The following is a 57,671-nucleotide window of genomic DNA, read 5'->3' on the forward strand; positions in this document are numbered from 1 at the left end:
TCGCGCGCAGCCGGTGCAACAGCCGGCTGCGGGCCAGATCGATGTCGCGGCGCAGGTCAAGGTCAAGAACGCGTTCGAGCGCCTCGGCCTTGAGCCGCACGGACCGCTGCTGCGCGGCAAGATCCCGGGCAAGCGGTACGGCGGGCATGGCATCAGGCACGGCGCCGAGCCGCTCACCGACCACCAGCCGCCGATCGATCAGCTCGACCCGCAACGGCTCGCCCTCGCACATGACCGCCTCGGCAGCCTCGGTCACCTCGGCCAGCCCGGCCAGCGGCCGCCCGCGAACCCCGGCCAGCGCCTCGGCGAGCCGGGTGGCCTCGATGACATGCGCGGAGGAGGTGGGCACGCCCTCGGCCCGGAGCACCTGAGCGGCATCGACAAGCCAGCGCGGCACAACATCGTCACCGGTGGTGAACAGGTGGTGGTACCAGCCCGGCGACCGTACCCCGGCGCCGTAGCCGGACCAGGAAGCGAGCCGCCCGTACGTCCACGGCACCCAGGTGAAGACGACCTTGGCCTTCTTCCGCCCCTTGAGCAGAGCCGCATCGTCCCGCGCGGTGACCTTCCGGGCGAGCGCGGGCACGTGCCAGGCCCCGCAGACCACGGCGATGTTCTCGTGGGTGCGGCGCACCTCCCGCAGCACCGTGCGCATGTAGGCCTCCCGCAACAGATCCTCGGGATCCTCGGGCGCGTTCTCCCGGATGGCGGTCATGGCCTCCGCGATGGCCTCGAACGCGGGCATCCCCCGATGCTCGACAACGTCCTCCCACCATCGCTCGGGATCGTCATAACCGGCCGCGGCGGCCAGCTCCCCGATGGGGTCGACCGGGCGCAACCGCGGAACGGGCTCGTCGCCGACGGCTTGGCCGGGGATCTCGCGCTCACTGTCCACAACAGACCTCAGGCCGGCCTGGGCGGCAGGGGAGTTCGCGCTGTCGTGGCGGGCGGGGGGCATGCCGGGCGGGCTTGCCAGTTCTGGGCCGGAGGGGTTTAGGTCGTCGGGCACGGATGGGGCTTCGGCGGTGTTCGGAAGGGCCGCGGGTCCCGGTAGGACGGCGCCCGGCGAAGCCGGGTCGGGAGACGGACGGGTGCCCGTCAGCGCCCGGCGGGGGAAGGATTTAGTCGGTGTCGGTGTCGGTGTCGGTGTCGGTGTCGGTGTCGGTGTCGGTGTCGGTGTCGGTGTCGGTGTCGGTGGCGGGCCCGGCACCGGGAGGGTGGTGCCGCCCGCCGGGTCCGGGAGCGGGTTCATGGCGCCGCCTGCCAAGCCCGGGTTCGGAGGCAAGGCGCCGCCTGCCGGTGCCGGGTCGGGAAGTGGTCCAGCACTTGGTAGTGCCGCGTTGGAAAGCGGGCCGGCACCCTGTGGTGCCGGGTCCGCCGGTGGCGGTCCGGCCGATGGCGGGGCGTCGTGGGGAAGCGAGCCGGCACCCGGTGGGCCCGGGTCGGGAAGCGAACCAGCACCCGGTAGGCCCGCGTCGGGAAGCGGGCCAGCACCCAGTTGTGCCGGGTCGGGACGCGACCCAGCACCCTGTGGTGCCGGGTCTGCCGGGGGTGGTTCAGCCGACGGCGAGGCGTCGTGGGGAAGCGAGCCGGCACCCGGTGGTGCCGGGTCCGGAGGCGGCGGCCCAGCCGACGGCGGCGCATCGGGCGTCCGGTTGTCGGTCAACCGATACGCATACGGCAGGTCGAAGAACCGGACCGGCACCCCCCGCTCCGCCGCCCACCGCATCGCCTGCCATTCCGGGGAGAACACCGCGAACGGCCAGAACGCCGCCCGTCCCGGGTTTTCCGCCGCGTAGCCCAGCAGCGCCACCGGTGGTTCCAGGCCGGGGTCGGCCACCCAGCGGACCAGGTCGTCCGCTTCCGGGGGGCCTTCGATCAGGACGATGTCCGGTTGCTGGCGGTCGAGCTCCTGCACCACCGCCCGGGCCGAGCCGGGGCCGTGGTGGCGGATGCCGTAGAGCCGTTCAGGCATCGCGGGCGGCTCGGTAGAAGTCGCGCCAGCCGGTGCGTTCGCGGACGACTGTTTCCAGGTATTCGCGCCAGACGACGCTGTCGGAGGCCGGGTCCTTGATGACCGCGCCCACGATGCCGGCGGCTACGTCGCTGGGGTGCAGGTGGCCGTCGCCGAAGTGGGCGGCCAGGGCCATGCCGCTGGTGATCACCGAGATCGCTTCGGCCGGGGACAGGGTGCCGGTGGGGGATTTCAGCTTGGTGCGGCCGTCCTCGGTGAGGCCGGTGCGCAGCTCGCGGAAGATCGTCACGACCCGGCGGATCTCCTCCAGGGCGGTGGGGACCTCGGGCAGGTCCAGGGACTTGCCGAGCTGGCCGACCCGGCGGGCGACGATCTCCACCTCTTCGTCGGCCGACGCCGGCACGGGCAGGACCACCGTGTTGAACCGGCGGCGCAGCGCGCTGGACAGCTCGTTGACGCCGCGGTCGCGGTCGTTGGCCGTGGCGATCAGGTTGAAGCCGCGCTGGGCCTGGACCTCGGTGTTGAGCTCCGGGACCGGCAGGGTCTTCTCGGACAGCACGGTGATCAGGGCGTCCTGCACGTCGGACGGGACGCGGGTCAGCTCCTCCATCCGGGCGATGGTGCCGGTCTGCATGGCCCGCATCACCGGGCTGGGCACCAGGGCCGCCTCGGACGGGCCCTCGGCGATCAGGCGGGCGTAGTTCCAGCCGTACCGGATGGCTTCTTCGGCGGTGCCGGCCGTGCCCTGCACCAGCAGGGTCGAGTCGCCGGAGATGGCGGCGGCCAGGTGCTCGGACACCCAGGTCTTGGCCGTGCCGGGCACGCCGAGCAGCAGCAGCGCCCGGTCCGTGACCAGCGTGGACACCGCGACCTCGATCAGCCGGCGCGGCCCCACGTACTTCGGGGTGATCTTGGCGCCGTCGCCGAGCAGGTACGTCACCACCGCCTGCGGGGACAGCCGCCAGCCGGGCGGGCGCGGGCGCTCGTCCGTCGCGGCGAGCAGGGCCAGCTCCTCGGCATACTGGTCCTCGGCGTGCGGTCGCAGTGCGGTCACTCGGGCTCCCTGTGTGTCCCTGCGGGCGGTGGGGTGATGCCGGGAACGTTACTCAGGCCCCCCGACAAGATGGGCCGGTCAGCGCAGCTCCTGCAGCATCTCGTAGCGGAAGTCGAGGATCCGGGCCAGGTCGGCCACCGGGCGGACCCGGGACACGTCGCCCTGCTGCTGATCGAGCTCCTCGGCCAGCCGCGCCACCGGCACCGCGTAACGGGGCGGCATGGCCGGCGCGGCCGCCCGGCACAGCTCGGCCAGCTGCCAGCTGTGCTTGTCCGTCCGCGCGCGGTGGGCGATCGTCTCGACGACCGCGACCGCCAGCTCCTCCGGCCATTCGCCCGGGTGCACCGCGAGCAGCCGGTGGGCCAGGTGGTCCTCGCGGCGCAGGAAGTCGGCGGCGATCCGGGCCAGGTCGGCGGGTGGCAGCAGCAGGTGCAGATCCCACCGCACCGCCTCGCGCAGCTTGGCCGCGTCATCGCCGGTGTCGTTGAAGACGAGCGCCGTGGCCCACTCGGACTCGGCCTGGACGATGGCGGCCTTGGCCCAGCCGTGCAGCAGCGGCGTCTCCCAGTCGTGGCCGCGGGCCAGGGCCACAACCGCGGCGGGGCTGCGGCCGAATGCGGCGGTCCAGCTGCTCAGCGGCGTGCCGGCGATGACCTCCTCCAGCAGCCAGGCCTGCACTCCCGTGCCGCGCGCGGGCTGTGCCGCCACGCCGTCGCGCCGCAGCTCCGGCGTCAGCTCCGCGGGCGGGGTGACGACGAGCCGGCCTTCCCAGCGCACCGCCTCGTGCGCCCGCACAGTCATCCGTCGGGCCAGCGCTGATCCGGGAAGTCGTTGCAGCAGGTCGAGAGCGGTCTCCCGGACCTCCTTGCGGCGGTCGTCGAGCGTCTGCTCCAGGAAGGCGTCGTCCGCCGGGGACAGGCCGGTGTCGAGAGCGGCCACGAAACGGGCGCGGTCGTCGGGCGCCTCCGTCGCCCAGGTGCTCTGCAGCAGAGCCAGAGCGGCGGCCGGATCGGTGGCGCGCAACCGGGACAGGTACGCCAGCCGTTCGCCCGCCGTGCCGGTCTCCCACACCTCCGGATCGCTGGGCACCCCGGCCGCGGGGGCCTCGTCGCGCAGCCACCGCCAGTCGGGCCGCATCGCGGCCAGCCAGGTGCCGCGGTTGCCCGCCACCTTGCCGAGCGCGGGCCGGATCGCCGCGTTGCGCCGGCCCGCGTCCAGCAGCGCCGGCAGCGTCTCGGGCGGCACGTGGCCGCCGTGCGTGGCGGCGGCCGTGAGCCACTGGGCCAGCAGCTCCTGCACCTGCTGAGCGCCGCCGGGCGCCGCGCCGTCGGTGAGCAGGCGGATCAGCCGGGCCTCGGCGGCCTGGGGGAACGGGGCATCGACCTCCGCGGGCGCGGGCTCGACCGGCGCATGGCCGAGCTCCGGGGTGACCCCGGCCCGGCGGTACGTCAGTGCGGTCGCCGCGGCCTCCAGCAGCGAGGTCTGGCCGGTGTGCAGCTCGCGGTCACCGATGTGGACTGTCGGCGAGGCCCACGGCCGCCGAGCCGTCCCCACCAGCGCCGCCGCGAGCAGATCGGCCGGCAGCTCGGGCCGGCGTGCCGTTGCGGGGCCGGGGGCCGGTGCGGCGGCCGGGACGTGCCGGCCGTGGACCCAGGCGGCGAGCGGCCGCAGCCCTGCGGGCGACCATTCACCCGCGACGGTGGCCGGTGCGCCCCCGGCCGCCGCCAGCAGCCACCAGGGCTCTCGATGGCCGGGCGCCAGCGGCAACGACTCTCCGGCGGTGTCGGTGAGGAACCCGTCGGCGCTGGGCGCGACGCCGCCGAGCAGCATCGGCGCGTCCGTCCGCCACGGCTCGGCCGCGACCGTGGTCGCCCAGCCGGCCAGGGCGGACCGCAGCCCGGCCGCGCCGGCCGGCGCGGTCAGTGGCCGTGGTGGGCCGAACTGCTCGCGCACGAGCGCGCGCAGCGGCGCGGCCCCGGGATAGAAGCAGAGCGCCGCGTCGAGGACGCTGCCCGGCACGAGTTCGGCGGACAGGGACTGGCCCGGCGCGGCGAACGACAGGACCAGCGCGAACCGCCGGGTCGTGGCCCCCAGCAGCCAGGTGCGCCGGGTGGTGATCGCGCCCTCGTCGCTGTCGACCTGGCCCAGGATCTGCCAGTGGTCGCGGACCGGCGTCGTCGCGAGCACGTCCTCCTGGCTGACCGGGAAGCCGATCCGGGACCGGACCGTGGCGGCCAGGGCGGGCGGCAGAGAGTCGAGGCGTTCGTGACCGGCGACCAGCAGGCGGATCATCGCGAGGCCGCCGAGCAGCCGGTCGGCCCAGTGCGGGCCGACGCCGGCCGCGCCACCGAGGCGCCGGACCGCCGAGGCCACCGTGGGGGCCTGCGCGTCCACGAGGCGGGCGGCCATCGTCTCGTACGGCTGGCGCCCCGCCTGTTGCGCCCCGGCCAGCCCCTGCTGCACCTGGTCGTCCAGCCATCGCCGCAGCTCGGCCATCCCCGTCGCGACCCGCTCGGCGCGCTGCTGCCCGCGCTTGCGGGCACCTTCCGGGTCCACCGGCCCGGGCTGCCGGGGTGCGGCCCGCGCCGCCCGGCCCGCCAGCCATTCCGTCACGAAGGCCGGTGCCGTGCCGGCCGGCTCGATCCCGCCGCCCTCGGCCCAGAGCAGGAGCAGCCCCAGCGCGTGCTTGCACGGGAACTTCCGGCTCGGGCAGGAGCACTTGTAGGCCGGGCCGGCCAGGTCGACGCACACCTGATAGGGCTGCCGGCCACTGCCGCGGCAGAGCCCCCACAACGCCTCGCCGAGCAGCCCGGTCTCCTGCCACTTGGCGGCGCTGCTGACCCCGCGCGCACCCTTCAGCGAGCTCGCGTCGGGGGCGAGCGCGGTGACTCGGGTGGCACTCCAGCGTTCAACGGGCACTGTCGCACTCTAGGGGCCGGGTACGACAAAACGCGGCCAACTAACTAGTTAGTCGGCTAGGCTGGCCGGCATGGTCCGCGATGCTGAGGACACCAGGAGGCGGCTGCTGGAGGCCGCGGCGACCGAGTTCGCCGAGCGGGGCATCGCCGGTGCCCGGGTCGACCGGATCGCGGCCGCCGCCGCGGCCAACAAGGCGCTGATCTACTCCTACTTCGGCAACAAGGAGGATCTGTTCGACGCCGTGTTCCACGCGCTGGTGGTGGACACCGTCGAGGACGTGCCGATCGATGCGGACGATCTGCCCGGCTACGCGGCCCGGCTGTTCGACCGCGTCCAGCAGCAGCCGTACGCGTTGCGCCTGGCCCTGTGGCACTCCCTGGAGCGCGGCAGCGCGACCATGCCGGCCGCCGTCGTCGCGGCCGACGAGCAGAAGGTCGCCGCCATCGCGGCCGCGCAGCGGGCCGGCCGGATCAGCGACCGCTTCCCGCCCGGGGAGCTCCTGGCCGTGGTCACCGGCCTGTCCGTGCTGGGCTCGCCGGATCTGGTCCTGACCCACACCGCGGGGCCCGACGGCCTCGCCGCACGCCGCCGGACGGTCGTCGAGAGCGTCCGGATCCTCACCGCGAAGGACTCCCCATGAAGGTCATCATCTTCGGCGCGACCGGCATGGTCGGTCAGGGCGCGCTGCGCGAGAGCCTGCTGGCCGCCGACGTCGAGCAGGTGCTGTCCGTCGGGCGCCGGCCGACCGGGGTCCGGCATCCGAAGCTGCGCGAGGTCACCCTGGCCGACTTCACCGATCTGACGCCGATCGAGGACGAGCTGCGCGGCTACGACGCCTGCTTCTACTGCCTGGGCGTCTCCTCGGTCGGGCTCGACGAGGCGGCGTACACGAGGATCTCGTACGACTATCCGGTCGCGGCCGCGCACACGCTGGCCGGGCTGAACCCGGCGACGACCTTCGTCTACGTGTCAGGCGCGGGGACCATGCCCGACGGCCGGCAGATGTGGGCGCGGGTCAAGGCCCGGACGGAGATCGAGGTCATCAAGACCTTCCCGAACGGGTACGGCTTCCGTCCCGGCTTCATCCAGCCGACCCACGGCGCCACCTCGAAGACCGGCCTCTACCGGGTGATCTACACGCTGTCCGCGCCGCTGATCCCGGCCCTGTTCAAGATCGCGCCGAAGTACGTGACCAGCACCGACCGCCTCGGCCGGGCCATGCTCCGGGCCGCGCGCACCGGTTTCGCCACCCGCATCGTGGAGAACGCGGACCTGCGCTGACGTCCCGGCCAGCACCGCGCCGAAGGCGAGCAGCATGCCCAGCACCTGCACCGGCGTGAGCCCCTGACCCAGGGCGGCCCACCCGACGGCGGTCGCCACCACCGGCGAGAGCAGCGCGAGCAGCGAGACCCGGGCCGCGGGCAGGCGGTCCAGGCCGCGGAACCAGATCGTGTACGCCAGCGCGGTGCCGACCAGCGACAGGTACGCGTACCCGGCGACGTTCACGCCGGTGAGTGTCGCCGGCAGTCCTTCGACGCCGAGCGCCAGTGGAGTGAGCAGCAGTCCGCCGGCGGTGAGCTGCCACCCCGTGGTCGTGAGCAGTGACGCGTCCGGGCGTCCCCAGCGCTTGGTCAGCACCAGGCCCAGGGCCATCGACGCCGTCCCGGCCAGCCCGGCCAGCAGCCCGATCGGGTCGAGCCGGGCTTCGGCGGTCAGCACGGCGAGCGCGACCCCGCCCGCACCGACCACCGCGGCCAGCACCGTCCGCAGCTGGACCCGCTCGGTCAGCAGCAGCACGGTCAGCCCGGCGACGAGCAGGGGTTGCGCCGCGCCGAGCACCGCCGCCATCCCGCCGGGCAGCCGGTACGCGCTCACGAACAGCAGAGCGAAGAACACGCCGATGTTGAGCGTCCCGAGCACCGCCGAGCGCCACCACCAGTCGCCGCGGGGGAGCCGGCGGGTCAGGGCGACCAGCAGCAGCCCGGCGGGCAGGGCGCGCAGCGCGGCGGCGAGCAGGGGCCGTCCAGGCGGCAGGAACTCGGTGGTGACGGCGTAGGTGGTGCCCCAGACGACCGGGGTCAGGGCGGTGACCAGCAGAACCGGCGGGCGCATCCGAACTCCCTCGACGAAAAGTATCTCGACATCAAGAGACTTGCCCATGATTGCCTTCTTGTCAAGAAGCTCGACATCGAGAGAATGGGGTGGTGGCACACACCGACGGCGTCGACCGGATCACCGAGCAATGGCGCCGCGAGCGTCCCGACCTGGAGACGACGGCGATGGCGGTGTTCGGCCGGATCTACCGGCTGGCCCGGATCGCCGGTGACGAGGGCGAACGGGCGTACGCGGACTTCGGCATCGGCCGCGCGGAGTTCGACGTCCTGGCGACGCTGCGCCGGTCGGGGGAGCCGTACGAGCTGTCGCCGGGGGCCCTGGCCGCCTCGATGATGCTCAGCACCGGCGGCACCACCGCGCGGCTCGACCGGCTGGAGAAGGCCGGCCTGGCCGAACGCCGCCCGTCACCCTCGGATCGCCGCGGCGTGCTGGTCAGGCTGACCCCGAAGGGCATCGACGTGGTCGACCGGGCCGTGGCCGCCGGTCTGGCCCGGCAGCAGAGCCTGCTGAGCCACCTGTCACCGGCCGACCAGCGCCGGCTGGCCGACCTGCTCAGAGCCGCGCTGGAGCCGCACGACAGCTAGGGCTTGCGGGCGACCGCGCCGTACATGGCGATGTGGGCCGGGTCCGGGCGGGGCTCCGGCTCGGACTCCGCGCGCCACTCGCTGACCGGGGTGACACCCGGCTCGACCAGCTCCAGCCCGGTGAACAGGTCGGTGAACTCGGCGCGGTCCCGGGGCCAGATGTTGGTCACGCCGGCCGCCAGCGCGGCGTCGTAGTCCGCCGCCATCTTCGCGGGCAACGGGTCCTTGGTCGCGTTGGTCACCACGAGGAAACTGCCGCTGGGCAGCGCGTCCATCAGCGCGCGGACGATCGGCCGGCCGGCGCCGTACCCCTGGACGAAGTGCAGCACCGCGACCAGCATCAGCGCGACCGGCTCGCCCAGGTCGAGGGTCGCCCGCAGGTCCGGGTCGGCCAGGATCTGCTCGGGCGACCGCAGGTCGGCCTCGATGTAGGTGGTGCGGCCCTCGGGCGTGCTGGTCAGTAGCGCCCGGGCGTGCACCATCACCATCGGGTCGTTGTCGACGTAGACGACCCGGCTCTCCGGCGCGATGCGCTGCGCCACCTCGTGGGTGTTGTCCGCCGTGGGCAGGCCCGTGCCGATGTCCAGGAACTGCCGGATGCCCGCCTCCGCGGCCAGGTGGCGGGTGGCCCGCTGCAGGAAGCGGCGGTTCTCCAGCGCGGCCAGCCGGGCCGTCGGGAAGGTCCTGAGGATCTCGTCGCCGGACGCCCGGTCGACCGCGAAGTTGTCCTTGCCGCCGAGCCAGTAGTTGTACCGGCGGGCGGGCTGCGCGGTCGTGCTGTCGATCTGGTCGCTCACGGGACCTCCAGGGTGGACACCGGAGGAGATCCTATGCGGCCGCTCCGTGCCCGGCGGGGACGACCTCCGCGTCCTTGGGCGGCGGGGGCGGGGTGCCGTCGCCGAACGGCCGGCCGCCGAGCGCCTCGCGCCCGTGCTCGGTGAGCCAGTTGCCCAGGTCCGGGCCCGCCGGCACGATCCCGGTCGGATTGATGTCGCGGTGCACCTCGTAGTAGTGCTGCTTGATGTGCACGAAGTCGATCGTGTCCCCGAAGCCCGGCGTCTGGAAGAGATCCCGCGCGTACGCCCACAGCACCGGCATCTCGGTGAGCTTCTGCCGGTTGCACTTGAAGTGGCCGTGGTAGACCGGGTCGAAGCGCACCAGCGTGGTGAACAGCCGCACGTCGGCCTCGGTGATCGTCTCCCCGGCCAGGTAACGCCGGCCGGACAGCAGCTCGGAGAGCTTGTCGAGCCGGTCGAAGAGCCGGTGGTACGCCTTCTCGTAGGCCTCCTGGGTGCCGGCGAAACCCGCGCGGTAGACGCCGTTGTTGACGTCGGCGAAGACGAACTTGTTCACCTTGTCGATCTCTTCGCGCAGGTGCTCCGGATACAGCTCGGGAGCGCCCTCGCGGTGGTACTTCTTCCACTCCAGGCTCAGGTCGACGGTGATCTGCGGGAAGTCGTTGGTGATCACCTGCCCGGTCGGCACGTCCACGATCGCGGGCACGGTGATGCCCTTGTCGTAGTCGGGGAACCGGGCCAGGAAGGCCTCCTGGAGCCGTTCGATGCCGAGCACCGGGTCACGGCCGCCGGGGTCGAGGTCGAAGGTCCAGCTGCGCTCGTCGTGGGTCGGGCCGGCGATGCCCATGGAGAGCACATCCTCGAGCCCGAGCAGCCGCCGTACGATGATCGCCCGGTTGGCCCACGGGCAGGCGCGGCTGACCACGAGCCGGTAGCGGCCGGGCTCGACGGGATAGCCGTCGCGGCCGTCGGCCGTGATCCGGGTGGCGATGTAGCGCTGGTCGCGGGAGAACTCACCGGACGGGTTGACGTAAGCCATGACGCTATCGTGCCCCGGCAGCGGGGTGCGGCAACGTCAACGCGTCAATTTCGGGGAGACGCTGGTCGCACGGCGGGGAAGCCGCTTTTCTGGCAGGGTTGACCGATGAACGCGAAGATCTCGAATTACCTCGCCCGCTGGACGGCCTGGGTCCCGATCCTCGCCACAGTCGCCCTGGTCCTGACCTGGGGCCGCGACCTGCCGCCGCCGGCCGTGATCATCAGCGGTCTGCTGCTGGCCGGCGCCGTGCTGGCCGCGGTGCACCACGCGGAGGTGGTCGCCCACAAGGTCGGCGAGCCGTTCGGTTCGCTGGTGCTGGCCGTGGCCGTGACCATCATCGAGGTCGCCCTCATCGTGACGTTGATGATCAGCGGCGGCGAGAAGGCGCAGGCGCTGGCCCGCGACACGGTCTTCGCGGCCGTGATGATCACCTGCAACGGCATCCTCGGACTGTCCCTGCTGGTCGGGGCGATCCGCCGGCGGGTGGCCGTCTTCCATTCCGAGGGCACCGGCGGCGCTCTGGCCGCGGTGGCGACGATCGCCACGCTGAGCCTGGTGCTGCCCAGCTTCACCACGAGCCGCCCGGGCCCGCAGTTCTCCCCGGCCCAGCTCGGCTTCGCCGCGGTGGCCTCGCTCGCGCTCTACCTGCTGTTCGTGCTGGTGCAGACCCACCGGCACCGCGACTACTTCCTGCCGATCACGACGGCCGGCGAGATCATCAAGGAGGAGGAGCATCTCGAACCGCCGACCCGCCGAGCGGCGCTGACCAGCGTGGGACTGCTGCTGGTCGCGCTGATCGCGGTCGTCGGCCTGGCCAAGGGTGTCTCCCCGTCGATCGAATCGGCGGTCGCCGCGGCCGGCATGCCGCAGGCGGTGGTCGGCGTGGTGATCGCGCTGCTGGTGCTGCTGCCGGAGACGATCGCCGCGGTACGGGCGGCAGCCCGTGACCGCATGCAGACCAGCCTCAATCTGGCCCTGGGATCGGCGATGGCGAGCATCGGCCTGACCATCCCGGCGATCGCCATCGCGATGATCTGGCTGGAGGGACCGTTGCTGCTCGGTCTGGGCGGCACGCAGATGGTGCTGCTGGCGCTGACCGTGGTGGTCGGCACGCTGACGGTGGTCCCGGGCCGGGCCAACGTGTTGCAGGGCGGTATCCACTTGGGACTGCTGGCGGCCTTCCTCTTCCTGGCCGCCAGCCCGTAACAAGCGGTGTGGGCGTCCCGCCGCCCCCGTGGCGGCGGGACGCACCGCTTCAGGCCGACTGGCGCAGCACCAGGGTCGGTTCGTAGATCACCGATGAGATGCGCATCGTGGGGTCCTCGATGCGGGCCATCAGCAGCCGCGCGCTTTCCGCGGCCATGTCCTCCAGCGGATGCCGCACCGTGGTCAGGGCCGGATTGGCCGCCACCGCCGCGCTGCTGTCGTCGAATCCGACCATCGCCACGTCCTCCGGCACGCGGCGGCCAGCGTCGCGCAGGGCCAGCAGGGCGCCGAGCGCCATCAGGTCGTTGGCCACGAAGACGCCGTCCAGTTGCGGGTGCTCGGCCAGCAGGGTGCGCATCGCCTGCTCGCCGCTCTCCTGGGTGAAGTTGCCCGAGGCCAGCGGCACCCAGGCGTGGCCGTGCCGGGCCATCGAGCGGCGGAAGCCGGTGATCCGGTCGTTGCTGGCCGGCACGTCCGCCGGGCCGGAGATCATCGCGACCAGCTGGCAGCCGCGGCCGACGAGGTGATCGGCGGCCAGCGACGCGCCCGTGTCGTTGGCCAGGTCCACGTAGTTGATCGGCACCGGGTCGGCCGGGCGGCCGATCATCACCGCGGGCACGCCGGCGTCGGTGAGCATGCGCGGCAGCGGGTCGTGGCCGGGCAGCGACAGCACGATCACGCCGTCGGCCTGGCCGTGCCGCAGGTCGCCGACCAGCCGGGTGCGCTGCTCCTCGGTGCCGACGATCTGCAGCGCCAGCTGGATGCCGGCCGCGCGCAGCACGCTCATCAGCCCGCCGACCACCCGGCCGAAGTACGGGTCGGCGAAGAACCGGCCCATGAACGGGTCGTCGTCGTGCGACTCCGAGTCGGACACGACCAGGGCCACCGTGCCGGTGCGCCGGGTGACCAGCGAACGGGCCAGCCGGTTGGGCACGTAGCCGGTCTGGCCGACCGCGTTCCACACCATCTCGTGCAGTTGCGGGTCCACGTTGCGGATGCCGTTGATCACCCGGGAGGCGGTCGCCCGGGAGACGCCGGCGACCCGGGCCACGTCCTCCAGCGTCGGCAACCGCTCACCGACGGGCAACCGCCGGGTGCCGGCGGTCATGAGGTGAGGCTCCGGGTCTGCATAACAGTTTTTATAGCACATGGTGGAGAGCGCTCTCCGACCTGCCCTTCCGGGCCCGCCGGAAGGCGCTCAGGTTCCGGAACCACTGGGGCATATTGACGTACGCGCAACCGCGGCGTAACACTTCGGAAAGCGCTCTCCAAGTTATGGCGGCCGATCCCCCGCACGTCCGGCCGTGGTGCCATCCGTCCTCACCCCCGTGGGAGAACTCATGAGAACAGCAAGAAGCCGGCTCAGACGGCTCGTCGCACCGCTGGGTGTCGCCGCCGTGGCGGGATCGCTGCTGGTGGCCGGAGTGCAATCGGCGCAGGCCGCCGACACCCTGCTGTCACAGGGAAGACCGGCGCTCGCGTCGTCGCTGGAGAACGGTGAGTCGCCGGCGGCGGCCGCGGTCGACGGCCGTACGGACACCCGGTGGGGCAGCCAGTGGGCGGATCCCCAGTGGCTGCGCGTCGACCTGGGCAGCACCGCCACGGTCACCCAGGTCGTGCTGCAGTGGGAGGCGGCGTACGCGAAGGCGTACCAGATCCAGACATCGCCGGACGGCAACGCCTGGACCACCATCTACAGCACCACGACGGCGGCCGGCGGCAACCAGACGCTGACGGTCAACGGCAGCGGCCGGTACGTGCGCATGTACGGCACCCAGCGCGGCACCGGCTACGGCTACTCGCTGTACGAGTTCAAGGTGTACGGCACGAGCACCAGCACACCCCCGGCCGGCGGCGGCTACGTCCTGGCCGACCCGCCCGTGACCGGGGTGACCCCCTCGACGGCGACGCCACCGGCGACCAATCCGCCCACGACCCACCACGAGTTCCAGGCGAACTGCTCGGTGAGCCGGTCCAACCTGCCGGACGACCCGATCGTCTTCCCCAACATGCCGGGCGCCTCGCACTCGCACACGTTCATGGGCAACACCACCACGAACGCGGCGACGACGCTGGCCAGCCTCAACGCCGGCGGCACCTCCTGCATCACGCCGGGTGACAAGACCGGCTACTGGATGCCGACGCTGCTCAACGGCGACACGGCCGTGCAGCCGGTGGGCCGTCAGGTCATCTACTACAAGAGCGGCGTGATCGACTACCGCAGCGTGCGCCCGTCCCCGCCGGGCCTGCGGTACGTGGTCGGCAGCCCGTCGGCGACCCTCGACGAGTTCAAGAACGCGCCGGGTGCGGTCGAGGGCTGGGAGTGCGGCGACAGCGTGCGCAACTGGGACTTCCCGGCGAACTGCCCGGCCGGCACCCAGCTGAACATCCGGTACCAGGCGCCGAGCTGCTGGGACGGCATCCACCTGGACACGCCGGACCACAAGAGCCACATGGCGTACCCGACGGTCGGCGTGTGCCCGGCCAGCCACCCGGTGGCGGTCCCGATGATCGAGTTCAAGATGGCGTTCCCGGTGAGCGGCTCCATGGCGAACGTGCGGCTGGCGAGCGGGCGGGCGTACTCGTTCCACTACGACTTCTACAACGCCTGGGACGCGCGGACCCTGAACGCCCTGGTGACCCACTGCATCAACGGTGGTCTGCAGTGCGACCCGCGCGGTTTCGACCAGTACAAGCCGGACCGGGGCGCGGCCCTGAATGAGAACTACGTCCTGCCGTAACAGTCGACCGAAATGGTCCGGGCGCCGCTGGTCGGGCACCCGGACCATTTCGTGGCTCCGGAATAACAGTTATTTCCCGCTGGATCTCGTGACCGGCAGCTGCGCCAGGAATTGCCGGCGCCCGGCGAGCACCCGGGCGGCGAGATCCTTGGTCCGCGGCTCGAGGCCGGCCTTCCCCTCGCTCTCGGCGAGCTTGACGCCCTGCTCGAGATGCGCCTCGAGGTGCTGGGCGAGCAGCTTGTCGAAGGCGGCGCCCTGGGTGGCCGCGGCCTGAGCGACCTGATCGGGGGTCACCATGCCGGGCATCGGCATGCCCTTGTGTGGATTCTCGGCGGGCAGCCGGGCCTCGTCGTGCAGGCCTCGCAGGGTGCTGAGCTCCTGCTCATGGACCGACTTGACCTCGGCGGCGAGGGCCTTGAGGCCGGGGTCCGAGGCATGCGCGGGGGCCAGGTCGAGCAGCGGCAGCAGCTCCTCGTTCATGGCGATGGTGATCTCGACCCAGGCCAGATCAGTGCCGCCGAAGAAGCCGGCGGCCGAGGAACTGGCGACCGGCGGTGCGGCGGTGGTGGACGTTCCGGAGCCACAAGCGCCGGCACCGAGCAGCAGGGCCAGGAGGCTACTGCCCGCTACAGCACGCAGCGCGATGCTCACAGAAAACTCCATTCACAAAGGAAGCATCTCAGTCTCTGCGGCGGTGCCGGACCTGTCAATAACGCCATCCCGAATACCAATACCGCACGGTTCCGGAACCAGAAGATATTGACGGGCCGCAACACCGCGGCAACAATCAACTCAGCCCGGAAAACGCTCTCCCGCAGCGACCGGTCCAGAGAATTCCCCTGCGCGCCACGGTGCCACCGAGGCTGTGGCGCGCAGGGGCCTCCACCGCGGTCAACTGATCCGGACGGGCGGCAGGTCGAAGTCGTCGTTCGGGGACCGCAGCAGGGCGACGCTCGCCCCGGCGAAGCCCACGGCCGTGACGAGCAGGCCGATGCCGGCGGCCACATGGCCGGGCATGAACGGGTGCGTGGCGCCACCCAGAGCGAGGGCGATGCCCATCCAGGCCGGGGCGACGCGGCTGCGCCACAGGGCGATGCCCAGCAGCAGCAGCCCGACGGTGATCCCCAGGATGAACAGCAGCCCGCCGATGAGCTGCAACGGGTGCTCGGACGTGGCGGTGTGGAGCTTGTCCACGGTGGCGACGTCGAGCCCGTCCCGGACGGTGAGGTACGCGGGGTTCACCGCGCCGTCAAGCAGTCCGAAGCCGGCACTGACTCCACCCACAGCGAACAGCGCGCCGATGGTGGTGAGCCGAGGCGTGCGGCGCCGGCTGACCCAGGCGACCGCGAAGGTGGCGGGCACCAGCAGCATCAGGAACGGCGCACCGAGCCACTCCAGCAGTTCCAGCCGGTCCGGGCTGGCCGCGAAGGCGGTCACGGTCTCGGTGAAACTCTCGCCGCCGTCCACCGGGCTCAGGATGTAGAACAAACCCATGAACACCATGGGCAGCGGCGCGATGACGGCGAGCAGGACGCGCCAGAAACCGCGGACATCGCGGACCTGACGGGTGGAGGCGATGGTGGGCGCCGGCGGCGCCGCATCGGTGGTGGCCATGACGAGCTCCTCGGATTCGGGCTGATGGTGGTCCGGCCAGCGTGCGACGTGTCCGGCCCCGGCCGGCAGGTTCGTCTTCCCTGTCGGGGCCGGGGGACTTTCCCGCCTGCCCTGGGGGTACGGCCCTATCGGGATGGGGGTCCGAGCTCCGATGATGGGACGGTGACCACCGAGGCAGGCACCAGCGACGACCGGCGTCGCCGAACCCTGGCCGCGGCGTTGTTCGCGACGGCGCTGGCCGAGGCCGTCGTCGCGGTCGGTGCCGGCACCGCGTCCGGGCTGGGCTGGCCCCGGCTGTCCGACGCGCTGGTCGGCTCCAACGCCGCGATCGGACTGGCCCTCGCGGTGGCCGGCCGGCTGATCGCCCACCACCGTCCGCGCAATCCGGTCGGCTGGTCCCTGCTCGTCGGCGGCGTCTGCTGGGCCTTCACCGGTACGGGCACCGCAGTGCTCGCGTGGGCGGTCAGCCACGGCTGGGCCGGGGTGCCGTGGCGACTGCTGGCCACGCTCACGAACGGCGGCTGGACCTGGGCGCTGGCCCTGTTCGTCCCGCTCGCGCTGGCCCTGCTGCCCGACGGGCGACTGCCCAGCCGGCGGTGGCGGTGGCTGCCCGCGCTGCTCGTCGGCAACGGGGTGGTGTTCACCGCGCTCGCGGTGATCGACCCGCTCGGGGGCATGCCGGCGCTCGTCGGGGCGCGGGGATACCCGGACATGGCGCTGCCCGGGCTGGAGTGGGCCGGCGCCGCCGTGCAACTCCCGATCGCGGCGGGTTACCTGGGTGCGGTGGTCGCGCTGGTACTCCGGTACCGCAGGGGCGGCGACACAGTCCGGCGCCAGTTGCTCTGGCTGGTCCTCGCGATGATCGTCATGCTCGCGGCGTTCGCTCTCGAGGCGACGCTGCGGACGGAGACGTTGCTGCTGGGCATCCTGCCGATCCTGCTGGTGCCCCTGGCGATCACCATCGCGGTGCTGCGTCACCAGTTGCTCGACATCCGCCTCGTGGTGTCCCGTTCGGTGCTGTACCTGCTGCTGACCGGCGGGGTGGTCGGTGGCTACCTGGCGTTGGTCGCGACGCTCGACGTCGTTGTACGCCGGCAGAGCGTCCCGGTCCTGGCCACCCTGGCCGTGGCGCTCGCCGTCAACCCGGTCCGGGTGTGGCTGCAGGGCCTGGTCCACCGCGCGTTCTACGGCGCCCGCCGGGACCCGGTCCAGGCGATCGCCACGGTCGGCGCGCGCCTGAGCCAGGCCGGCACCGCGGCCGACGGCGTGGCGGGCGTGCTGGAAACGCTGTGCCGGGTGATGCGGTTCCCGGCCGCGGCGATCATGGTCGACGACCACAAGCTGACCGGCCATGGCGAGTTGCCACCGGGACGGCACGCGGTCGCGCTGCGGTCCGGCGACACCGCCGTCGGTGAGCTGGTCGTAGGGCTGCGCGCCGGCGAGGGCCGGCTGGACCCCGCCGACGAACTGGTCCTGACGCTGCTGGCCGCGCCGCTGGCGGTGGCCGTCCGGGCGGGCCGGCTGGCCGACGAACTGGCTGTGTCCCGGGAACGGGTGATCAGCGGCCGGGAGGAGGAACGGCGCCGGATCCGCCGCGACCTGCACGACGGACTGGGTCCGGTGCTGACCAGCGTGGTCCTCAACGCCGACGCCGCCCGCCGGCTGCTCGGCACCGACCCGGCCCGCAGCACCACCCTGCTCGGCACAGTGTGCGACCAGACCGTCGGTGCCATCGAGGAGATCCGGCGCCTGGTGTACGACCTGCGGCCACCGGCGCTGGACGGGATGGGGCTCGTCGGTGCTCTGCACGAGTACGCGAGCGTGCTGTCCCGCGGCGGCGACAGCAGCCCGGTCTCGGTCCGCGTCGACGGACCCACCGAGCTGCCGGAACTGCCCGCCGCCGTGGAGGTCGCGGTCTACCGCATCGCCACCGAGGCGCTCACCAACGTCGTACGCCACTCGACCGCCTCGACCGCCGTCGTACGCCTGGGCGTCGAGGCCACCGCGTTGTGCCTGGAGATCTGCGACAACGGCGTCAACGCGGCCGACAGCTGGCAGCCCGGTGTCGGACTCGCCTCGATCCGCGAGCGCACGGCGGAGCTCGGCGGCGAATGCGAGATCCGCCACGACCGCACCGGCGGCCGCATCCGTGTCCGGCTGCCCCTGCCGGCGCCAGGCCGGCAGACCGATTCCACGGTCCGGGGAAGCGAGCGGGTATGACCCTGCGCATCGTCGTCGCCGACGACCACGGCATCGTGCGGGAGGGCCTGGGGGCACTGCTGTCCGCCCACGACGGGTACGACCTGGTCGGCACGGCTGCCACCGGTGCCGAAGCAGTGCGGGCAGCGGTGACGCTCGGCCCGGACGTCCTGGTGATGGACATCCAGATGCCCGGCCTCAACGGCATCGACGCCACCCGGGAAGTCACCCGGGTGGCCCCCGGCGTGGCGGTGCTGATGCTCACCATGTTCGACGACGACGAGTCGGTCTTCGCCGCCATGCGGGCCGGCGCGCGCGGATACGTCCTCAAGGGAGCCGCCCCGGACAACGTCATCCGGGCGATCGCCGCGGTGGCCGCCGGCGAGGCCATCTTCGGCCCCGGCGTCGCCCGCCGGGCGCTGGCCTACCTGTCCCGGCCGCACGCCGACCGCACCGCTTTTCCGCAGCTGACGCCGCGGGAGCGGGAGGTGCTGACGCTGATCGCGGCCGGCCTGGGCAACGCGGCCATCGCGGCGCGGCTGAGCCTCGCGCCGGCGACCGTGGGCAACCACATCACCAGCATCTTCGCCAAGCTCCAGGTCACCAGCCGGGCCGAGGCGATCATCCAGGCCCGGTCCGCCGGCCTGGGCACCACACCCCCGTTCACGGGGTGAGGATCGCCGGCAGGCGCCTCGCCCCCCGGGCCAGCCTGAGGCCCCCGGCCTCGCCGCTGCCTCGGCCAGGCCCGCGATCTCCGTTCTCACGCCGATCGCCGCGGCCACCTGCGTTGCCAGCTCCAGCAGCTCAGTCAGGCCACGCGGCCCCGAGGCCGGCAACGGCGGGATGGCTGCCGCCAGGACGTTCCACACCGCAGCCGAGGCTCCGGCGCGGTGAGCGTCGGCGAGGGCAAGCACCACCCGGTTGAGCTTCAGAGGGGGTACGACACTTCGCTCACGGGTCCAGGTCGGCCCGTTGGCGTAGTGGTCGGACGGGTAGAGCCCGTCGATCGGACGGTCACCGGCGATGAAGGCACCCCGGACGGTCACGGCCGTTTCCGGGCGTCCCGGGCGCACCAGCACGTGGTCGATCCGGCGGTCGATCAGCGTGGTCGCCTCCAGCGGCGCGTACGGCAGCAGCGAGTCCAGAGTGGTCGCCCCCGGATCACCGCCACCGGCCTCCCACGTGTCCACGGTGACGGCGCGCAGCGGGGCCAGCTCGGGCTCGTCCGGTGGCGCGTTCAGGTCACCGATCAGCAGCACCGGCAGGGGCCCGTCGAACGCCGGGTCCGTCACCAGCTCGGCGAGCGCCACCGTCTGCACGGCCCGGTCCTCGGCGTACTGCGGCTCCCACTCGCGGCACGTGACGATGACGTACAGGTGGCCCCGGGGATGATCCAGGGTGCCGATCAGCGCCGTCGGGGGCGGGCCGGGGCGCTGGGGGTGCGGCAGCTCCCGCACCTCGGTGCGCAGGATCGGCCAGCGGCTCAGCAGGCCGAGCCCGACCACCGCGCCGAGCTGTCCGGGCTCCTCGATCGGATCCGGCCCGGGCGGCAGCGACGTCGGCGCGAACGCCGCGTGCAGGCCGAGCTGTTTCGCCAGCACGTCGGCCTGCGTCGTGCCGTCGGCGGCCCAGGTCTCCACCAGTCCCACCACATCCGGCTGGTACGTCTCCAGGGTGGTTCTGATGCCGTCGGCCCGCTCGCGCCAGTTGCCGCCGAAACGCCACCACACGTTCCAGGTCATGACCCGCATGCAGAGACGGTAAGCCCGCAGGGGTTTGATGGCACGGTGAGCCGACCCGTTCTGCTGCTGGATCTCGACGGGGTGCTGAACCCCTTCGCCGCGTCCTCCTGCCCCGACGGATACCTCGAGCACGAGTTCTATCCCGGTGAGGGCCCGGAGCGCTACTGCCCGGACCACGCCGCGTGGATCACCGAGCTGGCCGCCGCCGGTGACCTGCACTGGGCGAGTGCCTGGGGCGAGGACGCCAACACCCTCTTCGGCGCGAAGCTGGGCGTCGCCGCGCTGCCGGTGGTCACCTTCCCGCCGCTGCCGTTCCCGCCGGAGGCCAAGGTGCCGGCGGTGGCGGAGCTGGTGGGTGACCGCCCGGCCGCCTGGATCGACGACAACCACACCGAGGCGGGCCGCCGCTGGGCCGCCGGGCGGACGGCACCGACGCTGCTGGTGCCGGTCGACTCGGCGGTCGGCTGGACCCGCCCCGACGTGGACCGGGTCCTGGCCTGGACGGCCGGCCTGGCGGGCTGAGCGGTCTCAGGCGTTCTGCCAGAGGCCGATCAGGTTGCCCTCGGTGTCGTGGACGTAGGCCGAGAAGCCCATGTCCCCGACCGGCTGCCGGCCGATCGCCACCTTGCCGCCCAGCTTCTCGATGCGGGCCAGGGCGTCGTCCAGGTCGTCGACGCCGATGGTGATCACCGGGCTGGTGATCGGGCCCTGCTTGGCGAGCATGCCGCCGTTGATGCCGCCGGGCTCACCCGGCCGGCCGGACTCGTCGGTCGCGGTGGTGGTGACCATCGTGTAGCCCATGCCCGGCATGCTCGCCAGCTGCCAGCCGAAGGCGTCGCGATAGAAGGTGTGGGCCCGGTCGGCGTCGTCGAACGGGACCTCGAAGTGGACGACTTTGTCCATGACTCCTCCTCAGCTCATTGCCGACGATAGACCCGGCCACCGACAGAAACACGGGTGGCGCTCCCGCCGGAGCGGGAGCGCCACAGAGCCACCGGCGGATCAGCTGCGATAGACGCCGAACTCCCACAGCGAGTAGCCGTAGTCGGTCGCGCGGGCGGTGCCGGAGACCCGGACGTAGCGGCCCGTGCCGCTGATCGCCAGGTCGTCGAAGCCGCCGTTGCCGCTGGTCGTCGTGTGGATCGTCTGCCAGGTGCTGCCGTTGTCCGACACCTGCACCGTGTAGCCCTTGGCGTACGCCGCCTCCCAGGCCAGCAGCACCCGGTTGAACGACTGCACCGAGCCCAGGTCGACCTGCAGCCACGCGGTGTCGACCCATTCGCTGGCCCAGCGCGTGCCGTAGTCACCGTCGACCGCGTACGCCGGCAGCTGCGGCCCGTTCGTGCCGGTCGGCTGGTACGTCGACGCGGTCGCCGTCCTGCCCCGGGCCAGGTTCGTGCCGGGGATCGTCGGCGGGACCACCTTGAACGAGCGCTGCTCGATGCCGACGTTGCCCTGGCCGTCGAACGCGTACACGTAGACCTTCCAGACGCCGAGCTGTTCCGGGGCGCGGGCGCTGAACGTGCCGTTGCCGTTGTCGGTGAAGACCACGTTGGTCAGGCCGGTGCCGCCGGTGATGTGCTTGTTGCTGTACATCAGGTTGTAACGGATCAGGTCGCCGTTCGGGTCGCTCGCACCGGCGGTGACGGTGAACGTACCCCCGGCCGGCACGGCGGTCTGGTTGCTCACCGACATCGAGGTGATCTCGGGTGGGGTGTTGGCCGAGGCCTGGCCGGTGTACGCCTGCTTCAGCGCGTGGTAGCCGAGCCGCCGCCAGCCGCCGGTGAAGGTGTTGAGCCAGACGCCGCCGAAGTCGTTCTCCAGCCCGTAGTGGAACTCGGTCGCGCCCAGCGCCACGCCGGGGTGGGCCTTGATGGCGTTCCAGCTGGCCGTGTAGCCGGCCCGTTTCTGCAGATCGCTCGGCTCGGTCGGCACCCCGTTGACGTCGTTGGGGACTTCCCACTCGCCGGCCGGTCCGCCCTCGGTGACGATGTACGGCTTGGTGTAGCCGCCACTGATCCAGTCCTGCTTGACGTTGCCGATGGCGCCGTACGAGTTGACGGCCAGCAGGTCCAGGTCCGGGGCGTACTGCTTGTAGTACGGCCAGGCCCCGGTGTACGCGTCCGTCGAGGTGACCGGGTGGTTCGGGTCGGCGGCGTGGATGGCCTGGGCCACCTCGTTGACGTACTTGGCGTACGCGATCCGCCGGGCCTCCACCTCGGCCGCGGACAGCCCGTGGTCCTGCATGGTCAGGATCACCTCGTTGCCGACGTCCCACAGGAGCACGCCCTGCTTGTTCTTCAGCGCGTTGACCCGGGCCACGATCTCGTTCTTGGTGGCGGTCTTGTAGGCGGTGTCGTTGACGTAGTCGGCGCCCTGGTTGAGCCAGTGCCCGACGACGACCTTGATGTTCTGCTGCGCGGCTTTGTCGAGCAGCGCGGGCGTGTTGGCGTCGTCCACGCCCCAGAGCCGGATCGTGTTGACACCCATGTTCTTCAGGTCCCGCATGTATCCGTCGGCGGCGGCCTGCGGCGGGCCGTAGGTGAGACCCTTCAGCTCGTACGGTGAGCCGTTGACGTTCAGCTGCCAGTTGCCCTGCGTACCGGTGACCTTGACCGTCGAAGGGCCGGCCGGGGTGGCCGGGTCGGTCATCGCCGCCGGCATGGTGCCGGTGGCCCGGGCCACGGTCACCGAGTCGACGCTGAGCACGCCGCCCGAGGTGGTCTCCGGGGTGGGCGTGGTGAAGCCGGCGATCGCGTTCGGCAGCGAGCCGCCGATGGCCAGGTCGAAGCGCAGGAAGAAGCCGTGGTGCACGGCCGCGTTCCACGCGGTCACGCCGACCTGCGACTCGCGGACCACCCAGGTCTGCCGGCCGTCGAGGTAGAAGCGGATCTCCTCGTCGGTCTTCGTCCGGTCGACGACCTGGGTGTACTCGTGGAAGCCGGTCTGGCAGCCGGTGCAGCTGGCGAGCCCGCTCTGCCGGCCGTTGTACTCGGCGCACGGCCCGTCGGGTGCGGTGCCGCAGTGCAGGGTCTGGGAGAGCTGGCTGCGGCCGTTGACGTCGGTCATGATGTCGGTCTCGCCGACGCCGGGCCAGTTGGTGTAGGTGCCCCGGTAGGCCGCGCCGGTGGCCCGGAAGCCGGGCCAGTAGCCGGCGGCGTTGGCCACGTCGGGCTGCTTCAGGACGGCGGTGAACTTCGTCTGCTGCCCGGCCAGCGGCTCGAAATCGGTGCGCTGGGTCTCGATGCGCCCCGAGGTCCACTTGCCGGCGCCGTCCCGGATCGCCTTGATGGTCAGCTTGCCGGCGCCGTCGAGGTACACGTTGGCGGTGGAGTTCGACGCGGTCTCGACCTCGCCGGTGCCCCAGTTCGCGGCCCCGCCGGGATACTGGGTGCCGGTGCGCAGCAGCCAGTTCGCCGCGTTCGGCGAGGTGTTGGCGGCGCCGCTGAAGTCGTCGGTCCACACGGTGGTGAAGTCACCGGGCACGGGCGGCGGCGTGGTCGGGTCGGTCGGCGGGGTCGTGCTGCCACCGGTGAAGACCTTGAACTCGTAGAGGGAGTAGCCGTAGCCGCTGGCGCGGGTGGTGCCGTACATGCGGACGTAGCGTCCGGTGCCGCTGACGGTGAGGGTCTCGGTGCCGCCGGCGCCGGTGGTGGTGCTGTGGATGTCGGTCCAGGTGGTGCCGTCGGCACTGGTCTGGATCTTGTACGCCTTCGCGTAAGCCCCCTCCCACTGCAGTACCACCTGGCAGATCGCCTGGGAGGTACCCAGGTCCACGCGCAGCCACTGGGGATCGGCGAACTCGCTCGACCAGCGGGAGCCCGCGTCCCCGTCGACGGCCTTGCCCGCGGCGACGTCCGCACCCTCCTGCGAGGAGGCGGTAGCCGGCTTGCCCTGAGCGGCGTTCGTGGTGCCACAGGCCGTGGGTGCGCCGGTGGAGCCGTAGACCTTGAACTCGTAGAGGGAGTAGCCGTAGCCGCTGGCGCGGGTGGTGCCGTACATGCGGACGTAGCGGCCGGTGCCGTTCACCGCGAGGGTCTCGGTGCCGCCGGCGCCGGTGGTGGTGCTGTGGATGTCGGTCCAGGTGGTGCCGTCGGCACTGGTCTGGATCTTGTACGCCTTCGCGTACGCCCCCTCCCACTGCAGGACGACCTGGCTGATCGTGGCGGTGGTGCCGAGGTCCACCCGCAACCATTGGGGATCGCTGAACTGGCTCGACCAGCGCGTACCGGCGTTGCCGTCCACCGCGAGGGCCGCGGCGACGTCCGCGCCCTCCTGCGACGACGCGGTCGCGGGTTTGCCCTGCGACAGCAGGGAATCGGCGGCGTGCGCGGTGAACTGCACGACGCCCACGTAGGCGGCGACGACGGCGAGCACGGTGACGGGGATCAACCGGCGCCAGCGTCGAGGTCGGGGCGCGTGCCGGGACAGCGCCTGGGGGATGCCGGATGCACGGGAACTCCTGACGATCGGGGACGGAGTCACGGGGGGAGTGATCAATGGAGAGCGCTCTCCATACCGCCGCAGTGTTGCGCCCAGTTTTCCGATGTGTCAAGCATTCCGTGCCCTGCAACCGACAAACCGGCTCTTTCGGTACGGCGTAACGGCTCCTACGGAAAGCGCTCTCCGTAGCTACGGTGACCCGATGGACGAACGCGGAGTCGCGGAACTGATCGCGCGGGCGGGCTACGGACCGCAGGAGGCGGTGACAGCGGCGCTCGGCCGTCCGGGTCAGGAACCGACGGTTGTCACACGTACCGTGGATGGACCGGGTGCGGAATCGATGATCTACATTGCCTCGCTGGCCAAGCAGATGACAGCGGCGTGTCGGGCTGCCCGACGACACCCGGTGGCCAGGCTCCGGCGACCGTGCCTCCGCCGGCATGCTGACCGCGCTGGCGTCCGCACCCGCACCCGCGGCCGAGCCGGGAAGCCGGCTCGCCTACTCGAACGCCGGCTACATCCTGCTCGCCGCGATCGTTGAACAGGCCACCCAGCAGCCCTTGCCCGACTTCGCCCGCGACCATCTCTTCGCGCCGCTGGGGATGTCGCGCACGCTGTACTGGCCCGGTCCCTCGGCTCAGCCCCCGGGCGCCGTCCCCGTCGAGCCACCGCATCCGGCCCCGCTGTCACTCGGCGACGGGGGCGTGTGGAGCACGCCCGCCGACCTGCTGCGCTGGGGCGACGCCCTCAACGAGGACCGGCTGCACATCTCGGGCCTGCTGGAGACGCCGGGATCTCTCGACGACGGCACGCCGCTGGACTACGCCTGGGGTATCGGCGTGCGCGTCCACCGCGGCCGGCGCGTCTACCGGCACGGCGGCGGCTGGCAGCAGTTGCGACTGCTCCACGCCAGGTCACCCGACGCCGGTCTGACCCTGCTGACGGTCGCCCTACGCGATCCGGCCGACCGCCACATCCGTCTCACCGACGACCTGCTCGACCGGTTGCTCGGCTGACGCTGCCTCCGTACGGCATCCGGTCAGGCGAGGCGGGAGATCAGCAACGCACCGGGAGAATTCTTGCGGGGTGTGTCGAGAACGCGGCCCGGTCTCCGACTCACCGGTGGAAGTGCCCCGCGGGGGGCACCCGAGGGCTGGGAGACTGAGCCATGAAGTACATGCTGATGATGTTCGGTGACGGCGCCACCATGATGCAGAGCCGGAGCCAGGAGTGGGTCTCCGAGATGATCCAGTTCATGATGTCGTTCAATGCCGAGCTGGAGCAGGCCGGTGAGTTCGTCGAGGCGCGCGGGCTGGCCGATCCCACCACGGCCAAGACCGTCACGCTGGTCGACGGTCAGGTGGTGGTGACCGACGGGCCGTTCGCCGAGGCCAAGGAGTCGCTGGCCGGTTACTGGGTGCTCGAGGTGAAGGACGAGCAGCGGGCGATCGAACGGGCCGGCCAGATCGTCGTCTGGGCCGAGCGGGTCGAGCTGCGCGAGGTTCCCGACGGGCCGCCCGAGCAGTGACCACGGACCAGCCCGGCGTCGAGGGCCTGCTGCGCGAGCTCGCGCCGCAGGTCCTCGGGGTCCTCGTACGCCGGTACGGGCAGTTCGACGCCGCCGAGGACGCGGTCCAGGAGGCCCTGCTCTCCGCCGCCCTCAAGTGGCCGGTCGAGGGGGTGCCCGACAGCCCGCGGTCCTGGCTGATCACCGTGGCCGGTCGCCGGCTGGTCGACGAGTGGCGCAGCGAGAGCGCCCGCCGCGCCCGCGAGGAGCATGTGGTGTTGCTCGAACCGGCCGACCCGGCCGCCGCCGTCGATGAGGACGACACCCTTACCCTGCTCTTCCTCTGCTGCCATCCGTCGTTGTCGCCGCCCTCGCAGCTCGCCCTGACGCTGCGCGCGGTCGGTGGCCTGAGCACCGCGGAGATCGCCCGGGCGTTCCTGGTGCCCGAGGCCACGATGGCCCAGCGGATCAGTCGGGCCAAGCAGCGGATCCGCAGCAGCGGGCTGGGCTTCGAGGCCCCGCCCGAGGCCGAACGGGCCGACCGGCTCCAGGTCGTACGGCAGGTGCTCTACCTGGTCTTCAACGAGGGTTACACCACGAGTGCCGGGCCGGACCTGCAACGGGCCGACCTGACCGCCGAGGCGATCCGGCTGACCCGGATGCTGCACCGGTTGCTGCCCGGCGACAGCGAGACGGCCGGCCTGCTCGCCCTCATGCTGCTCACCGACGCGCGGCGGGCGGCGCGGACCGACGAGCACGGCGCGCTCGTGCCCCTCGACGAGCAGGATCGCGGACTGTGGAATGCCGCGTTCATCGCCGAGGGGGTCGCGCTGGTCTCCGGGACGCTGGGCCGGGGGCCGCTGGGGCCGTACCAGTTGCAGGCCGCGATCGCCGCGGTGCACGACGAGGCCCGCACCGCCGCGGAGACCGACTGGCCGCAGATCCTGGCCCTCTACGAGGTGCTGGAACGCGTCTCGCCGGGCCCGGTGGTCACGCTGAACCGGGCGGTGGCCGTGGCCCGGGCGCGCGGGCCGCTGGCCGGGCTCGCCGTGCTGGCCGAGCTCGACGGTGACGAGCGGATGGCGGGCAACCACCGGCTCGAGTCGGTCCGCGCGCACCTGCTGGAGCTGGCCGGCGACCACGCCGCGGCGCACACCGGTTACCTGCGGGCGGCGGCCATGACGGCCAGCCTGCCCGAGCAGCGGTATCTGACCCTGCGGGCGGCGGCGCTGTCGACCCGTACCTCATCCGAACATTGAGCCGGGCCTGAGCCGGGCATGATGGTGCGGTGAGTGAACCTCCCGCCAAGGGCCTGATCCTGCTGGTCGAGGACGAACGGCCGATCGCGGACCTGGTCCGGCTCTACCTGAGCCGGGACGGCTTCGGGGTGCACGTCGAGCACGACGGCCCGGCCGGGCTGGCCGCGGCCCGGCGGTTGCGGCCGGTCGCGTGCGTGCTGGACATCGCGCTGCCCGGGATGGAGGGCACCGAGATCTGCCGCCGCATGCGGGAGGCCGGTGACTGGACCCCCGTGGTCTTCCTCACCGCCCGCGACGACGAGGTCGACCGGATCCTCGGCCTCGAGCTCGGTGGCGACGACTACCTCACCAAGCCGTTCAGCCCGCGGGAGCTGGTCGCCCGGGTGCGGGCCCTGCTGCGCCGCGCGGCCGGGCCACCCGACGGCGGCCACGTGCGCACGCTCGGGCCGTTGCAGCTGGACTCCGGCCGCCATCTGGTCACCGTGGACGGTGTGCCGCTGACGCTCACGCCCACCGAGTTCGACCTGCTCGCGCACCTGCTCGGGCGCCCGGGGCGGGTCTTCACCCGGGAGGAGCTGCTGGCCAGCGTCTGGGGGTACGCGTCGCCGGCGGGCACCCGTACGGTCGATGTGCACGTGGCCCAGGTGCGCGCCAAGCTGGGCGCCGCCGCGACCCTGATCCGCACGGTCCGCGGGGTCGGCTACACCGCCGATGCGTAGCCTCGGCACCCTGTCCGGCCGGACAGTCCTGGTCACCGCGGCCACCGCCGTCGTCGCCGTCATCATCACCGCGCTCGTCGCGCTGCCCATCGCCGTGCGTTCGGCCAACAACGCCGCCCGCGACGAGCTGGTGGAGAAGTCGGCGCTCGCGGTGGAGCTGCTCACCACCGAACGCCAGGGGGCCCGGGAGCGGATCGTGTCCCGGCTGCGGGCCGACGGCATCGACGTCTATCTGATCCGGCGGGGCACCGTCGACCGGGCCGGCCTGCCGGACCGGGTGGTCACCCAGGTCGCCGGAGGCGCGACGGTCAACACCCGGGGCACGGTCCGCGGGCGGGCGGTGCTGATCGTCGGCCGGCCGCTGCGGGGCAACACCAGCGGCGTGGTGCTCACCCGCGACACCGCTTCCGGTACGGCGGCCCGGGTCCTCGGCGGAGTGTGGCTCGCACTGCTGGCCGGTCTGCTCGGCGGTGTCCTCGCCGGGGCGCTGCTGGCCCGTTTCATCGCCCGGCCGCTGCGGCAGGCGGCTGTGGCGGCGGGCCGGCTCTCGTCCGGCGACCGTTCGGTGCGCCTCGCGGTGCGACCGCCGGCCGAGGTGGCCGAGCTCGCGTCCGCGCTCAACCAGCTCGGCGCGGCGTTGCAGATCAGCGAGGGCCGGGAACGCGAGTTCCTGCTGTCGGTGTCGCACGAGCTGCGTACCCCGCTGTCCACGATCCGCGGCTACGCCGAGGCCCTGGCCGACGGCGTGGTCGCCGCCGACGACGCGGCCCGGGCCGGGCAGACCATGGTCGCCGAGGCCGACCGGCTCGACCGGCTGATCTCGGACCTGCTGGTGCTCGCCCGCCTGGAGGCCGCGGACCTGCCCGTGGACATCGTGCCGGTGGACCTGGTCGACCTGGCCGGCTCGGCCGGCGAGGCCTGGGCGCGGCGCTGCGGCCCGGACGGTCCGGAGCTGCGCACCGAGCTGCCCGCGGAGCCGGTTGTGGTGGGCACCGACCCCGGCCGCATCCGTCAGGTCATCGACGGACTCTGCGAGAACGCGCTGCGGGTGGTGCCGCCGGGTGCCCCGCTGGTCCTGGCGGTACGGCCCGGCCCGCACGGCGGTGTGCTCGAGATCCGGGACGGGGGTCCGGGCTTCTCGGACGAGGACCTGGCGGTGGCGTTCCAGCGTGGCGCTCTGCAGCGGCGGTACCGGGGCATCCGGCGTACCGGTAGCGGTCTGGGGCTGGCGCTGGCCGCCCGCCTGGTCGGGCGGCTCGGCGGCACCATCGCGGCCGGGCACGCCCCGGAGGGCGGCGCGATGTTCACCATCAGCCTGCCCTCTGCCGCCCGGCCCGCCGCGACCGGCCCTTACCCAACCCGAACATGACGCTGATCCGGCCCGTGCACGCCGGGCGCAGTCTTGGCCGCATGACACGAACCCGTATCGCGCTGACCCTGACCACTGTGGGCCTCGCCGGTCTGCTCGGGCTGAGCGGTTGCGGCGGTGCCGCGGCGCCGGCCGGTGCCCCGGCGGCGCCCGCGGCCGACGTCGCGGACGAGACCTTCGCGCTCGCGGCCGTCGGCCTGGAGGCGGAACCGGCACCGTCCTCCTCGGCCGCGGCCAAGCCGGACAAGGCGGGCAAGCACCCTGGGGCCCGCAAGTTCCTCCGCAAGAACACCCTGCACGGCGAGATGACGGTGCAGGGCAAGGACGGCGTCAAGACCGTCGTCGTGCAGCGCGGCACGGTCACCGCGGTGGACGCCACGACCGTGAGCGTCAAGTCCGCCGACGGCTTCGCGCAGACCTGGACCTACGGCGACAAGCTGCGGGTGGTGCAGGACAAGAAGAAGGTCGAGGCCGCCGCGATCAAGAGCGGCGCGGAGATCGGCCTGGCCGGCGCCCGGGACGGCGACAAGAACGTCGCCCGCCTGGTCGTGATCAAGTAGCGAGGAGGTTCAGGGCCCGTGCTCTTGGACGAGCACGGGCCCTGCACCCCGCCCCCCGGAGTAAAGATCTGAGCCGGTCACTGCAGGATGGCGCCCATCGGTGACAGCAGCAGCTTGCCGAAAGCCTCGGCGGTGCCGTCCAGGCGCGTCCGCTCCCGGCCGAGGGCCTGCAGGTCATGGCGTACGCACCAGAGCTTCTGCGAGTTGCGCCAGGCCACGTTGCGGGTGTACTCGATCAGCTCGCCCTGCCACCAGTCGTCCAGGTCGCCGTTCATCATGTCGATGATCAGCTGCCACTTCTCCAGGAAGCCGCGGCGCAGCCCGGGGATGGACTCGGCGAAGATGTCGTTGATCTGCAGGTAGTCGTGGTGCTGATCGCTGTCGTCGACCGGGTCGGAGCCGAGGTGGTCGAAGGTGGTGACCAGGGCGAACGGCAGGTCGAAGTTGATGTGCGCGTTGACCCCGGCGGCCGCCGACGGCAGCGGGCGCGCGTCCGGGCCCGGGATCCGGTGGAACAGCACGGACCACGCTCGCGGGCAGCCGGTGCTGGCGTCCGACCACTGGCGCAGGGCGTCGAAGTAGCGGGCGGCGAACTCCACGTCCAGGCGGGACAGGAACGCCGGGTCGGCGAACCGGCCCGCGTACAGGCGCTCGAGCACGCTGGTCGTGATGGTCAGGTAGAGCTTGTTGAAGTCGGCGAGCGGGTTGCTGACCAGCAGCGGCGGCACCCGCTCCAGCACGTCCTGGAGCTTCGTGAGCTGGTCGACCACCGCGGGTACGTCATCGGGGTGCCCGGCCAGCACGTCGGCCATGTCCTGGCGGACAGGCCCCCAGACGGAATCGGTGATCATCGCGGTCCTCCACACACGGAACTCCCTCGCGGAGGCCCTCCAGCACCGCCCGGCGGCCCGGTGCTGCCGGCCGGCCGGGCGGTGCTCCCCCGAACGAGAGTCAGCCTTTCATCGGGGGCGGGCGCGGGGATCGGTAGAACGACGTATTCCGCGTACGTAGATAACGAAAAGGTCACGCCGCCCGGAGGAACACCCGGCTGGCCTGTACCCGGGTGCGCACCTGGAGCTTGTCGAAGATGTGCCCGACGTGCACGCCGACGGTCCGCTCGCTGATGAACAGGGCCTGACCGATCTCCCGGTTGGTCAGCCCCTCGGCGACCGCCGCCAGGACCTCCCGCTCGCGCTCGGTCAGCACGTCCAGCTCGTCACCGGCGTCACGGCTCGGCGGCGGCATCGGCACCGTCTCCTCGTCGCCGGTCAGGGCCACCCGGGCTCGCGTCGCCACCGCGGTGATCTCGGCCGCGAACGGGTTGGCCCCCATGGCCCGGGCGGTCGCGTACGCCTCGCGCAGCGCCATCGTGGCCGCCGCCCGGCCGCGGTTGGACCGGCCCGGCCGGCGCGCGAAAGTGGCCTCGGCCTGCCGCAGCCGCGAATACGCCGCCGGGTACGGCTGCTTGCGTCTGTCCCACGCCGCGGCTGACCGGGCCCACAGCTCCGGGTCGTTGCGCTCCTCGATCCGGCTCTGCTCGGCCGCGCACAGGTCCAGGTAACCGTCGACCACGGCGCGCACCGGCGGGGCCGCGTTGCCGGCGCCCCTGGCCATCCGCTCGACCACGGTCTGCAGCCGGCGCACCGCCCCCGGGTCCACCGGCACCTTGCCGCCGGCCTGGGCCTCCGCCTCGGCCCGCAGCCCGTGCCAGGCCAGCACGCCCAGCAGCACCAGGTCGTCGGAGCGGGTCTCGGTCAGGCCGCGCTGCACGGCGGCCCGCGCCTCCGCGTGCCGGCCCTGCCACATGGCCAGCCCGGCCCGCAGGGTGAGCATCGGCAGCACGTGCCGGGCCCCGCCACCGGCGAGAATGGTCGCCACCGCCTCCAGATCACGGTCGGCCTGCTCGATGTCGCCGACGCCGACCCACAGCCGGCAGCGGGACAGCAGCAGCTCGACCGCGTCGGCGCCGGACGGGCGGTGCCGCATCGCGGTGTCGAGCACCTTCTCCATCTCGGCCCAGTCGCCGATCCGGAACAGCCCGTTGGCCGCGATGGCCAGCAGCCGGGTCTGGTAGGTGCGGCCGAGCCCGATCGCGGCCAGCTTCTCCGCGCCGCGGCGGGCCACCAGCACGCCCTCCTCGACGCTGTTCAGCGGCCCGGTGAGCAGCTCGGCCAGGTGCAGATAGGCGCAGCCGATGTCGTCCGGGTGCCCCGAGCGCTCGGCGATCTCCACCGCCTGGCGGATCACCGCCAGCCCGGCGTCCGGATCCTCCCGGAAGGCCAGGCTGAAGCCGAGCGCCGCGCTGGCCCGGACCAGGTCGGCGGTCGAGCCGTCGGCCTTCTCAGCCAGCTCCAGAGCGTCGCGCGCGCGGACCCCGGCGTCGGCGTAGCGGCCCAGGTGGACCAGCAGCTCGGCGAGGTGCGCGGCCGCGCTGGCCTGCTCCGACGGGGTGCACTCGGCGTACGCCAGCGCCCGCTCGTATTCGATCTCGGCCGTCGCCGAGCGGCCCGCCGCGGCCAGATAGCGGGCCCGGCGCAGGTGGATCTCGCAGGCCCCCGGGCCGTCCGGGCGGGCCGCCAGCTCCTCGAGCCGGGTCAGGGCCCGCTGGTGCTCGCCGCAGCGGTGCGCCGACTCGGCGGCGTGCGCGAGCAGCTCGGTGCGCTCGGGCGCCTGGTCGCAGCCCAGCTCCAGCGCCATGCTCCAGTAGCGGTGCGCCTCGGCGAAACCGTAGAGCTGCTCGGCGGCCCGGGCCGCGGCGACGACCGACGGCATCGCCCGGGCCGGCTCGCCCGCCTGCCGCCAGTGATGCGCCAGCCGGGCATGGTCGACCGCGCCGGGGACAGCCTCCAGCGCCTCGGCGTAGCGGCGGTGCCGGGCGGCATGCTCGGCCGGCAGCACCTCGTGCTCGAGAACCTCGGCGACGACCTGGTGCCGCAGCCGGTAACCGTCGGTCGCGCTGGTCACGAAGCGGTGCGCGACCGCGGCCCGGATCGCCTCGATCAGCTCCGTCTCCGGCAGCGGCAGGACCCGGGCCAGCAGGGCGTGCTCGACCGGCTCGACCCCGGCGGCGACGGCGTGCACCACGTCGTGGGCGTGCGGAGGCAGCTCGTCGACCCGGGACAGGAAGATCTCGCGCAGCGTGTCGGACAGCTCGACCCGGCCGTCCCGCAGATCCCGGGAGAGCTCCTCGACCACGAAGGGGTTGCCGCCGCTGCGCTTGTAGACCCGGTCGGCGTCCTCCGGGGCCACGTCGGCGCCGGCGATCGCGGCGACCAGCTCGCCGGTCGACTCCTGGTCGAGCGGGGCCAGGTCGAGCACGCGTACGGACCGCAACCGGCGCAGCTCGGCCAGCACCCGCCGTAGCGGATGGGAGCCGTGCAGCGACTCGGAGCGGACCGCCGCCAGCACCGACAGGTTGATCTCGCCGAGGCCGGCCAGCAGGTAGAGCAGCAGCTGCCGGGTGCTGCGGTCGGCCCACTGCAGGTCGTCGAGCACGAGCAGCAGCCGCCGGCCCTGGGCCAGCGACCGCAACTGCTGGGAGACCCGTTCGAGGAGCACGCCCGCGCCGTCCTGGTTGGCGGCGGCGTCCACCGGGCCGGTGTCGGCGTGCACCCCGGCGCGGCGCAGCGCCTGCAGGACCGGGTGCAGGGGAGAGGCGTCGCCGATGTCCAGGCAGGTGCCGGACAGCACGGCGACACCCGCGTCACGCAGCGCATCCGCCGCCTCACGCAGCAGGCGGCTCTTGCCCACGCCGCTCTCGCCGGTGACGAACACCGCCGCGGTGCCGCTGGGACCGGCGTCCAGCAGGTCCGTGCGAACCGTGGTCAAAGTGCCGGTACGTCCGACAATAGGCGCGTCGTCCCCCTCGCTGGCCATGCGTGGCAGCCTAGTGCCGATCCGGGTAGCACGTTCTCGTCGGTTCGGACTGTTCTGCGTCACAAATTCGACGCTGGGCCCGCTGTCACAGATACGTCATTCTGCGGATCCGCTGTACCCCGGCCGGCTGGCACCGTTTGCCTCGCCAATGCGGCGAAGGGGCGTGGGGCATGAACAGAATGACTGCCGGCATCCGGTGCCGGCGACAGACAGTGACCGTGCTGTTCGTCGACATCGTCGGTTTCACCAGCATCGTCGACGAACTGGACTGCGCGGACGTCCGGGATCTGCAGATGGACTACTTCTCCACCGTGTCGGCCGAGGTGCGGGCGGCGGGCGGGGTGGTCGAGAAGTTCATCGGGGACGCGGTCATGGCGATCTTCGGGGCGGGCGGGCCGGGGGCCGGCACGCCGGAGGACACCAGCTGCGCGGCCGTGGGAGCGGTCCGGGCCGGCCTGGCGATCCAGGAGGCGCTGCGGGGGCGTCTCCTGGCCGGCCGGTTCCCGGTCCGGACCCGGGTCGGGCTGGCCACCGGCGACGCCATCGTCGATCTGGACCAGACCCGCGACGGCGGGTACGGGATGGTCAGCGGCAGCGTGGTGAGCACGGCGGCGCGGCTGCAGGCGTACGCACCGCACGACACGGTGGTGGTCTGCGCGGGCACCCGGGCGGTGACCGACCACGCGGTGGTCTACCAGGAGATGCCGCCGGTCTCGGTGGCCGGCAAGGCGGCCCCGGTGGAGCTGTCCCGGGCGCTGTACCCGCAGGTGGTGACGGCCGGACCGGTCCTGCAGACCTGCGGCTGACCGGCCCGGCCGGCAGATCCACCGCGATCCAATCCTTCAGCGGGGACGACCTGGGCCGATAAAGGCAACGTGGGTGCCACGCCATCTCCGCCGGCTGAGCCGGCCCTGCTGCAGCTCGAGCCCGGCGACGCCGCCGGGCTCGAAGTGCTGGGCGAGCTGGGCCGGGGCTCCCAGGCGGTCGTGCACCGGGTACGCCTGCGGGGCCAGGAGTACGCCCTCAGACTTCTGCGCGACACCATCGCCGCGAGCACCGAGGGCGTCCGCGAGTTCCGCCGCCAGTGCGCGCTGCTGGCCGCCGTCGACAGCCCGGGCCTGCCCCGCGTGCACAAGGCCGGTACGGCCGGCGGCCGCCCGTACGTGATCATGGATCTGCTCCCGGGCGAGCCGCTGACCGCCCGCCTGACCCGGGGCCCGGTCCGCGAGTCCGTGGCCGTGCGGATCGGCACCGACATCGCCGGCGCGCTGGCCGCGGCGCACGCCCACGACCTGGTGCACCGCGACGTCAAGCCGGACAACATCGTCGTCGGCCCGGACGGCGGGGCCGGACTGGTCGACTTCGGCCTGGCCACCCGGGTCTCGGCCGGCGCCGGGATCACCGAGGAGGCGGTCGCGGGCACGCTGCTCTACAGCCCGCCCGAGCAGAGCGGCATGCTCAACCGGCCCGTGGACGGCCGCTCCGACCTGTACGCCCTGGGCGCCGTGCTCTTCGAGTGCGTCACCGGGGCACCGCCGTTCGCCGCCGGGGACGTCGGCGAGCTGCTGCACCTGCACGCCACGGCGCCCGTACCGGATCCCCGGGCCCTGGCCCCCGGCCTGGGCGCCGCCTTCGCCGCGATCATCGTCCGGCTGCTGGCCAAGGACCCCGACGACCGTTACCAGAGCGCCGCGGGCCTGCTGGCCGACCTGCGGCGGCTCGGTGACGACCCGGCCGCCATGTTCCCGCTCGGGGAGCAGGACGGCCCGGTCACCCTCTTCGTCGCCCCGTTGACCGGGCGCGACGCCGAGTTCAGCTCGCTGCGGGAGCGCTGGAGTGCCGCCGCGGCGGGTCGCGGCGGCCTTGCTGTGCTGCACGGGAGCACCGGCAGCGGCAAGACCCGGCTGGCCGTCGAGCTGGCCGAGCTGGTCGTGGCGGCCGGAGGCACCGTGCTGCGGGGTACGGCCTCACCCAGTGACCGCCGGCCGATGGCGCCGCTGCGGGCGGCCGTGGACGCGTACGTCCGGGCTCTGCTGCGCCGCCCCGGTGGCGCTGCCGCTGCCGGCAAGCTGTTGCGCTCCGCCGCCGGGCAGGGTGCCGGTCTGGTGACCAGCTTGTCGCCGGCGCTGGCCGACGCGCTCGGCGTGCCCGGCGTGGCCGCCGAGATCGGCCTGGAGCGGCACTCGGCCGCCGTCGCCGACCTGCTCACCGGCCTGGCCCGGACGACCGGCCCGGTGCTGCTGCATCTGGACGACGTGCAGTGGTTCGACGACGGCACCGTACGGGTGCTCGAGCAGCTCGCCGCCGGGCTCACCGGAGTGCCGCTGCTGGTGGTGGCCACCGCCCGCAACGACGACGAGGGCGCGCCCGCGGCCGCCATGATCCTGAACCGCCTGCAGCCCGGCCCCGACACCGACATCACGCTGGCCCCGCTGAGCGCCGCGGCGGTCGGCGACCTGATCAGCTCCCTGTCCGGCGGGGTCCGCATCGACGAGCGCGGGGCCACCGCGATCGCCGTGCTGACCGGCGGGAACCCGTTCGCGACCCTCGGCTATGCCCGGGCGGTCATCGACGCCGGCCTGCTGACCCCCGACTGGGGCGTCTGGCAGGTGGACACCGCCGGCGTGCAGGAGCTGGCCCTGCCGGCCGACTCCGCCCAGCTGCTGCTGCGCCGGATGGGCACCCTGGCCCCGGAGAACCGCCGGCTGTTGCAGCTGGCCGGCGTCATCGGCGCCACCTTCGCCCCCGGCCTGGTCGCCGAGGTGGCCGGCGTCGGCCGCCGCCGGGTCCTCGACGTGCTGTCCGACGCCGCCCGCCGCGGCCTGGTCGAGCAGCGCGAGGGCTCCGTGCGGTTCCTGCACGACAGCATCCGCCTCGCTTTGATCGACGGGCTGCCCGAGGACGAGGAACGCCGTCTGCACCAGCGCATCGCCGACGTGCTCGACCGCGAGGGCGCGGACGTGTACGCCCTCGCCCGGCATTGCGCGCTCGGCGACCCCTCCTACGAGCCGGCCCGGATGCTGCGCGCGGGACAGGCCGCCGGAGCCCGGGCGCTGGCTGAGCACGCCCCCGACACGGCGCTGACCTTCCTCGAGTACGCCGCCGAGGCCGCCGGGACCGGCGGGCTGACCGTGGGCAGTGAGTTCCACCAGCTGCTCGGGATCGCGTACCACCAGAACGGCCGCTTCGACGAGGCGATCGCCGCCCTGACCACCGCCCTGGACGGGACCACCGACCGGACCGCGCGGGCCCACCTGCACCTGCACCTGGCCCGCGTGCACGAGAGCAACTGGGGTGGCGCGGCGCAGCTTCGCGAGGTCGAGCTGGGCCTGGCCGAGCTGGGCCGCCCGCTGCCGCGCAACCCGGTGCTGGCCGCGCTCACCGGCCTGTGGCTGTTCTTCGTGGGCTGCCTCATCGGCGTCACCCGGCTCGGCTACGGCACCGCCAAGGGCGCCTACCGCGAGCGGCTGCGGCTGCAGACGACGCTGTACCACTACGGCGGCTCCGGCAGTGTGCGAACCCTGCGCCCACTGCGGTCACTGCTCTACGGCCTGCGGTTCATCCACCCGACGAGCCGGCTCGGCCGATCCCCGGAACGCGCCCGTGACCTCGTCGGCCTCACCCTCGTCCTGCGGATGCTGGGACTGCAGCGCATCTCCGACCGGATCACCGCGGCCGCCGTCCGGCAGGCCCACGAGTTCGGCGACCCCACCCTGCTCGCCCGCATCGACTGGATGACCGCCATCGCGGTGCACGGCAGCGGCGCCGACTCCGGCGAGCGGGTGCGCCAGGTGCTGGCCGAACGCGACCGCTTCCTCGACGTCGGGCTGATCCTGGACTGTTACGCCGTCCTCGGCTGGGACTGGCTGCTGCGCGGCGAGATCACCGAGGCCGAGGCGGCCCGCCCGGGCCGGCAGCGCTGGCTCGAGGCCGGCGGCAACGCCGACCGCAGTGCCGTGGTCGCCGTCGACGCCGGGCTGCTGGCCATGCGCGGACGGGCCGGCGAGGCGATCACCACGCTCGCCCGGGCCGGGGACGGACCCAAGGAGATCCACGAGGTCGTCGACACGATCATCGCCCGGATGCTGTCCGCCGTCGAACGCGACGACCTCGAGGGCGCCTTCGACGACGCCGTCGCGGACTTCGAGAGCCTCGGACTGCGCCCGCTCGACGTGCTGCCGGCCCAGCACTGCTACTACGTCTACCTGGCGTACGGCCGGTTGGAGCAGGCCCGCCGGGCCGCGCCCGGCGACCGTGACACCGCGGTCGCCGTCGCGGCGGCGGCTGTCTCCGCTCTCGGCCGGGTCACGCGCCGGCCCATCGTGGCCGCGCACCACCGGATCGCCCGCGCCGCGCTGCTCGCCCTGGACCCGGCGCGCAGCGTGGCCGTGCTGGACCTGCTGGCCAAGGCCGAGCCCCTGCTGCGCCAGGTCGACGCGCCGCTGCCGGCTTTCGAGGCTGCCCTGGTACGCGCCCGTGCGCTCGCCGCGACCGGCAGCACCGGAGAGGCCGAGCGGCAGGCGCGGATGGCCGCCGGGATCGCCGAGGACCGGGGCTGGCCGCACCGGGCGCGCCGGGTGGCCGCCGAGTTCCGGCTCGACGCCGGGCGCCGCAACCGCGTACCGGTGGTGGCCGCCCGCGGCCGGGCCGGTCAGCGCTGGGCCGCCCTGGAGCAGCTCAGCCTGGCCGCCAGCCGGGTCATCGACCCGGACCGGCTGACCCGGGTCGCGCTGGACGAGACCACCCGCCTGCTCGGCGCCGAACGCGCCATCCTGTTCCTGATGGACGCCGAGACCCAGGTGCTCGCCCCGTACGTGGGCCGCGACTCGAGCGGCCGCGACGTCACCGAGCTGACCGGCTACAGCGCCACCGTCGTCGACAAGGTCCGGCACAGCCGCGAGCCCCTCGTGGTCACCGGCACCGAGCAGGGCGAGGCGCTGGGCGCGCAGAGCGTGGTCCAGTACGGCCTGCGCAGCATCCTGGTCGCCCCGCTGGAGCTCGACGACCGCCTGCTCGGCGTGGTCTACCTGGACAGCCGGGTCGCCAAGGGCGTCTTCACCGTGGACGACGCCGACGTGCTGACCGCCATCACCCACCACATCGCAGTCGGCCTGGAGACGGCCCGGGCCGCCCAGCTGGAGGTCGCGGTGGCCGCGGCCAACCGCCAGCGCGACCTCGCCGAGACGCTGCGCCGCGCGATGGCCCGGCTCACCGGCACCCTGGACCCGCAGCTGGTGCTGCGCCGGCTGCTGCTCACCGCCCGGCAGACGCCCGGCGCGAACCGCGGCTGGCTGCTGCTCGGCACCTCCGACTCCGAGGAGATCACCGTGCTCGGCGGGCCGGCCCCGGTGCAGCTCGCCCTGGCCGAGCACCCGGATTTGCGGGCGCTGCTGGACAACCGGCAGGCCGACATGATCAACGGTACGCCGCCCTGGGCCGGCGCCTTCGACGACTCGACCGGGCAGAGCTGGCTCACGGTCACCCTCGACGACCGCAACGGGGCCCTGGGCGTGCTGGTGCTGGCGTCGGACCGGCCGGGCGCGTACGCGGCGGCCGACCTGGGGCTGGCGGCGGCGCTGGTGGGCCAGGGCATGGTCGCCTTCGACAACGCCCGGCTGTTCAGCCGGGTGAACGAGCTGGCCACCACCGACAGCCTGACCGGCGTGGCCAACCGGCGCCGGTTCTTCGAGCTCGCCGAGCGGTCGCTGGCCGCTGCCCGGGCGGTGGACGGGCCGGTCACCGCGCTCATGGTCGACATCGACCACTTCAAGCGGATCAACGACGCGCACGGCCACCAGGTCGGTGACGACGTGATCAAGGGTGTGGTCCAGCGCCTGCTCGGCGGCCTGCCGGCCGACGGCCTGGTCGCCCGGTACGGCGGTGAGGAGTTCGCGGTGCTGCTGCCCGGCATCGACTCGGCCGGGGCGAAGCTCGCCGAGGAGCTGCGGGCCGCGGTGGCCGGCACACCGGTCGACACCCGCTCCGGGCCGATCCCGGTGACCATCAGCGTCGGACTGGCCCGGCTGCGGCCCAGCGACCCGACCCCGGACACGCTGCTGGGCCGGGCCGACGCCGGCCTCTACGCCGCCAAACAGGCCGGCCGGAATCGTGTTGTGGCTCACGACCCGGAGCATTTGCCCCTTTAGTCGTGTGTTATGGCGACCAGCTCACGGTCGGCCTCACGAAAGTCGTCGGAGGTGCCCGGTAGGCTCGCCGCGTCGTTGACAGCTGCCACTGCCGGGAGTAATACCTCGTGACTGCGCAACCAGAGATCCTCTACGGGGCTGATGACCTCACGCACCTCGAAGGACTCGATGCGGTCCGCAAGCGGCCGGGTATGTACATCGGTTCCACCGACAGCCGGGGCGTCAACCACCTCGCCAACGAGATCCTCGACAACGCCACCGACGAGGGTGTCGGCGGGCACGCCGAGCACGTCGAGGTGACCCTGCACGCCGACGGCTCGGTGCAGGTCGACGACGACGGCCGCGGCATCCCGACCGACATCAACGCCAAGTCCGGCCTCAACGGCGTCGAGCTGGTGCTCACCCGGCTGCACGCCGGTGGCAAGTTCGGCGGCTCGGGCTACAAGACCTCCGGCGGCCTGCACGGCGTCGGCGCCTCCGCGGTCAACGCGCTGTCCCTGCGCTTCGACGTGACCGTCCGGCGCGACGGCAAGGTGCACGAGCTGTCCTTCCAGCGTGGCGTGCCCGGCGTGTTCGCCGGCCCCGGCCCGGACGCCCCCTTCCAGTCGCAGAGCGGCCTGCGCGTGGTCCGCAAGATGAAGCGGGGCGAGCGCACCGGCACCTCGATCCGCTACTGGTACGACGCGCGGTATTTCGAGACCGGCGCCCGGCTCGACGTCGACGTGGTGCGGGCCAAGCTGCGCAACACGGCGTTCCTGGTCCCCGGCGTGGCGTACGTGCTGCGGGACCGCACGGGCGAGGAGCCCACCGAGGAGAAGTTCCACTATCCGCACGGACTGACCGACATGGTGGAGTTCCTCACCCCGGCCGGCGACAAGCCCGTCTCGGGGATCCTGATGGTCGCCGGCGAAGGCACCTACAAGGAGAACGCGGCCGACGCCAACGGCGTCATGCAGTCCAACGTCGAGCGCAAGGCCCAGGTCGAGGTCGCGTTCCGCTGGGGCACCGGCTACGACCGCACCGTGGAGTGCTTCACCAACACCATCCGCAACGTGCACGGCGGCACCCACCGCAAGGGCTTCGAGCGGGCCCTGGTCCGGGCGCTGAGCGACGCCATCCGCAACGCGCGTGGCCTGCTCAAGCCCAAGGAGGACGTGCCGGTCCTGGACGACCTGCTGGAGGGCATGACTGCGGTGATCCACGTGCGGGTGCCCGAGCCGCAGTTCACCTCGCAGACCAAGGACGAGCTCTCCACCGCCGGCATCACCCGGGTGCTGCAGACCCTGGTCGAGCAGCACCTCAAGGCCTGGATCGACGACCGGCGCACCAAGAGCGAGGCCCGCACGGTCCTGCAGAAGGTCGTCGACGCCGCCCGGGTCCGCCTGACCCAGAAGCAGCAGAAGGACGCGGCCCGCCGCAAGACCGCCCTCGAGGGCGCGTCCATGCCGCCCAAGCTGGTCGACTGCCGCTCCACCGGCATCGGCCGCAGCGAGCTCTACATCGTCGAGGGCGACAGCGCGCTCGGCACCGCCCGGATGGCCCGCAGCTCCGAATACCAGGCCCTGCTGCCGATCCGCGGCAAGATCCTCAACGTGCAGAAGGCCAGCCTGCAGCAGGTCCTGGACAACGTGGAGTGCTCGGCCATCGTGCAGGTGCTGGGGGCCGGCTCCGGCCGCACCTTCGACATGAGCACGATGCGCTACGGCCGCGTCATGATCATGGCGGACGCGGACGTCGACGGCTCGCACATCCGCACCCTGCTGATCACCCTCTTCGCCAAGTACATGCGCCCGGTGATCGAGGAGGGCCGGCTCTTCGCCGCGATGCCGCCCCTGCACAAGATCACCACCAAGGGCCGCAACGCGGAGACCATCTTCACGTACACCCAGCAGGAGATGGAGGCCGCACTGACCCGGCTGGAGCGCGCCGGCAAGTCGGTCGCGCCGGTGAGCCGGTTCAAGGGCCTCGGCGAGATGGACGCCGACGAGCTGTGGGACACCACGATGAACCCGGCCACCCGGACGGTCCGGCGGATCACGCTGACCGACGCCGAGCGGGCCGAGGCCACGCTCGAGCTGCTGATGGGTGAGCGGGTCGAGCCGCGCAAGAACTGGCTGATCGAGGCGGCCGGCCGCATCGACCAGGAAACGATCGACGCCTGAGAGGCTGTTGCAAAGACATGGCACGCCGCAAGAACGAGCAGTCCCGGGTGGACCTGTCGGCCTTCGACCAGGCCGGCGCCCGGGTCATCGACAACCCGCTCACCACCGAGGTCGAGGACTCCTACCTGGAGTACGCCTATTCGGTCATCCACTCGCGCGCCCTGCCGGACGCCCGCGACGGCCTCAAGCCGGTGCACCGCCGCATCCTGTGGTCGATGCAGGAGCAGGGCCACCGCCCCGACCGGGCCTACGTCAAGTCCGCCCGCGTGGTCGGCGACGTGATGGGCCGCTACCACCCCCACGGTGACCTGGCGATCTACGACGCGATGGTGCGCCTGGCCCAGGACTTCTCGCTCAACGCGCCGCTGATCGACGGCCACGGCAACTTCGGCTCGCCCGACGACGGCCCGGCCGCCTCGCGATACACCGAGGCCCGGATGTCCCGCGAGGCGATGCTGCTGGTCGGCGAGCTCGGCGAGGGCACGGTCGACTTCAAGCCCAACTACGACGGCTCCGAGCTCGAGCCCAAGGTGCTGCCCGCGGCCTTCCCCAACCTGCTGGTCAACGGCACGTCCGGGATCGCCGTCGGCATGGCGACCAACATGATCCCGCACAACCTGGGCGAGGTCGTCACGGCGGCCCGCCACCTGATCACCGACCCCGAGGCCGACCTCGACACGCTCATGCGCTTCGTGCCCGGCCCCGACCTGCCCACCGGCGGCCAGCTGCTCGGCCTCGACGAGGTCCGCCGGGCCTACGAGACCGGCCGCGGCGTGGTGCGCATGCGGGCCCGGGCCCAGACCGGCCCGCTGGAGGGCGGTCGCGGCCGCCAGGCGATCACCGTCGTCCAGCTCCCGTACGGCGTCGGCACCGAGAAGATCATCGAGGCGATCACCGACGAGGTGAAGGGCAAGCTCATCACCTCGGGCCCGCGCAAGGGCCAGCGCCAGCCGGCCCGGCTGCAGGGCATCGCCGACGTCAAGGACCTCACCGACCGCGAGCACGGCATCCGGCTGGTCATCGAGTGCAAGGTCGGCGTCAACCCGCAGGCCCTGCTGGCCGACCTCTACCGGCTGACCCCGCTGGAGTCGTCCTTCGGCATCAACAACCTCGTGCTGGTCGACGGCCAGCCGCGCACGCTGGGGCTCAAGGCGCTGCTCGAGGTGTTCCTGGCCCACCGCTACGAGGTGGTCACCCGGCGGACCACCCACCGGCGCACCAAGCGCCAGGACCGCCTGCACCTGGTCGACGGCCTGCTCATCGCCCTCATCGACATCGACCGGGTGGTCGCCATCATCCGCGGCAGCGACGACGCCGCGGCGGCCAAGGCGGCCCTGATGAGCGAGTTCGGGCTCAGCGACATCCAGGCGACGTACATCCTCGACACCCCGCTGCGCCGGCTCACCCGCTTCGACCGCATCGAGCTGGAGACCGAGCAGGAACGCCTGCGCGGCGAGATCGCGGAGCTCAGCCGGATCCTGGACAACGACGACGTCCTCAAGCAGGTCGTCTCCGACGAGCTCGCCGAGGTGGCCTCGGAGTTCGGCGTCGCCCGGCGCACCACGCTGATCGACGGCGACCTCAAGGAGGTGCTGGCGGCGTCCGTGCCGGCCGGTCCGCTCGAGGTGGCCGACGACCCCTGCCAGGTCATCCTCTCCGCGACCGGGCTCATCGCCCGCACGGCGGCGGAAAGCGAGGAAGCGACCGAGGGCCGGCGGCGCAGCGGCCGGGTCAAGCACGACGCGGTCCGCGCGGTCGTGCACTCCACAGCCCGGGGCCGCGTGCTGCTCGTGACGAGCACCGGGCGGGCGTTCAAGGTGGACGTGCTGCCCCTGCCGGTCCTGCCCGAGCAGTCCGGCACGGTCTCGGTGCGCGGCGGCATGTCCGCCTCGGAGCTCATTCCTCTGGAGCCGGGGGAGAAAGTCGTCGGACTGGCTCCGCTCGGCGCGACCGGCTCACCCGGCCTGGCCATGGGCACCCGGCAAGGCGTGGTCAAGGTCTGCGCGCCGGAATGGCCGGTCCGCTCGGACGAGTTCGAAGTCATCACCCTCAAGGACGGCGACGAGGTGCTGGGGGCGACCTGGCTGACCGACGGCGCCGAGTCGCTGGCGTTCGTGTCCTCGGACGCGTCGCTGCTGCGCTTCCCGGCCAAGCTGGTACGGCCGCAGGGGCTCAAGGGCGGCGGCATGGCCGGTATGAACCTGTCGTCCGGGGCCGAGGCTGTGTCGTTCAACGTGGTGAACACAACGGACCCGCAGCACGGTGAGCCGATGGTGGTCACCTCCACCGGCACTCAGGTGAAGGTCACGCCGTTCGGGTTGTATCCGGCCAAGGGGCGGGCTACCGGTGGGGTTCGGGTTCAGCGGTTCCTCAAGGGGGAGACCGCTCTGGTGGTTGCCTGGGTCGGGCCTCGGCCGGTTGGGGCCAGCGGTACCGGGGATCCTGTTGAGCTTCCTGCTGTTGACAATCGGCGGGATGGGTCTGGGGAGGCTGTTCTCATGGGGCCTCAGATTGTTGGGCATCTTATCGAGCGGGGTTGATTTCTCTTACGGTGGACGGTTGGGGGCCGGGGTGACCAAGATCGGCTTGAGGAGCATTTATGCCGTTCTTGGTCACCCCGGCCCCCAACCTTGCATGGTTTTCTGTTCCGGGTTTGTTTTTGGTTGCTCGGCGCTGGTTGCACGTCTTCGTGGGTGATCCCCTTGCGGTTTCGGGTCTGGCTGCCGCGTTGTGGTCTTTGCCGGGGATTTTGTCGGGCAGGCCGGCCTGGGTGGTGGGTCTTGCGTACGCACCTCGCCGGTTGCGGTGCGGGAGTGGTTGGGCCGCAAAGAGGTCGTTTGTCGCGGCTGGCGGGACCGTCGGGGTTTGTCTTGCAGGTGCTTTCCCTGAACCTGCGATTCGCCCTCGGCCGTAGCAGCTCCGCCGCCGACTGCACCCTGGACAGATCCAGCACGTCCGCGGCTTGTGAATCTGTGATCCATCTTCGGGTTCACCTGGCCTTGCGATCCATCCTCGGGTTCACCTGGACCTTTGATTCGCCTTCGGGTTCACCGAAACCTGCGATTCGCCTTTGGGTTTGCCCGGACCTGCGACTCGTCGGCGGTTTCGCCTGGACCTGCGATTCTTTGCGGGTGCGCTCGGACCTGCGATCCGCCTCCAGCTTTACCTAGATCTGCGTCCATCTTCGGTCTGGCTTGAGCTTGCGGTCTGCCTTCGGTCTGGCCTGGGCCTGCGGTCCGCCTTCGGCCTGGCCTGGGCCTGCGGTCCACCTTCAGCTTGGCTTGGCATGCGGTTCGCTCTCGGCTTCGCCCGGGCCTGCGATCCACCTTCGGGTTGACCTGAACTTGCGATTCGCCTTCGGGTTGACCTGAACCTGCGATTCGCCTTCGGGTTGACCTGAACTTGCGATCCGCCTCCAGCTTTACCTAGATTTGCGTCCATCTTCGGTCTGGCTTGACCTTGCGGTCTGCCTTCGGCCTGGCCGGGGCCTGCGGTCTGCCTTCGGTCTGGCCTGGGCCTGCGGTCCATCTTCGGGTTGACCTGAACCTGCGATTCGCCTTCGGGTTGGCTTGAACTGGCGGTCTGCCTTTGGGTTGGCCTGAGCCTGCGATTCGCCTTCGGGTTGGCTTGAACTGGCGGTCTGCCTTTGGGTTGCGATGCGGTTTGGGGTTGGCCTGGACCCGGCGATTCAGCTTCGGCTTTAGCTGAGCTTGCGATCCAGACTTGGGTTGATCCGAACCCGCGATCCAGCCTCGGCTTCGCCTCGGGACGCCCCTCTGACGCGCCTCAACCCGTAACCCGCCCCGGGCGGGCCTTGGGTTGCGCATGTTCGGTTGGGGCGGTTAATAGGCGAGCGGGGAGCTGGCGTGCGGTGTGGCGTCCTTATCGCGTCTGCGTTATTGCTTGGGGCGGTCTTGTAGTTGGTTGGTCAGGTGGTGGTATTCGGCTGTTGTGGCGGGTGTCGTGTCGCTCAGGCCGCTTTGGGTTGCTGTTGGGCTGCGGAGGAAGGTTCGTAGCAGGGGCACGAGTAGAGCCTCTGGGAGCGACTTCAATGCGGCGAAGGCGCGTGGGACGGGTGGCGTGGGCAGGTTTGCCAGGTTCTCGCGGATGTCGTGGAGCATGGCGCGGACTGCTTGTGGATCGTCGGCCAGAGCAGCTGGGCCGCCGGCTGCGTGTGCGGCTTGGCCGAGGGGCACCGAGAACGCGGCGTGCGTTGTGAGCCAGGCGTCCATTTGCGGCTCGGCCTTGGTTCGGATCCCGGCCGTGCGGAACGCCTGCAGGATGTGGTCCAGGCGGGGGCCGGGGTAGCCGTCGGGGGCGCCGATCGGCATCGGGACCAGGCCGGTCATCAGGTTGGTGGCGCGGTAGCGGACCACGTTGCCGTCCATCGTTCCGCCGGAGTTGGGGAAGCCGAGCAGCACCCGTTCGGGGCCGAGCATTGCGGCCAGCGGTTCTGCTCCGGCCGCCCAGTTGAGCAGGAACAGCACGTCGCCGTCGACGGCGGTCAGCGACTCCAGCACCGCGTCGACCTGGTGGGTGCGGACGAAGACGGTGATCAGGTCGTACCCGTTGGACGGCTTCTCAACGATCGGCACCGGCACCCGCCGTACCGCTGGGTTGTCGCCTTCGGCGAGCAGCACGCCGTGCTCGCGCAGAGCGGCCAGCCGCGGGCCCCGCGCGAGCAGCGCGACGTCGTGCCCGGCCTCGTGCAGGCGGGCGGCATACAGCGTGCCGAGGACACCGGCGCCGTACACGAGGATCTTCATCCCTGCCTCTTTCAAACGGTCGTTTAAATCAAACGTTTGTATGGTGGCACACGTGGCTTCGATCGACACCCGCACCCAGCTCCTCGATGCGGCCGAGCTCCTGTTCGCTGAGCGCGGCTACCGCGGGACCTCGGTCCGCGCGATCACCGACCGTGCCGGGGCGAACCTGGCCGCCGTCGCATACCACTTCGGGTCGAAGGCGGAGCTGCTGGCCGCGGTGGCCCGGCGGGTGATCGAACCGATCACCGCCGCGCAGGCCGCCGGGCTCGACCGGCTGCTCGCCCGGACGTCTGAACCGGCGGTTGACGACCTGGTCGCGGCGTTCGTGGGGCCGCTGTTCGACGAGATGCCGGCCGGCGCGGAGAGTGGCGCCCGGACGTCCCGGCTGATCGTGACCATCCTCAGTGACCCGGCCGAGGAGGCCCGGGCCTGGACCGGGCCGGCCGAGGACGCGGTTCGTGACCGCTTCGTGGCTGCTTTCGGTCACGCACTGCCCGGCCTGCCCGTCGAGGAGCTCTGGTTCCGGCTGCGCGGGATCCTCGCGGTGACCGCCGTGGACCGCGTCAATCTCTACAACCAGCGCCCGTCGGCCCCCGGATCGGGCGAGGCGGCGCGGGGCTGGGCGATCACGTTTCTGACGGCCGCGATGACCGCGCCACCGACCGGCAGCTGACGCACTGCCGTCCGCCGGCCTGGAACACGTCACTGGACCGGCCGCCGGGGGGAATCCGCCGTTCGAGTTGCCGGCCGGGGTCGCGCAGCACGCGCCGCTCGGGGCCCTGACCGGATCGGCGGCGCTGCGCGGGTCGGACCGGAGCTCGCCCGCGCGGTCCTGGACGCCGGCGGCCAGACCCGGATTCGTCCAGCGGCATCGGCGGAAGGGCGGCGCCCGCCGCGATCACCCCGGGACGGTGGCTTGTCGGCGACGCCCTTGTCCTCCCGGGTAGGTCATGACCACCGGGATGGTCCAGCCGTGCGCGGCGATGAGGCCGGCAGCGGCATGGAATGATGTGGGCCGCCTGACTGGAGAGTGGAGCGAGGGCGATGCCGTCCCTGTATGTGGCCCACGACGATGAGCTGGTCATCGTGTCCCGGCTTCCGCTCGAGGTGGCCGGGGGACGGGGGCTCTCGTTCCGCTGGGGCAGCGTCGTCGAGATCACCCCTGCGGATGAACCCGCCGATCAGGGGCCTTTCCTGGGCCTCCTCTTCGGGTTTGCGCTCTTCTTCGGCATCATCGGCGGGTTGATGCTGCTGGGTGGTGCCCTGGTCGGCGGTCTTCTCGTCCTGGCAGGGATCGCTGCCGGTGGTGGGGCGGTGCTGTACCGCTTGCGGCGCCGGCCCGGCGTGATCTCGGCGCCCACCTTCCAAAGTGACCGCGCGCAGCATCACGTCCTCGTCGACGACCGCGATCGGAAGGTGTTCTCCGACGCCATCGATCTTTGTCAGCGAACGTTGGAGACGTGGCCCGCGCTCGGAGCGCTCATCGACGGGCCCAGGGCGGAGGGGCAACTCGCGCAGGCGTTGTTCGATCTCGCCGGAGCGCTGGAGCGGCGGCAGGAGATCCGGGAGCTGCATGCCGAGCTGGCCAAGCATGACGGTGCGTTCGAGCTGGCGCCGCGTATGGCCAAGGCGACCTCGACGTTGGCGGAGCTGGAGGACGAGGTGACCCGGCGGCTGGCGGCGTTGCAGGCAGTCGCGGTGGCCGGTGAGGAACTGGTCCGCGATCAGGAGATCGAGGCGCTGGCCCGGGAGGCGGACGAGGCGCTGGCCCGGCTGACCTCGGCGGGGCCGGGAATCTCGGCGGACGCCGGCTCCGAGCTCGCCGAGCGCACCGAGGCGGTACTGCGGGCCTACCGCGAGCTGACCTGATCGGCCCCGCTGCCCGGCGGCTCAGTGGACTGCTGGGGGCCAGCGGTGGTGGCGCCAGGCGTCCCAGGTCGGGAATCCGGGTGGCGGGTCGATGGCTTCGGTGCCGTCGAGTTCGCCCCGGGTGGGGATCTCGATCTTGGCGGCCCATTCGGTGAGTTCCTCGTCGGACATCGGCCAGGTCGTGTGGGGCGCTTCGGCCTGGCGCTGATCAGCTCGTCGCCGCTGCTCGGCCGGGGAGACGTCGAAGAACAGCATTTCCACGGCCGCGCCCCGATCTGCGGCTGCCTGGCGGAGCGCGGAACGCTCGTCCCGGCTCCACAAGCCGTAGTCAATGACGACGTTGTTGCCCAGTTCCAGGGCGCGCAGTCCGATCCGGATCAGCCGGCCTTCGATCACGTCGACGGCCGCCGGCGGGTTCTCGTCGCCGTAGAGGGCCTTCACCCATTCGTCCTTGGTGAGGCGCAGGGCTTCCCGTTCGATTTCGATGCGCCGCGCGGCAGTGGTCTTTCCCGCGCAGGGGAGTCCCACGGTCAGGAAAAGCGTCGGTTGCTGCCTCATGACGTGGTCTGCGTCTCGGCGCTTTCTCGTTCGGCGATGGCGGCTTGGATGCGGCGCAGCGTGCGGAGCGCCTTCTTCGCGGCAGCGCGTACTTCGCCGTCGAAGACGGTTGTGCCGCGGTCGGTGGCCATCAGCCGTTCCAGGGTGGGGACCGCCCGGTCGTCGCCGGTCGAGCCGAGGGCGACGGCAGCCCAGTAGCGTTGATCCGGGTCCGGGCTGTCGGTCGCGGCCAGCAGCCGGGGCACCACCTCGGGCGTGAACAAGGCCAGCGCGCTGGCCACATAACCGATCCGGGGGAACCGGCGGTGTTCGAGCTCCTGCCAGAGGGCCTCCAGCGCCGCCTCGCCGCCGATGCGGGCCAGGGCGTCGGCGGTCCGCTGGCGCAACCAGTCGGTCTGATCGCCGAGCAACGGCTGCAGCGACGGTACGACCGAGGCGTCGCCGAGCCGGCCGAGCGCGATCACCGACTCGTCGCGAACCATCGACTGCGAATGGTCGAGGAGCGAGACAAGGTGCGGTACGGCGGCCCGGACGTCCATGGCCGCGCAGCCCATCGCGGCCCACGCCTGGCAGTTGTACCGGGTGTCGGCGAGCGCGGCCAGCAACGGCTCCGCCAGGGCGCCGTCCGCGAAGACGGCCGCCTGGTTCATCGCCCGCGAATACAACGACCGGTGGAAGTCCCGGTAGTCGCGGACGAGCACGTGCAGCGCCGCGATGGCTGATTCGTCACCCTGCGTCCTGGCCCGGTCGAGCAAGCTGTACAAATGTCGTTCGCGGGTCTCGAGGTCTCCCGAGCGAAGGCCCTGCAGGTCGGCGGGATTCACCGCCCGACCATACGCGCAGGCCCTCACCGCAGGGCGGGCGCGTCGAACCGGGAGGCACTCCCGCCCGTCAGCCGGCCCGGTGGCAGGCGCCGGCCGCAGACCACCAGCAGGAGGTCCTGGGCCAGTCCGCGCAACGGCTCACCCGTTCCGTACTCCCAGTCCAGGTCTGTCGCTTGCAGGCGTACCCCGGTCAGGTCCGCGCCGAAGAACTTGGCGTTCTTCGGTCGCAGGCCGGCCAGCACGAGCGCGACGCGCTCGGGCGGGGGCCGGCGGTCCAGGCCGAGGCCGACCGTGATGTCCAGGCCGTGGATGACGTCGTGGGACAGCGCTCCGCGCGGCCCGTCGCCGGGCGGCGCCCACGGGTGGGTGATGTTGTCGCGCAGCGCGGCGAGCAGCTCTTCCGGCGACAGCCGGGAGGCGTCGCGGCGGGCCAGGCGGTCCGCCATCCGGTTGATGTCGCCGCGGGCCTTGGTCAGTTCCCAGACGGTACGGCGGAGCGACATGCGGAACGGCGCGGTCGTGTGGGCGATGACTTCGCGTACGCGCCAGCCGGCACACAGCGTCGGGGCTTTCCACTGCTCCGGGGTCAGCGAGGCCAGCAGCTCGGCCTGCTCGGTACGTTCCGCTTGTCCTTCGGTCCGCAGGTTGGGCATCGCGTGTCTCCTGTCCTTCGGGCTTTCCAGGAGTACGGATCAGACGCGCGAAAGTAATCGGGCGCCGGGTCACCAACTGGGTCGCAGGCGGCCCGGGGTGGCGATGCGGGACAGGTCGGCGCGCAGGGCGGCCAGGCGGTGCGGGCCGAGGGCGTCCGCCCAGGGGCGCAGCACCTCGACGGCGGCCTCGTCGGCGGCCCGGGTGCAGGCCCAGCCTTTCGGGGTCAGCACGATCAGGCGGGCCCGGGCGTCGGCCGGGTGCGGGCGGCGTTCCACGTACCCCTTGGTCACGAGCTCTTCGACCAGCTGACTGGCCGCCTGTTTGGTCATGCTCAGGTGCTCGGCGAGCTGGCCCACCGTCGCGCCGTCGTGGGACAGGCGGGCGAAGGCGAAGCCGTGCGCCGGGCGCACGTCGGCGAAGCCGCGGGCGCGCACGCCCGCGTCGATGGTTTCCACCAGGGCGCCGGCCGCGTTGAGCAGCAGCACCGGCAGGTCGAGGAGGTCACGGTCCACGGAAAGAGTTTGACAGACCGGTCAAGCTGCTTGACTATTTAGACAAGCAGCTTGACTACTTGGGGAGGTACCATGTCCGTCATCCGTGAGCAGGACGCCGTCGCGCATCAGTTGCACGGCGCCACCTTCAATTCCTTCGTCGCCCCTGCGTCCGGAAGCAGCGAGCTCTGCGCCTGGCGGCTCGAGGTCGCGGCCGGCACGACCGGCGTGCCGCACCGGGTGAACCGCGAGGAGGTGCTGCTCGTCCTGAGCGGTGAACTGACGGCGACCGTCGACGGCGCCGGCACCGAGGTGCGCCCCGGGGACGTGGTCTTCGTGCCGGCCGGGGCGAGCTTCGCGTTGGACAACACCTCGGGCGCTCCGGCGTCCGCGTGGGTGACGACCACCGTGGGGCTGGAGGCGACGCTGGCCGACGGCTCGTCGATCAGCCCGCCCTGGGTGCGCTGACCGCGACCGGACAGCACGACGCCGCCGGCACCCCGGGCAGGGTGGCGGCGGCGTCCGGCCGTGGTGGGCTGGTCTACTTCGAGGGCTCCGGGATGTCGCAGGTGATCTTCGGGTTCACACCCAGCCAGTTGAGCGGGCCGGCGACCACAGTGACGACGACCGTGCCGGCCTCGGCACAGCTGGCGTCGCCGGTGTCCTTGAAGTAACCACGCTCGAACGCGGCGACGGCGCCGAGGACGAGCCAGATGACGAGAATGACTCCGCCGATTGATCCTGCGCGCATCGGGGGCTCCTAGGTCGTGGGGACTGGCCGCGAGATACCCCGATTGCGTCGATCTCTAAACGGAGGCCCGGACCGCCTGCAACGTGTAGCTGTGCGGCAGCCGCTGCGGACGGTCGGTGAGCTGCCATTCTCCGTTCTCCAGCCGGCGCATGTGGCCAGGCATCGCCTCCCACGGCACGGAGAGGTGCTCGGTCAGCCCGGTCACCGCCATTCCCGCCTCGATCAGCGCGGTGGCGGTCTCGCCGAGGCCGTGGTTCCACTCGTGGGTGGTGTTGTGCACGAACTCGGCGTCCGTCTCGACGTACGTGCCGCCCTCGTTCCAGACCGTCGGCTCCGGCTGCTCGAAGTAGGGATGCTCCAGCGTGAGCTGGCCGTCCGGCAGAGGGTCGGCCAGCGCCCACAGCACCGGGTGGCCCTCGCGGATGAACAGCCGGCCGCCCGGGCGCAGCAGGTCGGCCACAACCTGCGCCCAGCGCCGGATGTCGGGCAGCCAGCAGAGCGCTCCGATGCCTGTGTACACGAGGTCGAAGCTGCCGCGTTCCAGCTTCTCCGGCGCGCTGTAGACGTCGGACTCCACGTACTCCACCGGGGTGCCGGCCTGCTCCGCGATACGCCGGGCCTGCGCCAGGGAGGCCGGGGAGAAGTCCACGCCGGTCATCGTCGCGCCGAGGCGGGCGAGCGACACGGTGTCCGTACCGATGTGGCATTGCAGGTGCACGCCACGCAGGCCGCGGATGTCGCCCAGCAGCGGCAGGTCGAAGCGGACCACGCTGCTGAGGTGCGCCGGGTCGTCGGCGAAGGCGGCGACGCCGTAGTCCGCGGAGGCCGCGTGGGCCGGCGCGCGCTCGTCCCAGTTGGCGCGGTTCAGGACTTGATATTCGTTCACGGCGCCGACCGTATCCCAGGCCCCGGCCTGGTCACGAGGTGGTTTCCGGGCCGCCCGTGCCACATGATGGCAGTGGCATAGCGTTAGATGGCAGGTCGACGGGGCTGAATGCGAAGGCGGTAGGGGTTGGAGACCAGGCGTACGACGGTGCGGGACGTCCGCCGCGCTAACCGGGCCAGCCTGCTCACGGACCTGTTCCACGGCGGCCGGCAGAGCCGCCAGGAGCTCGGTGACACCACCGCGCTGAGCCAGGCCAGCGTGAGCAACCTGATCGGCGAGATGATCGACGAGGGCCTGGTCGAAGAGGCCGGCCTGGTCGGTTCGGACGGCGGGCGGCCCCGCGCGCTGCTGCGGGTGGCCCCGGGGTACGGCTACGTCGCCGGCGCCGACGTGGGCGAGACCCGCCTGCTGGTGGAGCTGTACGACCTGGCGATGTCCCGCCTCGGCGTGGCCCAGTTCTCCCTCGGCGACGACGGCCCCGACCCTCAGGTGACCGCGGCCAAACTGCTGGAGGGGCTGGCGGCGGTCATCGCCGAGGCCGGCGTCGAGCGTTCCGAGGTGCTCGGCTTCGGCGTGGGCGTCCCGGGCGTCGTGGACCACTCGACCGGTTCGGCGGTCGTGCACTCGCAGACCACCGGCTGGGACGCCGTACCGCTGGGCGAGATGTTGCGGGCCGGCACCGACGTGCCGGTGTTCGTGGAGAACGGTGCGAAGACGCTGGGCCAGGCCGAGATGTGGTTCGGGGCGGGCCGGGGCGCGCGGCACGCGGTGATAGTCATGGTCGGCACCGGCGTCGGAGCGGCGGTCGTGATGGACGGGCGCGGCTATCGCGGCGCCTTCAGCAACGCCGGGGAGTGGGGCCACACCACTCTGGTGTACGACGGCGATGTCTGCCGGTGCGGGGCGCGGGGCTGTCTGGAGGCGTACATCGGGTCGGAGACGGTGATCGCCCGCCTCGCCGCGGCGACCGGTCAGCAGCCTGACCCGAAGTTGCTCACCCGGATGCTCGCGGCCGACGGCGCGCTGGACGAGCCGGCCCAGGCGGTCATCACGCAGACCGTGGGTTACCTGGGCGCGGGCATCGCGGGCCTGGTCAACTTGTTCTCGCCGGAGCGCATCGTGCTGGGCGGGCCGGCGGGCTTGGCGCTCGGAGAGCGCTTTCTTCCCGACATTCGTGATGCCGCCTCCCGAAACGCACTACGGCATCCGTACTCGCGGACCCGGATCGACCTGTGCCAGCTGGGACCGGACGCGGTCGCGATGGGCGCGGCCACCCTGCCGATCGCCCGGCTGCTCGCCGACGGCGGCCTCCCGGCGACACCGGGCCCGGCGACCCCGCCGTCCCGCGCCGCCCACCGCCGCGCCCTGAGCCGCGGCCGCAGCTGAACGGCGGTGGCGCGGTCGTCCCGGGACGACCGCGCCATGAACCGTCTCAGCTGCCGCGGACCCGGCTGATCGTGTCGCGGTACCAGAGGGCCGACTGCTTCGGCGTACGCACCTGCGTGTCGTAGTCCACGTGCACGATGCCGAACCGCTTCGCGTACCCCTCGGCCCACTCGAAGTTGTCCATCAGCGACCACGCGAAGTAGCCCTGCACGTCCGCGCCCTGCTCCCGGGCCGCCGCCACCGCCGCGATGTGCTCGGCCAGGTACGCGGTCCGATCCTCGTCGGCCACGTTCCCGTCGGCGTCGGCGGTGTCGTCGAAGGCCGCGCCGTTCTCCGTGATCACCATCGGCAGGCCGGGGTAGTCGTGGTGCAGCCGGACCAGCAGCTGGGTGAAGCGTTCCGCGGTGATCGGCCAGTTCATCGCCGTACGCGGACCGCCCGGCAGGACCGCCCGCACCACCGGGTGCCCGTCGGCGTCGTGGGTGTTGCCCTGCTCGTCGGTGCCGCTGAAGTCCTGCCCGAAGTAGAAGTTCACACCGAGCACCTCGAACGGCGTGGAGATGACCTCCAGGTCGCCGTCCTGGACCGGGAACGCCGTGCCGCGCGCCGCCAGGTCCTCGACCATGTCCGCCGGGTACGCGCCCTTGCGCAGCGGGTCCAGGTAGATGCGCAGGCCCATGCCGTCGGCGCGACGAGCCGCGTCCCGGTCGGCTGCCGTGTCCGTGGCCGGGTCGGCCGTACCCATGTTGAGGGTGATGCCGAACTTCATCTCGCGCGTCGCCGCGGCCCGCATCCGCTGGGTCGCGAGGCCGTGGCCGAGCAGCAGGTGGTGCACCGCCGAGATGGCGTCGTCGAAGTTCTTGCGGCCTGGTGCGTGCACGCCCACGTAGTAGCCCAGCCAGGCCGAGCACCACGGCTCGTTGAGCGTGGTCCAGGTGTCCACCCGGTCGCTGAGCTTGTCGAAGACCAGCATCGCGTAGTCGGCGAAGCGGTACGCGGTGTCCCGGTTGGGCCAGCCGCCCGCGTCCTCGAGCTCCTGCGGCAGATCCCAGTGGTAGAGGGTGACCCACGGGTCGATGCCCTTGGCCAGCAGCTCGTCGGTCAGCCGGTCGTAGAACGCCAGGCCGGCCTCGTTCGCCGGGCCCCGGCCGCCGGGCTGCACCCGCGGCCACGCCACCGAGAACCGGTACGTGTCCACCCCCAGGCTCTTGATCAGCGCCACGTCCTGCGGCATCCGGTGGTAGTGGTCGCACGCGACGTCGCCGTTGTCGCCGCCCACCACGGCGCCGGGCACGCGGCAGAACGTGTCCCAGATGGACGGTGTTCGGCCGTCCTCGGTGACGGCGCCCTCGATCTGGTACGAGGACGTGGCGACGCCCCACTTGAACGACGGCGGCAGGTCGATGGAGGGCAGGAGCAGCCCGGGAGCGGGCGTGACTGTGGGGTTCATGGTTCTCCTGAAGGGGGATGGATATGGTGACGGCCCCGGCTGGTGGGGCCGGGGCCGTCGAACTAACGGTTTGGCATGGGTTTTCCGCCGCGGGCCAGCTCTGTGCAGTCTCTAACCGACTGGCTGCTTGACCGGGTGCAGCCAGCAGGCGACGGTGCGGTTGGCCCCGTCGGGGGTGTCGGGGTTGCCGAGCACCGGGATGTTGTCCGCGCACGGGTCGAAGGCCTTCGGGCAGCGCGGGTGGAACGAGCAACCGGTCGGCATGCCCTTGAGGTCGGGCGGTGAGCCGGGGATCCCGGCCAGCTCGCGGCGCGGGCCGCGCAGCGCCGGGAACGAGGACAACAGACCCTTGCTGTACGGGTGCAGCGAGTCCCGGTACAGCGAGGTCGCCTGCGCCTCCTCGACGATCCGGCCGCCGTACATGATGGCGATCCGGTTCGAGAACTCCACCAGCAGCGACAGGTCGTGGGTGATGAAGATGACCGAGAAGCCCAGCCGCTCGCGCAGTTCGATGAGCTGACCCAGGATCTGCCGTTGCATGACCACGTCGAGCGCCGTGGTCGGCTCGTCCATGATGACCACCTGCGGCTGCAGGATCAGCGCCATGCCGATCATCACGCGCTGCCGCATGCCGCCGGAGAGCTGGTGCGGGTACGCGTCCATCCGGTCGGCCGAGATGCCGACCAGCTTGAGCATCTCCCGGGCCCGGGCGTTACGGCTGTGCGCCGACATCTGCGGCTCGTGCGCGGCCAGCACGTCGGTCAGCTGGGTGGAGATCTTGTGCACCGGGTTGAGCGAGTTCATCGCGCCCTGGAACACGATCGCCGTCTCGGCCCAGCGGAACGCCTGCAGCTGCTTGTCGGTCAGGCCCAGGACGTCGTACGGCTCGCCCTGCTCGGGGTGGTAGACGACCTCGCCGCCGCTGACCACGCCGGGCGGCGCGAGCAGCCGGGTCAGGCCGTACGCCAGGGTGGACTTGCCGCTGCCGGACTCGCCGGCCAGGCCCAGGACCTCGCCGCGGTGCAGGGTGAGGTTGACGTCGCGGACGGCGTGCACCGCCTGGTCGCCCAGGCCGTAGTCCACGTTGAGGTTCTTGATCTCGAGAACCGGCTCGTTCATCGAGTCGCCTCCTTGCTGCGGGTCACCGGGGTCGGCTTGCCGCCGATGACCGGGATCGGGCTGGCGTGGGTGTGCGGCGCCGCCGAGTTGTCCAGGACCGGCGTGAAGCCGACCCGCATCCGGACCGTACGGCCCGAGGCGGTCTTGACCTTGGTCTTGCCGGCGCTGCGCAGCCGCGGGCTGACGAACTCGTCGATGCCGAAGTTGATCAGCGAGAGGGCGGTGCCCAGGAACGCGATCGCCAGACCGGCCGGGACGAACCACCACCACGCGCCCTGGGCCAGGGCCTGCTGGCTCTGCGCCCAGAACAGGATCGTGCCCCAGTTCCACGAGGTGGCCGAGCCGATCCCGATGAAGGCCAGGGTGATCTCCGAGGTGACCGCGAAGATGACCGTGCCGACGAAGCCGGACGCGATGATCGCGGTCAGGTTGGGCAGGATCTCGAAGATGATGATGCGCCAGGTGGACTCGCCGGTGGCCCGGGAAGCCTCGACGTAGTCGCGTCGGCGCAGCGACAGTGTCTGGGCTCTCAGGATCCGCGCGCCCCAGGCCCACGAGGTGAGACCGATGATCAGGGCGACCAGGGTGTCACCGCCGCTGGGTACCGCCGCGGTGACGATGATGATCAGCGGCAGGGCCGGGATCACCAGGAAAACGTTGGACAGCGCGGACAGGCTGTCGTCCCAGCCGCCGCCGAGGTAGCCGGCCGTGACGCCGATCAGCACGGCCAGGATGGTGGCGATGACGCCGGCGGCCAGGCCGACCAGCATGACGGCCCGGGTGCCGACCAGGATCTGGCTGAACACGTCCTGGCCGAGGTGGGTGGTGCCGAACCAGTGGTCGGCCGACGGCGGCGCGACGAACTGCTTGCCGCGGGCGTCCGGGTCGTAG

The 57,671-nt window shown here is 72.1% G+C and carries 44 protein-coding genes and 3 pseudogenes (2 of these 47 running past the window's edge); 22 read left to right on the forward strand and 25 right to left on the reverse strand.

Annotation, left to right across the window (positions count from 1 at the left end):
- The 4 genes and pseudogenes from ACWEOZ_RS01815 to ACWEOZ_RS01830 all read right to left on the reverse strand — a co-directional run.
- Nucleotides 1–895 carry the beginning of a DUF5682 family protein gene (locus ACWEOZ_RS01815; protein ID WP_451908929.1) on the reverse strand. The gene continues 995 nt to the left of window position 1, outside the view, so only the first 895 of its 1,890 coding nucleotides appear in the window; its start codon is at nucleotides 893–895; the stop codon falls past the left edge of the window.
- A gap of 738 nt (nucleotides 896–1,633) precedes the next feature.
- A pseudogene (locus ACWEOZ_RS01820) lies at nucleotides 1,634–1,975 on the reverse strand (DUF5682 family protein); the annotation flags it as partial.
- The gene (locus ACWEOZ_RS01825) at nucleotides 1,968–3,029 is read right to left on the reverse strand and encodes an ATP-binding protein (protein ID WP_451908868.1); all 1,062 of its coding nucleotides are present in this window, start codon (nucleotides 3,027–3,029) and stop codon (nucleotides 1,968–1,970) included. The pseudogene ACWEOZ_RS01820 and the gene ACWEOZ_RS01825, both read right to left, overlap by 8 nt.
- Nucleotides 3,030–3,107: 78 nt before the next feature.
- On the reverse strand, nucleotides 3,108–5,948 hold the full coding sequence (locus tag ACWEOZ_RS01830) for a DUF5691 domain-containing protein (RefSeq protein ID WP_451908869.1): 2,841 nt from the start codon (nucleotides 5,946–5,948) through the stop codon (nucleotides 3,108–3,110).
- A gap of 70 nt (nucleotides 5,949–6,018) precedes the next feature.
- On the opposite strand from ACWEOZ_RS01830, the gene ACWEOZ_RS01835 reads away from it, so the two are divergent.
- A complete protein-coding gene (locus ACWEOZ_RS01835; protein WP_451908870.1) occupies nucleotides 6,019–6,588 on the forward strand; it encodes a TetR family transcriptional regulator in 570 nt (189 codons plus the stop codon).
- On the forward strand, nucleotides 6,585–7,229 hold the full coding sequence (locus tag ACWEOZ_RS01840; RefSeq protein ID WP_451908871.1) for an NAD-dependent epimerase/dehydratase family protein: 645 nt from the start codon (nucleotides 6,585–6,587) through the stop codon (nucleotides 7,227–7,229). The genes ACWEOZ_RS01835 and ACWEOZ_RS01840 overlap by 4 nt, the downstream gene beginning before the upstream one ends.
- Before the next feature lie 69 nt (nucleotides 7,230–7,298).
- On the opposite strand, the pseudogene ACWEOZ_RS01845 reads toward ACWEOZ_RS01840, so the two are convergent.
- Nucleotides 7,299–8,108, reverse strand: a pseudogene (locus ACWEOZ_RS01845) (EamA family transporter); the annotation flags it as partial.
- 44 nt (nucleotides 8,109–8,152) lie between these two features.
- Here ACWEOZ_RS01845 and ACWEOZ_RS01850 point away from each other — a divergent pair.
- Entirely contained in the window at nucleotides 8,153–8,647 is a 495-nt protein-coding gene (locus ACWEOZ_RS01850; RefSeq protein ID WP_451908872.1) for a MarR family winged helix-turn-helix transcriptional regulator, read from the forward strand.
- Here ACWEOZ_RS01850 and ACWEOZ_RS01855 read toward each other — a convergent pair.
- Entirely contained in the window at nucleotides 8,644–9,444 is an 801-nt protein-coding gene (locus ACWEOZ_RS01855) for an SAM-dependent methyltransferase (protein ID WP_451908873.1), read from the reverse strand. The genes ACWEOZ_RS01850 and ACWEOZ_RS01855 overlap by 4 nt on opposite strands.
- A gap of 31 nt (nucleotides 9,445–9,475) precedes the next feature.
- Nucleotides 9,476–10,483: a glutathione S-transferase family protein gene (locus ACWEOZ_RS01860; RefSeq protein WP_451908874.1), complete on the reverse strand. Its 1,008-nt coding sequence runs from the start codon at nucleotides 10,481–10,483 to the stop codon at nucleotides 9,476–9,478.
- Between the two features lie 105 nt (nucleotides 10,484–10,588).
- Between ACWEOZ_RS01860 and ACWEOZ_RS01865 the strand changes: the two genes are divergently transcribed.
- The gene (locus ACWEOZ_RS01865; protein WP_451908875.1) at nucleotides 10,589–11,689 is read left to right on the forward strand and encodes a calcium:proton antiporter; all 1,101 of its coding nucleotides are present in this window, start codon (nucleotides 10,589–10,591) and stop codon (nucleotides 11,687–11,689) included.
- A gap of 49 nt (nucleotides 11,690–11,738) precedes the next feature.
- On the opposite strand, the gene ACWEOZ_RS01870 is transcribed toward ACWEOZ_RS01865, so the two are convergent.
- Nucleotides 11,739–12,797, reverse strand: coding sequence for a LacI family DNA-binding transcriptional regulator (locus ACWEOZ_RS01870; RefSeq protein WP_451908876.1), 1,059 nt, complete (start codon nucleotides 12,795–12,797; stop codon nucleotides 11,739–11,741).
- A gap of 232 nt (nucleotides 12,798–13,029) precedes the next feature.
- Here ACWEOZ_RS01870 and ACWEOZ_RS01875 point away from each other — a divergent pair, with 232 nt between their 5' ends.
- Nucleotides 13,030–14,430 carry a DUF1996 domain-containing protein gene (locus tag ACWEOZ_RS01875; RefSeq protein WP_451908877.1) on the forward strand — a complete coding sequence of 467 codons (1,401 nt, stop codon included), beginning with the start codon at nucleotides 13,030–13,032 and terminating at the stop codon, nucleotides 14,428–14,430.
- A gap of 69 nt (nucleotides 14,431–14,499) precedes the next feature.
- Here the strand turns inward: ACWEOZ_RS01875 and ACWEOZ_RS01880 are convergent, their stop codons facing one another.
- Nucleotides 14,500–15,081, reverse strand: a complete 582-nt coding sequence (locus ACWEOZ_RS01880; RefSeq protein ID WP_451908878.1) for a DUF305 domain-containing protein — start codon at nucleotides 15,079–15,081, stop codon at nucleotides 14,500–14,502.
- 240 nt (nucleotides 15,082–15,321) lie between these two features.
- Nucleotides 15,322–16,044, reverse strand: coding sequence for a hypothetical protein (locus ACWEOZ_RS01885; RefSeq protein ID WP_451908879.1), 723 nt, complete (start codon nucleotides 16,042–16,044; stop codon nucleotides 15,322–15,324).
- Between the two features lie 162 nt (nucleotides 16,045–16,206).
- Here ACWEOZ_RS01885 and ACWEOZ_RS01890 point away from each other — a divergent pair, with 162 nt between their 5' ends.
- Complete coding sequence (locus ACWEOZ_RS01890; RefSeq protein WP_451908880.1) at nucleotides 16,207–18,264, forward strand: sensor histidine kinase; 2,058 nt, start codon at nucleotides 16,207–16,209, stop codon at nucleotides 18,262–18,264.
- Nucleotides 18,261–18,917: a response regulator gene (locus ACWEOZ_RS01895; RefSeq protein ID WP_451908881.1), complete on the forward strand. Its 657-nt coding sequence runs from the start codon at nucleotides 18,261–18,263 to the stop codon at nucleotides 18,915–18,917. The genes ACWEOZ_RS01890 and ACWEOZ_RS01895 overlap by 4 nt, the downstream gene beginning before the upstream one ends.
- Nucleotides 18,918–19,283: 366 nt before the next feature.
- Here ACWEOZ_RS01895 and ACWEOZ_RS01900 read toward each other — a convergent pair.
- Nucleotides 19,284–19,994 (reverse strand): annotated as a pseudogene (locus ACWEOZ_RS01900) (endonuclease/exonuclease/phosphatase family protein); the annotation flags it as partial.
- 36 nt (nucleotides 19,995–20,030) lie between these two features.
- Here ACWEOZ_RS01900 and ACWEOZ_RS01905 point away from each other — a divergent pair.
- Complete coding sequence (locus ACWEOZ_RS01905; protein ID WP_451908882.1) at nucleotides 20,031–20,507, forward strand: hypothetical protein; 477 nt, start codon at nucleotides 20,031–20,033, stop codon at nucleotides 20,505–20,507.
- Nucleotides 20,508–20,513: 6 nt separating this feature from the next.
- On the opposite strand, the gene ACWEOZ_RS01910 is transcribed toward ACWEOZ_RS01905, so the two are convergent.
- Complete coding sequence (locus ACWEOZ_RS01910; protein WP_451908883.1) at nucleotides 20,514–20,888, reverse strand: VOC family protein; 375 nt, start codon at nucleotides 20,886–20,888, stop codon at nucleotides 20,514–20,516.
- A gap of 99 nt (nucleotides 20,889–20,987) precedes the next feature.
- Nucleotides 20,988–24,377, reverse strand: coding sequence for a galactose-binding domain-containing protein (locus ACWEOZ_RS01915; protein WP_451908884.1), 3,390 nt, complete (start codon nucleotides 24,375–24,377; stop codon nucleotides 20,988–20,990).
- 440 nt (nucleotides 24,378–24,817) lie between these two features.
- Between ACWEOZ_RS01915 and ACWEOZ_RS01920 the strand changes: the two genes are divergently transcribed.
- The 6 genes from ACWEOZ_RS01920 (at nucleotide 24,818) to ACWEOZ_RS01945 (ending at nucleotide 29,842) form a co-directional block, all read left to right on the forward strand.
- A complete protein-coding gene (locus tag ACWEOZ_RS01920) occupies nucleotides 24,818–25,444 on the forward strand; it encodes a serine hydrolase domain-containing protein (protein ID WP_451908930.1) in 627 nt (208 codons plus the stop codon).
- 152 nt (nucleotides 25,445–25,596) lie between these two features.
- Nucleotides 25,597–25,956, forward strand: a complete 360-nt coding sequence (locus ACWEOZ_RS01925) for a YciI family protein (protein WP_451908885.1) — start codon at nucleotides 25,597–25,599, stop codon at nucleotides 25,954–25,956.
- Nucleotides 25,953–27,194: an RNA polymerase sigma factor gene (locus tag ACWEOZ_RS01930; protein ID WP_451908886.1), complete on the forward strand. Its 1,242-nt coding sequence runs from the start codon at nucleotides 25,953–25,955 to the stop codon at nucleotides 27,192–27,194. The genes ACWEOZ_RS01925 and ACWEOZ_RS01930 overlap by 4 nt, the downstream gene beginning before the upstream one ends.
- A 29-nt stretch (nucleotides 27,195–27,223) precedes the next feature.
- Nucleotides 27,224–27,913, forward strand: coding sequence for a response regulator transcription factor (locus tag ACWEOZ_RS01935; protein ID WP_451908887.1), 690 nt, complete (start codon nucleotides 27,224–27,226; stop codon nucleotides 27,911–27,913).
- Nucleotides 27,906–29,282 carry a HAMP domain-containing sensor histidine kinase gene (locus tag ACWEOZ_RS01940; protein ID WP_451908888.1) on the forward strand — a complete coding sequence of 459 codons (1,377 nt, stop codon included), beginning with the start codon at nucleotides 27,906–27,908 and terminating at the stop codon, nucleotides 29,280–29,282. Before ACWEOZ_RS01935 ends, ACWEOZ_RS01940 begins: the two co-directional genes overlap by 8 nt.
- A gap of 41 nt (nucleotides 29,283–29,323) precedes the next feature.
- Complete coding sequence (locus tag ACWEOZ_RS01945; protein WP_451908889.1) at nucleotides 29,324–29,842, forward strand: hypothetical protein; 519 nt, start codon at nucleotides 29,324–29,326, stop codon at nucleotides 29,840–29,842.
- A gap of 77 nt (nucleotides 29,843–29,919) precedes the next feature.
- Here the strand turns inward: ACWEOZ_RS01945 and ACWEOZ_RS01950 are convergent, their stop codons facing one another.
- Nucleotides 29,920–30,690 (reverse strand): DUF5995 family protein, encoded by a 771-nt coding sequence (locus ACWEOZ_RS01950; protein ID WP_451908931.1) that lies wholly within the window; start codon nucleotides 30,688–30,690, stop codon nucleotides 29,920–29,922.
- Nucleotides 30,691–30,865: 175 nt separating this feature from the next.
- Nucleotides 30,866–33,718: a helix-turn-helix transcriptional regulator gene (locus tag ACWEOZ_RS01955; protein ID WP_451908890.1), complete on the reverse strand. Its 2,853-nt coding sequence runs from the start codon at nucleotides 33,716–33,718 to the stop codon at nucleotides 30,866–30,868.
- A 170-nt stretch (nucleotides 33,719–33,888) separates the two neighbouring features.
- Here ACWEOZ_RS01955 and ACWEOZ_RS01960 point away from each other — a divergent pair, with 170 nt between their 5' ends.
- The 4 genes from ACWEOZ_RS01960 (at nucleotide 33,889) to ACWEOZ_RS01975 (ending at nucleotide 44,566) form a co-directional block, all read left to right on the forward strand.
- The gene (locus ACWEOZ_RS01960) at nucleotides 33,889–34,524 is read left to right on the forward strand and encodes an adenylate/guanylate cyclase domain-containing protein (RefSeq protein WP_451908891.1); all 636 of its coding nucleotides are present in this window, start codon (nucleotides 33,889–33,891) and stop codon (nucleotides 34,522–34,524) included.
- Between the two features lie 69 nt (nucleotides 34,525–34,593).
- Entirely contained in the window at nucleotides 34,594–39,864 is a 5,271-nt protein-coding gene (locus ACWEOZ_RS01965; protein WP_451908892.1) for a diguanylate cyclase, read from the forward strand.
- A 107-nt stretch (nucleotides 39,865–39,971) separates the two neighbouring features.
- Nucleotides 39,972–42,026: a DNA gyrase/topoisomerase IV subunit B gene (locus ACWEOZ_RS01970; protein WP_451908893.1), complete on the forward strand. Its 2,055-nt coding sequence runs from the start codon at nucleotides 39,972–39,974 to the stop codon at nucleotides 42,024–42,026.
- Nucleotides 42,027–42,043: 17 nt separating this feature from the next.
- Nucleotides 42,044–44,566: a DNA gyrase/topoisomerase IV subunit A gene (locus tag ACWEOZ_RS01975; RefSeq protein ID WP_451908894.1), complete on the forward strand. Its 2,523-nt coding sequence runs from the start codon at nucleotides 42,044–42,046 to the stop codon at nucleotides 44,564–44,566.
- A 1,356-nt stretch (nucleotides 44,567–45,922) separates the two neighbouring features.
- On the opposite strand, the gene ACWEOZ_RS01980 is transcribed toward ACWEOZ_RS01975, so the two are convergent.
- The gene (locus tag ACWEOZ_RS01980) at nucleotides 45,923–46,861 is read right to left on the reverse strand and encodes a ketopantoate reductase family protein (protein ID WP_451908895.1); all 939 of its coding nucleotides are present in this window, start codon (nucleotides 46,859–46,861) and stop codon (nucleotides 45,923–45,925) included.
- On the opposite strand from ACWEOZ_RS01980, the gene ACWEOZ_RS01985 reads away from it, so the two are divergent.
- Together ACWEOZ_RS01985 and ACWEOZ_RS01990 are read left to right on the forward strand one after the other, a co-directional pair.
- Nucleotides 46,845–47,465, forward strand: coding sequence for a TetR/AcrR family transcriptional regulator (locus ACWEOZ_RS01985; protein ID WP_451908896.1), 621 nt, complete (start codon nucleotides 46,845–46,847; stop codon nucleotides 47,463–47,465). The genes ACWEOZ_RS01980 and ACWEOZ_RS01985 overlap by 17 nt on opposite strands.
- Before the next feature lie 371 nt (nucleotides 47,466–47,836).
- A complete protein-coding gene (locus tag ACWEOZ_RS01990; RefSeq protein ID WP_451908897.1) occupies nucleotides 47,837–48,661 on the forward strand; it encodes a hypothetical protein in 825 nt (274 codons plus the stop codon).
- A 21-nt stretch (nucleotides 48,662–48,682) separates the two neighbouring features.
- Here ACWEOZ_RS01990 and ACWEOZ_RS01995 read toward each other — a convergent pair whose 3' ends face one another.
- The 4 genes from ACWEOZ_RS01995 to ACWEOZ_RS02010 all read right to left on the reverse strand — a co-directional run bounded on the left by ACWEOZ_RS01995 (nucleotide 48,683) and on the right by ACWEOZ_RS02010 (nucleotide 51,209).
- Nucleotides 48,683–49,219: an ATP-binding protein gene (locus ACWEOZ_RS01995; protein ID WP_451908898.1), complete on the reverse strand. Its 537-nt coding sequence runs from the start codon at nucleotides 49,217–49,219 to the stop codon at nucleotides 48,683–48,685.
- Entirely contained in the window at nucleotides 49,216–50,043 is an 828-nt protein-coding gene (locus ACWEOZ_RS02000; RefSeq protein ID WP_451908899.1) for a HEAT repeat domain-containing protein, read from the reverse strand. The genes ACWEOZ_RS01995 and ACWEOZ_RS02000 overlap by 4 nt, the downstream gene beginning before the upstream one ends.
- 23 nt (nucleotides 50,044–50,066) lie before the next feature.
- Nucleotides 50,067–50,696, reverse strand: a complete 630-nt coding sequence (locus tag ACWEOZ_RS02005; RefSeq protein ID WP_451908900.1) for a maleylpyruvate isomerase family mycothiol-dependent enzyme — start codon at nucleotides 50,694–50,696, stop codon at nucleotides 50,067–50,069.
- 69 nt (nucleotides 50,697–50,765) lie between these two features.
- A complete protein-coding gene (locus tag ACWEOZ_RS02010; protein ID WP_451908901.1) occupies nucleotides 50,766–51,209 on the reverse strand; it encodes a MarR family winged helix-turn-helix transcriptional regulator in 444 nt (147 codons plus the stop codon).
- A 72-nt stretch (nucleotides 51,210–51,281) separates the two neighbouring features.
- Here ACWEOZ_RS02010 and ACWEOZ_RS02015 point away from each other — a divergent pair, with 72 nt between their 5' ends.
- Nucleotides 51,282–51,656 (forward strand): cupin domain-containing protein, encoded by a 375-nt coding sequence (locus ACWEOZ_RS02015; RefSeq protein WP_451908902.1) that lies wholly within the window; start codon nucleotides 51,282–51,284, stop codon nucleotides 51,654–51,656.
- A 73-nt stretch (nucleotides 51,657–51,729) separates the two neighbouring features.
- Here ACWEOZ_RS02015 and ACWEOZ_RS02020 read toward each other — a convergent pair whose 3' ends face one another.
- Together ACWEOZ_RS02020 and ACWEOZ_RS02025 are read right to left on the reverse strand one after the other, a co-directional pair.
- The gene (locus tag ACWEOZ_RS02020; RefSeq protein WP_360553193.1) at nucleotides 51,730–51,939 is read right to left on the reverse strand and encodes a hypothetical protein; all 210 of its coding nucleotides are present in this window, start codon (nucleotides 51,937–51,939) and stop codon (nucleotides 51,730–51,732) included.
- 55 nt (nucleotides 51,940–51,994) lie between these two features.
- A complete protein-coding gene (locus ACWEOZ_RS02025; protein ID WP_451908903.1) occupies nucleotides 51,995–52,825 on the reverse strand; it encodes a class I SAM-dependent methyltransferase in 831 nt (276 codons plus the stop codon).
- Nucleotides 52,826–52,951: 126 nt separating this feature from the next.
- On the opposite strand from ACWEOZ_RS02025, the gene ACWEOZ_RS02030 reads away from it, so the two are divergent.
- Nucleotides 52,952–54,211 (forward strand): ROK family transcriptional regulator, encoded by a 1,260-nt coding sequence (locus ACWEOZ_RS02030; protein WP_451908904.1) that lies wholly within the window; start codon nucleotides 52,952–52,954, stop codon nucleotides 54,209–54,211.
- Between the two features lie 46 nt (nucleotides 54,212–54,257).
- Here the strand turns inward: ACWEOZ_RS02030 and ACWEOZ_RS02035 are convergent, their stop codons facing one another.
- The 3 genes from ACWEOZ_RS02035 to ACWEOZ_RS02045 form a co-directional block, all read right to left on the reverse strand.
- Nucleotides 54,258–55,661 carry a GH1 family beta-glucosidase gene (locus tag ACWEOZ_RS02035; protein WP_451908905.1) on the reverse strand — a complete coding sequence of 468 codons (1,404 nt, stop codon included), beginning with the start codon at nucleotides 55,659–55,661 and terminating at the stop codon, nucleotides 54,258–54,260.
- Between the two features lie 111 nt (nucleotides 55,662–55,772).
- A complete protein-coding gene (locus ACWEOZ_RS02040) occupies nucleotides 55,773–56,780 on the reverse strand; it encodes an ABC transporter ATP-binding protein (RefSeq protein ID WP_451908906.1) in 1,008 nt (335 codons plus the stop codon).
- Nucleotides 56,777–57,671: the 3' portion of an ABC transporter permease gene (locus ACWEOZ_RS02045; RefSeq protein WP_451908907.1), read on the reverse strand. Its footprint extends 194 nt past the window's final position; the window shows 895 of its 1,089 coding nt (coding positions 195–1,089); its start codon lies beyond the right edge, outside the window — the gene reads right to left on this strand; it ends in the stop codon at nucleotides 56,777–56,779. The genes ACWEOZ_RS02040 and ACWEOZ_RS02045 overlap by 4 nt, the downstream gene beginning before the upstream one ends.

Source organism: Actinoplanes sp. NPDC004185, from assembly GCF_053603475.1.

Coding starts and splice junctions, on each gene's coding strand:
- ACWEOZ_RS01835 (WP_451908870.1), top strand. CDS start 6,019: ATGGTCCGCGATGCTGAGGACACCAGGAGGCGGCTGCTGGAGGCCGCG.
- ACWEOZ_RS01840 (WP_451908871.1), top strand. CDS start 6,585: ATGAAGGTCATCATCTTCGGCGCGACCGGCATGGTCGGTCAGGGCGCG.
- ACWEOZ_RS01860 (WP_451908874.1), bottom strand. CDS start 10,483: ATGGCTTACGTCAACCCGTCCGGTGAGTTCTCCCGCGACCAGCGCTAC.
- ACWEOZ_RS01865 (WP_451908875.1), top strand. CDS start 10,589: ATGAACGCGAAGATCTCGAATTACCTCGCCCGCTGGACGGCCTGGGTC.
- ACWEOZ_RS01870 (WP_451908876.1), bottom strand. CDS start 12,797: ATGACCGCCGGCACCCGGCGGTTGCCCGTCGGTGAGCGGTTGCCGACG.
- ACWEOZ_RS01875 (WP_451908877.1), top strand. CDS start 13,030: ATGAGAACAGCAAGAAGCCGGCTCAGACGGCTCGTCGCACCGCTGGGT.
- ACWEOZ_RS01885 (WP_451908879.1), bottom strand. CDS start 16,044: ATGGCCACCACCGATGCGGCGCCGCCGGCGCCCACCATCGCCTCCACC.
- ACWEOZ_RS01895 (WP_451908881.1), top strand. CDS start 18,261: ATGACCCTGCGCATCGTCGTCGCCGACGACCACGGCATCGTGCGGGAG.
- ACWEOZ_RS01910 (WP_451908883.1), bottom strand. CDS start 20,888: ATGGACAAAGTCGTCCACTTCGAGGTCCCGTTCGACGACGCCGACCGG.
- ACWEOZ_RS01925 (WP_451908885.1), top strand. CDS start 25,597: ATGAAGTACATGCTGATGATGTTCGGTGACGGCGCCACCATGATGCAG.
- ACWEOZ_RS01940 (WP_451908888.1), top strand. CDS start 27,906: ATGCGTAGCCTCGGCACCCTGTCCGGCCGGACAGTCCTGGTCACCGCG.
- ACWEOZ_RS01945 (WP_451908889.1), top strand. CDS start 29,324: ATGACACGAACCCGTATCGCGCTGACCCTGACCACTGTGGGCCTCGCC.
- ACWEOZ_RS01955 (WP_451908890.1), bottom strand. CDS start 33,718: ATGGCCAGCGAGGGGGACGACGCGCCTATTGTCGGACGTACCGGCACT.
- ACWEOZ_RS01960 (WP_451908891.1), top strand. CDS start 33,889: ATGAACAGAATGACTGCCGGCATCCGGTGCCGGCGACAGACAGTGACC.
- ACWEOZ_RS01975 (WP_451908894.1), top strand. CDS start 42,044: ATGGCACGCCGCAAGAACGAGCAGTCCCGGGTGGACCTGTCGGCCTTC.
- ACWEOZ_RS01990 (WP_451908897.1), top strand. CDS start 47,837: ATGCCGTCCCTGTATGTGGCCCACGACGATGAGCTGGTCATCGTGTCC.
- ACWEOZ_RS01995 (WP_451908898.1), bottom strand. CDS start 49,219: ATGAGGCAGCAACCGACGCTTTTCCTGACCGTGGGACTCCCCTGCGCG.
- ACWEOZ_RS02005 (WP_451908900.1), bottom strand. CDS start 50,696: ATGCCCAACCTGCGGACCGAAGGACAAGCGGAACGTACCGAGCAGGCC.
- ACWEOZ_RS02015 (WP_451908902.1), top strand. CDS start 51,282: ATGTCCGTCATCCGTGAGCAGGACGCCGTCGCGCATCAGTTGCACGGC.
- ACWEOZ_RS02020 (WP_360553193.1), bottom strand. CDS start 51,939: ATGCGCGCAGGATCAATCGGCGGAGTCATTCTCGTCATCTGGCTCGTC.
- ACWEOZ_RS02035 (WP_451908905.1), bottom strand. CDS start 55,661: ATGAACCCCACAGTCACGCCCGCTCCCGGGCTGCTCCTGCCCTCCATC.
- ACWEOZ_RS02040 (WP_451908906.1), bottom strand. CDS start 56,780: ATGAACGAGCCGGTTCTCGAGATCAAGAACCTCAACGTGGACTACGGC.